Genomic DNA, 56806 nt, shown 5'->3' with positions numbered 1-56806 from the left:
GGTTCAGTTGACCAGCGCATTGTCTGTGCGTGCATCTAGACGTGGTGCACGCACGTTTCTCACCTCGTCGGCGATCGTCGAGGCGATCGGTATCGAGCAGTCGATCGTCCTGTCCGGGTACGCGGTGCTCGCCGAGAACCCCGCAGAGTTCGGGGTGACCGCCGATCTCCTGGGGGAGGTCGACGCCGCCATACGACGCCACCGGGCGATCGTGACGCGGCTTCGGCTGATGCACGACGAAGCCGTTGGCGCCGAGCGGGTTTCGTCTCCGCGCGATGAAGCGCTCGCTGTCTTGGGGCTCGCCGGACCCGACGCCGACGCGGATTCTGCCGTCGGCATCGTGGAAGGTCCCGCTGACCGGCGACCGCCTCTGGTCGCGGTGGCTCTTCTGGTCTCCGCGGCCCACGCGTTGACCGACCCGACGAACTGCGGGACCGCTTCTCCGGCACTCAATCTCATGCCGCCGCCGCTGCATCGGGACCGAGCACTGCTGGAGAAGGTGCTGACCAACGCCGTGTCGACGTCCGATGCTGCCGTGCGGGCGGAACTCGCCGATCACATCGCCGCCGCGAGTGCGGTCTTCGCCGAGGCCGGTCACGGATCCGACCGGCGGCTCTCCGTGCTGCGCTACAACCCGCACTCGTTGCGCACGTCGTGCCGTGCGGCGGGCCTCGGTGAGGTCGAGGTCTGTATCGCCGACTGACCGGTGACCTGACAACCGGCGGTTACCCTGGGCGTCGTGACCACTTCGGTTCCACAGCGCTATCGGTGGCTGCTGCACGTCGATCTCGACCAGTTCCAGGTGGCGGTCGAGAGGTTGCGGGCTCCCGAACTCGTCGGGGTGCCGGTGATCGTCGGCGGCAACGGCGATCCGACCGAAGCCCGCAAGGTGGTCACCTGCGCGTCGTATGAGGCGCGTGACGTGGGTGTGCGTGCGGGTATGCCGTTGCGGGCAGCACACCGCAAGATGCCCGACGCGGTGTATCTGCCGCTCGACATGAGTGCCTACGATGCCGCGTCCGCCGACGTCATGGACGTCCTGCGCGCCACCGGCCACCCCGTCGAGGTCTGGGGCTGGGACGAGGCCTACCTCGGGGTCGACGCCCGCGGCGCGGAGGTCGATCCGTTCGACGACGAGGCCATCGTCGACCTCGCCGAACGGATCCGGTCGGAGATCCTGGACCGGTGCGGACTCACGAGTTGCGTCGGGATCAGTGACAACAAGCAGCGGGCGAAGATGGCCACCGGGTTCGCCAAACGGCCGCCGGGCGCCGGGGCGAACGGCGCCGACGCCCCGCGGGTGTTCCTGCTCGACGATCGCAACTGGCTGGATTTGATGGGGGACAGGCCGACTCGCGATCTGTGGAGCGTCGGGCCGAAGACGGCGTCGAAGCTGACCGCCGCCGGCGTCACCACGGTGACCGAGCTGATCGCCACCCCTCGCGACGATCTGATCGCCATGTTCGGTCCGCACCAGGGCAATTGGCTGTACGTGCTGTGCCGCGGCGGCGGTGACTCGGCGATCACCGCCGAACCCTGGCTGGCCCGTTCGCATTCCAAGTCCCGGACGTTCGCGACCGACCTGAGCGACGCGACCGAGATGCGGGCTGCTGCCGGCGAACTCCTTCGTGAATTGCTCGATCAGGTCGTCGGCGAGGAGCGACTGCCGTTCCGGGTCGCGGTCACCGTCCGCACCACGACCTTCTACACCCGCACCAAGTCCCGGAAGCTCCCCGCCCCGAGCCTCGACTTCGCAGAACTCGAGTCGGTGGTCGCCGACCTGCTCGCCAGATTCGACATCGACCGCCCGGTTCGACTCGTGGGCGTGCGCCTCGACCTCGTCACCGACGACGACCCCGCTGCTCCCTGATCCGAGAGAGTGGCTTCGACACGGCTCCTCGCTGCGCTCGGTGCCGGCTCAACCAGCGGGACATCGACCCCGTGACCCCCCTGCTGGTCGAGCGACCCCCCTGCTGGTCGAGCAGCGTCGACCCCCTGCTGGTCGAGCAGCGTCGACCCCCCTGCTGGTCGAGCAGCGTCGACCGAGCGAAGCGAGGACGCCGCGCCCGTCGAGGCCACTTGGCGACCGGCCCCGCGATCCCAGCCAGTGACTTCGACCAAACCCGCGCTACCCCGACGCCACGATCAGGGGCACGAGTTGTTCGGCAGCGGTCCAGGCGCCGTGATGGCCGAGCATCATCGACTCCATCGTCTCGCGGGTGCTGCGGGTGAGGGTGGTGGCGCCGCGGGCCACCGCGACGACGTCACCGATGCGTTGTGCGACCGCATCATTCACCACCGGGCCGAACCATTCTTCGTCGATGGTCTGCTCTCGGGACACCACGTGCGCGGCGTCGCCCAGGTACGACGACCAGCCGGCCAGGACGTCGTCGGCCGAACCCGGCGTCGCGTAGACGTGGCGGACCCGTGCTTCGCCGGCCACGGCGTCGACGCCGTCGAGTAGCGCGGGCGCGGTGTCGATGTCGATCGCCCGGTCGGCGGTGATCATCCCGTGGTCGCCGGTGACGAGAAGGGTTGTCCCATCGTCCAGTTCGGCGGCGAGGTCGGCGACAAGGCGCTCCACGACGCGCAACTTCTCCAGCCACTCCGGTGATCCCGGCCCGTGGATGTGGCCGGCCATGTCGAGTTCGCTGTAGTAGGCGTATACGAAGCGTCGGTGGCGGCTTCGTCGGCGCAGGGTGGTCAGCACGGCCTCGCGGATGCCGTCGGGAGTCACGGCGGGCAGGAACTGGCCCGCGGCGCGGAACGCGGCCATCGTCAGGCCGGTTCCGCGGAACTCGCCGGGCATCACATAGGTCACTCGGACGCCGTCGGCGGCAATATCTTCCAGACTGCCGCGCTCGGTTCGGACGAGGGCCGGGGGATAGGTCATCAGCGCGGACGGACCCGACGCGTTGTCGAGAGTCCACCGGAGCGAGTTGAGCACGCGCCGGGACCCGCGGGTGCGGCATTCGTCGCCCGGGCGGAAGCTGTACCCGATGATCCCGTGCACGCCGCACGATGTCCCGCCGGTGAGGCTCAGGATGCTGGTGGCGGTGGTGGCCGGGAACCCTGCCCGCAGCGTCGTCGAGGTGAGCTCGCGCAGTGTGGGTGCGTGGTCGGCGTACTCGTCCAGCAGTGTCGCACCGAGGCCGTCGATCAGCAGCACCACGACCGAATCACCCGGCGGCACAGTCGGACCCGCGCCCGCAGCGGTGACCCCGAGCGCAAGCGACGCCGCCGGGAGGACGTCGGCGAGGGTGTGGGGAAAGGTGTGCCAGTCGGCCGGTGCCAGTTCGGCAGGAGCCACGTCGTCGTCCGTCACCGGGCCCCCGAGCCGGCCGGACCGAACACATAGTGTCCGGAACGCAAGAAGCGCACGTCGCGGCGAGCGTCTCCGTCGACGAACAGCGGCGAGAGGGCATCCCGCAGCGCGATCCGCCACCGGGCGGCGTCGAGTGGTGCGCTGACCCGCATCGACTCGACGTCCCGCGGAACTTCGACGACGACGCCGGCGTCGGGGGTGACGCGATCGTGGTGCGCGACGGGTCGCGACGGCTGGTCGGCATCGATGATCGACACCGCGCCGTCGGCGAGCACGTCGTCCACCGACACCGGGGAGGCGGACGGGGCCGCGGCGTGCAGATTCCAGGACATGAGCACCCGGTCGGAGTCGGCATCGCCGCCCAATTCGTCGCCGAGTTCGCCGTAGAAATCCTCGTAGTAATGCACCGGCGTCGCACCCAGTTTGGCGAGGTTGAAGTAGGCGTTGCGCGCGACGAGCGGATCGAAGGTCCAGGTGATCGTCGACAGTCCGCGCTCCAGTGCCCAGCGGCGCTGGTGCATCTTCAGCGCGTAACCGACCTGGTGGCCACGGCCGCGTCGGGTGACCCCGGTGATGTGGCTGTGCAGGGTCTCGCCGACGGGCGCACCGAAGAACGCGACGCTGCCACCGGCGAGGTGGTCGCCGATGAACGCGCCGGCGACGTAGTTGCCGGCGTGGGTGAGCGCCCGCAGCATGTCGGTCCCCACGGGCCGGTTCGTCGGGTCGGGCCGCCACACGTCGTCGAAGATCCGCAGAAGGTCTTCGAGCTCGTCGGGGGACGAGAGTTCACGAACCTCCACACCGAGGCTTGCATCCGACATGGGAACGATTCTGTCACCGCCCGGCGACACCGTGGTCGGAGATGGCCCAGTCCACCGATCTAGGATGAGCCCCATGCCCCACACCGTCCGATCGCCCGACGCGTTCTCGCGCGCCGCCGCGGCCGGTGTGGTTCCCGCGGTCGCGGTCGCCGCGCACGGTGCGGCGAGCGGGGCGATCCCGAGTTCGTCGGGCATCCTGCTGAGCGCCGCGATCGGTGCGATCGCGGCGATGCTGCTCGCGCCGCGCCGAGGACGACTGCTGACCGCCGCGGCGTCGACCACGCTGGTGCTCTCCGTCGCGCAGGCGGCCAGTCACTGGGCCCTCGCGCTCGACGCGGGACATGCCGCCCACGGCACCTCGACGCTGCCGATGCTGCTCACCCACCTGGTGGCGATCCCGCTCAGTGCGGTCCTGATCGTCGTTGGCGCGCATCTGCTGTCGTCGATCGGCACGGTGATCCGATCCCTGATGCCGCCGGTCGCCCTCGCGGCGCGTCCGACTGCACCGGTCTTCTGGACGCAACCGTGTGTTCTGTCCGCACCTGCGCTGTGCGGCACCGGTGTTCGCGGACCGCCCGGCACGTTCTGACGCGCCTGGCCCCCGATCGCCCAGATCTGGGGTCGATGCGTGCGTCCACGCGCCCGATCCAGACAAACATCGAAAGACACTCCTGATGAAATCCAGTTCTCCGCGGGCCACGATCGCCCGCCGCCTCATCGCGCCCGCAACCGCCGCTGCCGTCGTCGGTCTCGCCTCCTTCACGGGTGCGGGTGCCGCGTCGGCCCACGTCACCGCCAACGCCCCGACGGTCACCCAGGGCGGGTACGGCGTCGTCACCTTCGTCGTCCCCAACGAGTCCGACGCCGCGGCGACGACCGCGCTGCGGGTGACGCTCCCCGGCCTGACCTCGGCCCGTCCCGAGGTGATGCCCGGCTGGAAGTCCGTCGTCACCAAGAAAGACGACAAGGTCACCGAGATCACCTGGACCGCCGACCCGGGTTCGCCCGGCGTGCCGGTGGGCCAGTTCGGTCAGTTCCGCTTCTCCGGCGGTCCGTTCCCCGAGCAGGAGACCGTCGAACTGCCGGCGTTGCAGACCTATGCCGACGGTGAGACGGCCGACTGGAACCAGCCGACGCCCGCCGACGGCTCCGAGCCGGAGAAGCCCGCGCCGACCCTGACGCTGCCGCCCGACTCCGGCGACGGCCACCACGGCGGATCGCACTCCGCCTCGACGACGGGCACCGCCGACGAATCGGACACCTCCGAGTCGTCGGCATCGTCTGAGGACTCCGCCGCGCGTTGGCTCGGTGGGATCGGCCTGGTGGTCGGCACTCTCGGCGCGGTCATCGGCGTCGCGGCGCTGACAGCCCTGCGACGCAACGGCCGTGGCGGCGGCGATGCCTGACCGTCGCGCGCCGGTTCGACGCGTCGTCCTGGTCCTCGCGACGCTGCTGTGTCTCGGGCTCGTCGGATCGTGGGCGGCAGCCCCGGCGTCGGCGCACTCGCGGCTGGTCTCCTCCGACCCCGCCGAGGGGGCGACACTTCAGACCGGTCCGCAGGCGGTGACGCTGACCTTCAACGAGCCGATCCAGTCGTCGTATGCGGTGCTCAACGTCGTCGGGCCCGACGACCACTACTGGCAGAACGGCGACCCGACGGTTGATGGCCCCAACCTGCGTGTCGGGGTGCGCGAACTCGGTCCGGCCGGTGAGTACGTCGTCAACTACCGGGTGACCTCGGCCGATGGGCACGTCATCAGCGGACAGCGCACCTTCGAGCTCGCGGTTGCCGGCAACGGTGAACCCGGCCCGGCGATCGAAGCGGTCGATGCGTCGTCGGACGAGGGAATCCCGGTGTGGTGGTTCATCGCCGGTGCCGCGGTCGTGTTGATCGTCGGACTCGGCGTCGTGTTCTGGGTGAGCCGGCGACCGTCGACACGGAGCTGACATCAGATGACCGTCCGCAACGGGTTCATCCTGGTGGTGACCCTCGCCGGCGGTCTGATGGTGAGCTACGTGCTCGCCCGTCCCGACGGTCCGGACCTGGTCGCCGTGCCCACGACCCTCGCACTGGGTGTGTCAGTGGTATTGCTCGGACTGGGCGCCCTGCCGACGGTCGACGCCGAGCCCTCGACCAGAGTGATCGGCCTGCTGGCCGGGGTCTGGGTTCTGGCGACGCTGGTCGGCGCCTGGGTCCGGACAGCCGATCGGGCGGGCATCGAGGTGCTCGACGTCAAGGCAGGCGACTTCGGTGACGTCCTGTTCTCGGGCGCGCCCGAGATGGTGGCGCTGGTCGCCGGGCTGCTGGTTCTGGCGTGGGTGGTCCTGGATCTGCTGACCGGGGTCGAGATCCCCGTCCTCGTGGTCGGCGCGCTCGCGGCGATCGGGGTGCTCGCCACCTCGATCGCCGGGCACGCCGGCAACGACTCGTGGGGTCCGTTCCTCATCGGTGCACACGCGCTGGCCGCGGCCTGGTGGTGCGGTCTGCTCGCGGCGATGCTGATCTCGGTGCGCGGCCGGTCCGGTTGGGCGCGCAGCCTGCCGGTCTTCTCCGGCCGCGCACCGTGGGCGGTCGGAGTGCTCACGGTGACCGGCCTGATCTCCGGACTGGTCGAGATCGACGGCCCGGCCAACCTCGCGAGCAGCGGCTACGGCCGCATCCTGCTCGCGAAGGCCGTGGTGCTCGTGATTCTCGTGGCCCTCGCCGCGTGGCACCGGCGACGCTGGCTACCGGCCGTGCAGCGGCATCGCAGCAGTGAGACGGCTTCCGTCCGTGCCGCGGTCGTCGAACTGGCGATCATGGCCGTGGCGCTGGGTCTCGCCGCCGGGCTGTCGGCCACGGCGCCGATCCCCGCCTGACATTCTGCTGGTTGAGCCGGTGACTTTTTCTGCTGGTTGCGCAGGTGACTTCTTCTGCTGGTTGAGCCGGCTCCGAGCGTAGCGAGGCGCCGTGTCGAAGCCACTGGGCGACCGCTGGGAGTGGTCTCGACGGGCGTGGCGTCCTCGCTTCGCGCGGTCGGCGCTGCTCGACCAGCGGGGGGTTGTGTAGGTGACGTTTCCCGCTGGTTGAGCCGGCTCCGAGCGCAGCGAGGCGCCGTGTCGAAGCCACTGGGCGACCACTGGGAGTGGTCTCGACGGGCGCGGCGTCCTCGCTTCGCGCGGTCGACGCTGCTCGACCAGCAGGGGTTGCGCTGGTGACTTTTTCTGCTGGTCGAAGCCACTGGTCCGCGCACGGCGTCGGTCGCCCCTACTCGACCAGGGGAAAACTCACTCGCCCAGCGGCGGCCGCGACTGGTCCCACAGTGCGAGCAGTTCGTCGATGATGTCGGTCGCCATGTGCAAAGTGCTGAGGTGACTTTCGCCGGGCATCTCGAACAGCTTCGCGTCGGGCAGCAGCGACACCATGTGTTCCCCATGGGCGTACGGGATGATGTGGTCGTCGTCGCCGTGCCACCAGCGCACCGGCACGGTGACGTCGCCGACGCGGAAGCCCCAGTCCCGTGCGAACACCACGACGTCGGCGAACGGTGCGGCCATCCGGCGGCTGCCGCCGTGGAGCAGGTCGTCGAGGAACATGGCCCGGAACTCGGGGCGTGCCAACAGTTCTCGATCCGCCTGCGGGGACAGCCGACCGTAGATGGTGATCGCGGGTTCGGCGATCGGCCGGGCGAAACCGAGAGCGACGCTGAGTACCTGGCCGATCGGGGCACCGGCGACGCTGACGAGTGGCGCCAGCAGTGTGCCGAGTCGCATGGCGCCGCCCTCGATCCGGTCGGGCCCGACCGTCGGCGCGACGCCGCCGAGGATCCCGGCCGCCGTCACCCGGTCGGGCATGGCGTGCGCGACCCCGAGTGCGTAGGGTCCGCCGCCGGAGAGTCCGATGATCGCGAAGTCGTCGATGCCCAGGGCCTCGAGGACCTCGGCGAGGTCGGGCGCGAAGTCGGCGACGTTGTCGTATCGATGGGGGGTCGACGACCCCACGCCCGGCCGATCCAGGCCGATGAGCCGGACCTTGCGTTCCAATGCATACGCGCGCGCCTCGACGGGGATCTGGCGCCGCGCACCGGGTGTCCCGTGCAGCCAGACGATGGCCCGTCCGGTGGCCGATCCGTACTCGGCGAATCCGATCCGACGACCGCCGTCCGCAACGGCGATCGACCCCTCGATTTTCGGACGGGCGATGTCGATCATGTGATCAGCATCTCACGTACCGTTGAGTGCGTGATCCCCGAGTTCGTGCACGGCACCGCGCGCGCCATCCGACACGTGTTTACCCCTTACCCGGCCCGGGACATCCCCGAAGGCCGGATGGTCGAGCTCCCCGGGCGCGGACGCGCCTTCGTCACCGACTCGGGCCCGCGCGACGCTCCGGCGGTCTTCCTCTTGCACTCGGTGCTGACGACCGGGTTGCTCTGCTGGTACCCGACGATCCCGGCGATCAACGACCGCTACCGCGTCATCACCCTGGACGCGCGCTGGCACGGTCGCGGGATCGAATCCGAGACGTTCGACCTGCGTGACTGCGCCGACGACGTCGTCGCCCTCGCCGATGTCCTGGGCATCGACCGGTTCACGGTCGCCGGGTTCTCGATGGGCGGGGGCATCGCTCAGCTGGTGTGGCGGCGACACCCCGAGCGGGTGGCCGGCCTCGTGCTGTGTTCGACCGGCCCGTACTTCAGTACCCACGATCCCCGGCATCGCGCGTCGTCGGAACGCATGGGACGCATCCTGCGCCCGGTGTACCGGGTCCTGCCGCGGGTGTCCGACAAGAGCCTCGACAAGGCAGCCCACACCACGATCTGGGCGCTCCGGCAGTTCTTCTCGACGCCGCTTGCACACCTCGGCGACTTCGGAAACGGGCTGGGGGAGTTCGATTCCCGAGGTTGGCTGCACGAGGTCGACGTCCCGACCGCCGTGGTCGTCTCCACCCGCGACCGGGTGGTCGAGCCCGAACGTCAACAGTTGCTGGTCGACGGCATCCCCGGCGCGCAGCGCTTCGAGGTCGACGGCGGTCACGCCTGCTGCGTCCTCGGGGCGCGGTTCTTCATCCCGCCGTTCACCGAGGCGGTAGACGCGGTGACCGAGGCATCGAACACTGCAGTCACAGAGGCTCCGGTCGGCTGACGACCCAGGGGCGAAGTCGGCCGTCGATCGGACCGAGACGATCGCTCAGGAATCGGCGCGAAGAGCTGCGCTGAGCCGGCCGGCGGCAAAGACTCGGGGGTCAGTTCCGGCTCGGTGAGCCCAGTGAGGCTTGCCGTCGAGCATGGCCGGTTCGAAAAGTCGGCCACCGATGTCCGGCCACACGATGTGGTGATAACCGGTGAGGTCTCCTTGAACAAGGTCGGCCGTCCAGTAGATCGCCTGAAGCGAGTCATGGAGCGACTGTGCCCCGGCGCGTTGGTCGACCGTGGACATCACGCGGTGAACGATCCCACCACCATTGCCTTTCATCAACTTTTGGTTGTTAGTGACTGTCCTCGGGTCGGGCTCGTTAACGATCTTCAAGCGACCTTTGCTGATCGACAGGTAGGAATTGTGAGTCGTTGCGCCGCACTAGTTTTCGCAATCACACTAGGACGGCTGACCCAGTACCCATCTCCCGGTGCCCGCTGCAAATGTGTGACATAAGTCAAGTGATTCGGTGCACGGTAATGGAGCTGGGCGAGATCCGATCGCGCTCGCGACGACAGATCAAATGTACTGCTGCACAGTATGATTCAATACTCAGGACGTTTTTGCAGCTGGCCGATCGCGGGCCGCGGATCGTTCCCTTGATCAGACGAACACCGGGGCGACGTGCTCCAACAACTTTCTTTTTAGCGTTACTCTGCTTGTAGTTCGCGATTCGGACGCCAGGGGGGCCACGGGGGTGGCGGCGAGTCGCGGCCGGCGCCGACGCTCGATGCTCAGGCGCTGTCCTGGGGAGGGCTCATGACTGTTCTTGATTCTGTCGCGCCTGCGTCACCGCCGTATGCGGACGCCGACGCCGACACCGGCACGGCTCCGCCGACCGCGCACCACACCGGCCGGCGTCCATGGCGGGAGACCCTGACCGCACCTCGCGAGATGTCGATGGGCGTTCGCTACGCGTCGACGATGGGTGCGGGCATGCTGGCGTTCGCCCCGGCGATCGCCGCCGAGTTCGATGCGCTGCGCCAGGGGTCGCCGACTGCATATCTGCTGTTCGTGCCGCTGTGGTGTCTGATGATCGCGTTCGGGCTCGATGTGTCGTCGCGCGGCCGCGAGATCGGGGACGGCGAGTTCGACCGGATCCTGGTCGTCGTCGTGGGCGGCGCGCTCGGCCTCACCGCGGCGCTCGTCATCCCCCGGGTGCGTGCCGTGGCGGCGTTCTGGCACGCCGATCTGATCCCGTTGCTCATCTGGGTGTTCGCGGCGTCGATCGTGGTCTTCGGAATCCGGCGGGTTGTCCGCGATTACCTCGTCTGGCTGTTCCTGCTGACGTGCTTCCCGCCGAACTACCTGCTCATGGGGCAGCTTCTCGGCGGTTCGACCGTCGCGTTCGGCCTGTTGTCCGTGGCGGTTGCCCTCGTCGTGACGTTCATGTCCCTGCGTCGTCATCCGCGCGTCGCCATTGTGACCGCCGTGGTGTCGGGGGTTGTCGGAACCACGTGTGTGCTGGTTGTCCAGCACACACCGATCCTGGCCTACACGGTTCCCACAGCGGTGGTCACCGCGACCGCGATCGCCGTGCGATTCCGTTTCGGCAGAGCCGGTTCGGCGCACGCCGGGTTGCCCAAGCAGTCCGTCGCCACGCTCGCGTCGGCCTGGTTGGTGGCATTGGCGATCCTCGCGATGATGCCGCTCGCGCCGGATTCACCGACGCCCGTGGCGTCACCGCCGATCGGTGCGGAGTGGCTCGAACAGATGCGGACGCTCGGCATCGGCATCACCGAACCAGAGGTGTTCGACTGGGGTCCGCGGGTCATGGGTTCCGGTGGCGACGTGCGCCGGTACCGGGTCACGACGGGGCAGACCGGCCCCGCGGACAGGCCGCTGTCCACCGCGTATCTCGACGTCTACTCCACCACCGATCTGGGGCGCTTCTCCAGCTACCGTCGTGGACTGTGGTACGAGACGGTGCCTCCGGCGACGACTGACGCGACGCCTGCCTCGTCGGGTGGGCGACACACCCAGATCGGCAGTATCGCCAACACTCTCGAGTCGGTACGCACCTCGGATGAGGCCCTGTGGACCGGTCGGTTCTGGGGGTGGCGAGTTCCCACGCCGGCCGGCGAGCGCTACTACGCCATCTACCTCTTGGCGAACCGTGACCAGGCGAGTGGGTCGGAGGTCGCGGAACCGCGGCCACCGAGCTACACCACCACCGTCGTCGAACCCCTCAGCTGGCTCGTGCGCGGTGGCACCGATGGCCGAGATCAGGTCGTCGGCAATCCCGACCTGGACCTCGCGCTGACCGACCTCGCCTGGTCGATGATCGACGCAGTCGAACGACCGTCGCGGTGAGCGCGTCCGGGCGTACCGGTTCGCCTGCTGCCCATGTGACGGCGCTGTCGGCGCGCCATCCGCTGAGTCGTGGGCAGCGCCTCGGCCTGGTGGTCGTTGCGGTGGCGATCGCGGTCGCGTTCGCGCTGACGTGGCGGGTGTCGCTCGCGGTTGTTCTCAGTGTCTGCGCCGTGTACTTCCTGGCGTCGAGCATCGACAAGTTCGTGCTCATCACCCGCGGAATGTCCGGTCGGGGCGTCCTACGGGTGTCCGACGAGGACGCCCGGGTGATCCCCGACGACGATCTGCCGGTCTACACGGTCCTGCTGCCGGTGTACGGCGAGCCCGAGATCGTCACGAATCTGGTCGCCGGAGTCGGCAGGATCGACTATCCCGCAGACAAACTCGACATCCTTCTGGTCCTGGAGAGCGACGATCACGAGACGCGCGCCGCGGTCGAAGATGCCGATCTCGACGGGATCACCACGGTCCTGGTGCCGCCGAGCGAACCGCGGACCAAACCCAAGGCGTGCAACGTCGCCATGAGTCTGCCGTCGGAGCGCAGCGACATCGTGACGATCTACGACGCCGAGGACATTCCGGACCCGCTCCAATTGCGTAAGGCGGCTGCGGTGTTCGCCGCCTCCCCGCCGGACGTCGCCTCGGTGCAGGCGCGTCTCGGCTATTACAACGAGCGTGAGAACCTGCTGACCCGTTGGTTCGCGATCGAATACGACCAGTGGTTCTCCTACATGCTGCCGGCGCTGAGTGCGTCGAAGTGCGTCATCCCGCTCGGCGGGACGTCGAATCACATCCGCACCCACGTGCTGCGTGAGGTCGGCGGGTGGGACGCCTACAACGTCACCGAGGACGCCGATCTCGGAATCCGTCTAGCGCGCTACGGGTATCGAACCGTGGTCCTGGATTCGCTGACCGGTGAAGAGGCCAATGCCGACGTGGTGAACTGGGTCCGCCAGCGGTCGCGCTGGTACAAGGGCTATCTGCAGACGTTCCTGGTCCACACCCGCCGGCCACTCGACATGGTTCGGGAGATCGGACTCGTTCCCGCGCTGCGCATCTCGAATTTGACCGCGGGAATGCCGATCGCCAACACCCTCAACCTGTTGTTCTGGGCGCTGCTGCTGGTGTGGTTCGCGGGCAAGCCCGACTTCATGCACTCGTTGTTCCCAGGGCCCATCTACTACCTGTGCCTGCTCATGTTCACCGTCGGCAACCTGGCCACCATCATGCTGGGCGTCGTCTCCGCGCGCACCCAGGGCAAGCCGCATCTGCTCGGCGCAGCTCTCCTCGTCCCCGGCTACTGGTTCCTGCAGTCCATGGCGGCGATCAAGAGTATGGCCCAACTCATCTACAAACCCTCCTACTGGGAAAAGACCGTGCACGGGCTCTCTGCCATGCCCGGTGTGCCCGCACCGCCGAAAGGTCCTGAAGATGCCTAGCAAGACCCGTGTCCTCCGCCGCATCTGGTGCGCCGTCGTGACGGCCCTGATCGTCGGAGGGGTTGCGGTGGCACCTGCCGTCGCCGCCCCCGGGGACGGCCCCACGACGCTCGACTGGCGACAACTCGGGATGGGCAACTCGGTGACGTTCGACAGCGCCGACGTCCCGGTCGGTGTGAGCATCCCGGTGCCCGAGGGGATGTCACCGACCAGGCTGTCGGGAGTGGTGGCGTCGGCGACCAATGTGTCCGATGCCTTCATCCAGGTCGCCCGCTCCGATGGCACGATCGTCGGCACCGTCGTCGTCCCGCGATTCGGTCCGCGGCAGCTGAGCACACCGTTCTCGGTCCCGCTCTCTGCGGTGCCCGTCGGTGACAACGGCCGTGCGGATCTGCGTCTGACACTGCGCAACGGCGACGATGACTCCGTGTGTGGACCCATCCCGGACGTGTCTCTGACCGGCCTGAACGTCGCCTATGCCGGTGTTGCGTCGTCGCCCCGCACCATTCAGGAGTTCTTCGGCACCGTGGTCGGTGACGTCACGATCGTCACGCCCCAGGACCCGAGTGCAGCGGTCGCGCAGGCCACTCTGGGTACGGTTGCCGCGATCACGGATCACTATCGTCCGCAACGGGTGTCGATCGATGTCGTCGAGTCGGCCGGGACGCGCGTGCCGACCCCGGGCGGCCCGCTGGAGCGAACCGTCGTCATCGGCGAGGAGGATGGTCCGGGAGGTGTTCGTCTGGAACGTGCCGGACAACCGTCGGCTGCTCTGGTGATCGGCGGCAACGCCGACTCGCTGCCGGACCAGGTGGCGTTGTTCCGCGACGGGCTCACCGATCTGGCCCAGACCGGTTCTGCCGCCGTCGAATCGGTGTCTGGGCGTCCGGTACGGGGGTCGGATTCGGTGACCTTCGGCGAGTTCTCGGATCGATTGTCCACCGACGTGCTCGGAATCACCACGCTGGTACCGGGTTTCGACCCGACGATGCTCTCGCTCGGACGTCCGGGTCTGGTGAACGTGCACCTGCTCGCGCGCTACACCCCGGTCCGGGAGGACGAGCGGGCGAACGTGCTGGCGGTCAGTGGCGGGGAGATCCTGCACACGAGCGCCCTGAACGCGTCGGGAAGCCTCGACACCGAATTCACCATTCCGGCTGCCCAGGTCGCGGCCAACGAACCGCTGGAGTTCCGGATCTCCTACGAACCGGGACCAGGTGCGTGCTCGCCGCGAAGTGTGCCGCTGAGCTTCCAGATCGACCCGTCGTCGACGGCGTCGTCGAGCACGACACCGGTTCGGATGGGCGGGTTCTCGTCGGTCCCGCTGGGCTGGCAACCGACTGTTCAGGTCGCGCTGGACGACACGAACCCCGCCCAGCTCGACGCAGCTGCCGAGCTGATCGCGTCGGTGCAGCGGAGTTCGGTGACCCCGTTGGCGCCGGTGCTCGTCCCGCTCGAGCAGGCGATCGCCAGCAATACCGGCGCGCTCGTGGTGGCGTCGGCAGCGAACGCGCGTCCGCTGAATCCGCCGATCAACTCCGAGGATTCGTCCACCCTCGTCGATCTGCCGGCGCAGGTCCGGCTGGCGATCCCCGAGGGGCTGGGGACCATCCAGGCGTTCGCGCAGAACTCACGAACGGTCGTTCTCGTGAGCACATCGGGCTCGTGGGATCTCGTCGAGCCGCTGTTCACCTACCTTGATGAGCAGCAGGGCGATCTGGCGAATCTTCGAGGGGACGTGGTGGTGGCCGGGCGAGCGGGTCAGGCCGAGCTGATGACGATCCGGGCCGACGGCCCGCGGGCACAGGTCGATCAGGTCGGCACCAGCTGGCTGATGTGGCTGGGGATCAGCATCGCGGTGGTGGCAGTCGCGGTCCTCGTCGCGGTCGGGATCACCGTCTATCGCAAGCGTTCCGACGATCCGTCCGACGACGCCGGCTTCGACACCCCGTGACAGTCGAGGTCCGTGAGCGTGCCGCGGAGACGACGACCGGTCCGGGGGCTGTCGCCTCGGGCCGTCGTCGGCTCACCCGGGTTTAGTGGTGGGGGATCTCCCTGTTCACCGGGCTGGCGTTCGCGTACCTCGCGGTCGGCGTCTATCTGTACCTGATCGTCGGGTACATCAACCCGGATGCGAGCAGTCGCGTCGGCAACGCCGGTTTCACGATCTGGAGCCGCGACCCACACCTGGGTGCGATCGGCTTCGTGTGGAATCCGCTGCCCAGTCTGGTCGAGATCCCACTGGTCGAACTGTCGGCGCACTGGCCTCTGAACCTGTGGCCGGAGTTGCGTCGCGTCGGGTTCGCCGGTGCGGTCATGAGTGCGTTGTTCATGGCCGGTGCGGGATGGCAGGTTCGACGCATCGCACTCGATTACGGCGTGGGCCGAGTTCTCCGGTGGATGGCAGTTGCGACGTTCGCTCTCAACCCGATGATCGTCCTGTATGCGGGAATGGGGATGAGTGAGGCCCCGTTCCTGTTCTTCTTGCTGTGGACCTGTCGTCGAATCCTGCTGTGGGTGAATCGGTTCCGCGTCGTCGATCTCGTCGTCGCCGGGGTTGCGCTGGGGCTGGCCTACCTGACCCGATACGAGGCGTTGCCGGTGGCCGCGGGTGTGGCGCTCGGCGTGTTCGTGATGTCGACTCGGCGGCACCGCCCGGAAGGGATGAGAGGGCGCACTGCATGGCGCGCCGGCGCACCGTTCGGTCTGCACGACGCGACGATCGTGGCGTTGCCGACCGTGTTCGCGTTCGTCCTGTGGGCGGGGCTCGGATGGCTGCTCGACGGCAATGCGTTCTCCCAGTTCTCCTCCCAGTACGGCAACGCTGCCCAGGTGGAGGCGGCGGGGATCATCTCCGCCGAGGACGTCGGCGCCGGTCCGCTGGCCGAGGTCATCGCAGGCAATCTGCTTGGCATGCAACCGCTGCTGTTCGCGGTCCTGCCGATCGTCGGCTGGATCGCCGTTCGTCGGCACCGCGTCGACGCCGCCGTGGTGGGGGTGGTCTTCGGTTCGGTCCTGCTGTTCCAGATGTCTGCGGTGATCCTGGGGTCGACCTTCGGCTGGTTCCGCTTCTACATGGCGGCAACACCCCTGGTGGTCATCGCCATCCTCGTCGCCCGCGGCCCCCGCTCCTTGAACCCTTTGCTCCCTGAGGTGCGAGGAGCGCAAGCGACGAGCCTCGAAGGGTCCTCCCTCGCCACCCCCGGCTCCTTGAGCAGCGACCGGAGCTTGCGGAGGTCGCGTGTCGTAAGGACTTCGCTCACCGCATTCATGGCGCTCGTCCTCGTGACATCGCTGCCGGTAACCGCGACGTCGATGCTGACCCCGTCGCTCGGCAAAGAGGAGTACGGCCTGCGGTCGGCATTCTGGCCGGACCGATACCCGTCGTCGGAGTTCTGGTTCTACTGGTTCGGCGACGTGTCACGCAACGTCGCGGGATGGTTCGACGATCAAGCCCTGCCGCCGGGTTCGGTACTCGTCGACACCTTCGGCATCTCCCGGATCTGGCTGTTCTCCGACCGACCGGAGCAGTTCGTGGTCCGCAGCGATTACGACTTCTTCGCCAAGCTCAACGAACCGCGAGCGCAGGGCGTCCAATACATCCTGACCCCGCGGCCCACCGGCCTCGGCCGGCTCGACGCCATCAACGTGCGCTACCCGACGCTGTGGGACGACGGTGCCGAGATCGCCACCCTGGAGATGACGGTCACCAGTCCCAGCGGGACACCGCAGTTCCGTATCTATCGGATCACAGGGTCGGGTTGAGCCTGATCTTCGCTGGTTGAGCTTGTCGAAACCACCCCACCTAGCCATCGTCATGTTCTTTTGCCGCGCTCCCGCGTCCGATAGACCGTGACTGCTGCGATGACGACCGCCAGCACCGACAGGATGTCGGACTCCGTGATCCCGTGCTCGATGCTGAACGACACGAGCACACGCCCCTCGATCGGCTGATTCCACAGCGCCCAGGCAACACCGGTGGCTGCGAGAACCACAGCGGCGGCGTAGCTCGGCCGGGCCAGGCACCACGCACCGGCAACAAAGAGCAGATTCATCAGTACGAGGGCGTGGAACGGGTCTGGCATCAGGACAGTATGGGCAGAACTGTCGTTGCTCGTGGACTTCAGCACGGCGACGTTCGCCACATCTTGCCTGTGTAGAGCCTCCGCAGACCTGAGATCAGTCGCGACAGCCGATCGCTGCAGCCTTGATGAACCCGCCGTATTGATAGGCGAAGGTGCCGAACCATTCTCCGATCGACTTGTCGTACGATCGTGGGACGCTACGCGTCGCGACATGCCCTCGAAAGCACTGTCCGAAGATGTACTCAGCGCGCACCAGGTGATATCGCCAGGTGATGACCATCACCGACGTCCACCCACGGTCGTTGGCGATCTTCTCGACGAACATTGCCTCGCCCTTGGTGGTGGCTGGTTCGGGTTCAAAACAGACAACCCGCAGTTCCGGCGTACTCGAGTTGCACAGGTTTCTCATGTTCGCCCGCCGAACCGGATCACTTCCTCGGTGGTACGGATACGGGTTCGATACCACGAGCGTGTCAGCATAGCCTTCCAACGCCAGCCGGCGACCGTAGTCTTCGCGTCCGTCGTCGTCGCCGCCGAGGACGACGATCGCGTCGACGTGCTGCAATGGGTCCTGGTTGTCTCGGTAAAACGTTGCGTATCCGACGAACCAGAAGGCTGCGGTCAGGAAGCCGACGGTGACCATCACGACGATGGCCAAGCGCTTCCACAGCGACCGAAGGCTATGGGGGCGCGCTGTGGTCGGCGATTTCTGGGCCTGCACACGCGGATTGTTCAAGATCACCGTCACAGTCGGTAGACGACCACCGAGAACGGAAGGTCGAAGACATTATCAGACCCGGGTTAGGGGTAACGGACGAGCATTAGTAAAAGATGGGACGTCCGAGATTTCAAGCCCGAATGGAACCGACCGGCACACTACCTGATTTCCGCAGCGAACCTACATTAACGACATGCTAGACGGATTAAGCTGAACAAATTGTGCCTTCTTCCGTGTAGTGAACACCACGTGAAACGAAAATCGAAGGGGGCGGGTTGGGTTGCGGAGGTTGCCGGATGGTTACGCAGATAGTCGGACCAAGGTCCGAGCACGAACTTGAGATGGCATCAATACCGTTGCGTCGCAGACTATTTGATCTGTTCGATGAGCTTGAAATGCGATGCGTTGCGCCGCTGGCTGCTGCGCAAATTAGCGATCCTAAAAGGAATTGTTAATGATCCTATCTGTTGCTAAGGGGTGGGGGCTGCATTACTGTCGGGACATCCATTGAGGGATGAGACCGCAGAGATCGGGTGTCGCGACGCAATCCCTAATGTTGGGAGATCGCGGATTTGAGACTCCAGATCCTTCGGTAGTGTGTCGCCGTTTCCGCGTTAGCGGAACAGTTCTGAGGTCTGAAAGGACATCCTGCGATGACCAGGAAAGAGGTCGGGGGGCGGGGTAATACTCAGGTGGGAGGACCGGTGTGAGCACCGGTCGTCAATTAGAGGAGAGTGCTGTAGGACCGCTCGCCGGACGAAGTCGGCGACTGTACTCTCTTGCGCGACGCCAAGCGAACGCGCGGACTTGGACGTTGCGCTACGTTCGTCGACTGGCATGTTCAGATGTCGTTATCGTCATCGCCGCCGTGGCGTTCGCGCAGATCCTCAGGTTTGGTCCGGGGAGTCTGACGCCGGCGTCCGGCAGGTTCGGTCTCTCGTCGATTCTCATCCCGGCAGGGCTGATCGCCGCGTGGCTGATCGCACTGCGGGCTGCGGGCACTTACGACCGCCGGATCGTCGGCTCCGGCTCAGAAGAGTACAGCCGTGTGACAACCGCATGTCTGGCAGTATTTGGGATCCTGGCGATAGTCGATCTGCTCTTCAAGCTCGATATCGCCCGCGGGTTCCTGGCGATCGCGTTTCCGCTCGGGACCATCGGTCTACTTGTAACAAGATGGGGTTGGCGACAGCGATTGGGCTGGCAGCGCCAGAAAGGCCGGCATCTCGACCAGCTGTTGGTGGTCGGAACCGAACGTTCTGCTGCGCCGCTGATCGAGCGTCTCGCCGCCGACCCGTCATTGGGTTTCGAAGTGATCGGCGCGTGCCTGCCTCCCTGTGACGGCGGACATCGATCCAGCCTCGCCATCGGCGACCGGGAAATTCCGGTATTCGGAGACTTCGACGATCTCACCCGCGCCGTCTACCGCTCAGGCGCTACGACGATCGCAGTGACGTCTGCGGAGGCCATCGGGCACCGGGCGATGCAAGATCTGTCGTGGGAACTGCAGGATGCTTATGTCGAAATGCTGGTGGCTCCGGGAGTGACAGACGTTGCGGGTCCGCGAATGTTGGTCCGGCCGGTGGCCGGGCTGCCGCTACTCCACATCGACAAACCCCGCTACGAGGGAGCCAACCGTTTTCGGAAATCTCTGCTGGATAAACTCGTCGCAGCTGCCGGGCTGATCGCGGTCGCGCCGATTCTGTTGGCTGTCGCGATAGCGATCAAGCTCGACTCGAAAGGGCCTGTCTTCTACAAGGCGACGAGAGTCGGGGTCAGCAACACACCCTTCCAGATGTGGAAGTTCCGTTCGATGGTGCAGGACGCGGATGCGCTCAAGGACGAGCTCGCCGATCTCAACGAAGGGGCGGGTGTCCTCTTCAAGATGCGAAGTGATCCGCGGGTCACGCGGGTTGGGACTTTCATACGTCGATACAGCCTCGACGAACTACCTCAGCTCTTCAACGTGCTGGGTGGATCGATGAGTCTGGTGGGTCCACGACCTCCGCTTCCAGAAGAGGTTGCCCGGTACGACGGCCGCGTGGCGCGACGAATGTTGGTCAAACCCGGAATCACTGGCCTTTGGCAGGTGTCGGGGAGGTCCGATCTCTCTTGGGAGGAATCGGTCCGGCTGGATCTCTCATACGTCGAGAACTGGTCCATCATGCAGGACTTCATCATCCTCTGGCGAACGGTGAAAGCCGTGTTCGCGAAAGAGGGCGCCTACTGAACCTTCTGTCACCCTTCGCATCCAGCACTGAGTACTGAGGATGGAAATGAACGAATCGAATGCGATTACCTGGGTGGGGGAAAATCTGTTCATCGGTGGGGTACCGGTGGTCATCGGGGGCATCGACGACGTGTTGAGCCGGGTCGAGAGTCTGGTCCGAACGCAGGAAACCAAGCTGGTCGTAACGCCCAACGTCGATCATCTGATCCGGTTGGAGACCTCCGACGAGTCACGCCGGGGATATGCGGACGCCGACCTGGCACTCCTGGATGGGGTGCCGGTCGCCAAGCTGGCTTCTTTCCTCGGTGCACGTCCGGTGACCCGAAACACCGGCGCCGACCTGTTGTTCGATGTATGTCGGAAGGCTGGTGACAACGGCTGGCGAATCGTGATCACCGGCGGAGAGACAAGTGTCGCGAACACCGCGGCAGAAAATTTGAGAGCGCGGACCGGTGCGGACGTCATCGCCGTCCCGTTCCCGTTCGTCTCGTCGGTCGAAGACCCTGCCTGTCGTGAAGTCGTCGAGAAGCTCACCGACCTACGGCCCGATGTCGTGTTTCTCTGTCTCGGTTCTCCGAAGCAAGAGAGCTGGTACGTCCAGTGGAAAGAGGAGCTGCCGGCGGCTGTCTATGTCGGGTCCGGTGCGGCGGTCGATTTCGCGGCCGAGAAGGTAAGTCGCGCTCCGGAACTCATGCAGCGCTTTGCTCTGGAATGGGTCTGGCGACTGGCCCGCGAGCCCAAGCGGCTGTGGCGACGGTATCTGCTGGAAGGCCCCAAGTTCTTGCCGATTGTCGCTCAGGCGATGTGGAAGTCGGAAAGGACGGTCGTGCAACGGGAACTGGCGGACCGGGCGACTCAACCCACCGCGGATGTCGGTCCCATGTCAGACGAGCGTCCCGTCGTCGTCCAAATCGGACCGGAACCATCCGGCGCCGGCGGAATGGCCACGGTGATTCGAGAATACCTCGGTATGGACTCGGGGCCCTTCGAGCAAATTGCCATGCCGACGTGGGGCCACAGACGTGGACTGGCATCACTGGGTCCGGCGGCCCGGGTTTCCGTTCGTCTTCTGCTCAGCAGACGAGACTGGTCGATTGCCCATGTTCATCTCAGTGAGTTCGGGAGCTTCGTCCGTGAGGGGATGATCGTGCTCCTGGTCCGCGCGATGAAGAAGCCCTGCGTCGTCACCCTCCACGGGGCCGAGTTCGAACGCCATGTCGAAGAATATCCGCGACTGACGAAGTTGGTCCTCAGAGCGGCGACCACGGCCATCTGTCTCGGTCGGCGTCACCAGCGACTGGTTGCGCAGATAGACCCTGAAATCGACACCACCGTGGTGCTGAACCCCATCGCCGAATCGCTGATGGCGGAGGTCGACACCGAGGCAGGAACCGAGGACGAGCTTCCCCCGAGGTTCGTGTTCGCCGGCGAGGTCGGCGAGCGCAAAGGCGTGGATCGGCTACTCGAAGCGTGGCCGCTCGTCGAAGAGGCCCTGCCCGAGGCTCAGCTGCTGATCGCCGGCCCGCTGGCAGAAGACAACTCCGATGTCGCCGACCAACTGTTGAGTGGCACCCCGTCGAGCGTGCGCTACGTGGGCTCGCTGGACCGTGATGACGTCACCAGGGAGCTGGCCTCAGCAACCGCGACGGTACTGCCGAGCCGCGCCGAAGTGCTGCCGATGGTGATCCTGGAATCGCTCGCGTGCGGAACGCCCGCTGTTTACACCGACGTCGGTGAATGGGAGACCTTCCGCGGCCTGGATGCCGTGACAGTCGTCAGTCTGGACGACATCGATCGTGATCGGTCGTCGAAGATTCTCGCCGAGGCGATGATCGCCAGTGCGCTCAGTGGCCGGGAACGTGCGGCAGTTCGCCAGGCATGCCGCGACTGGGCGCGTTCGAATGTGTCCACCGCCGTGGTCGCCGACGTGCTTCGTGCCGTCTATGAAGCGCAACCGAAAGATCCGGTGTCGAGGACGTCGCGCGTCGGACGGATCGACACGTCTGCAGCCCAAGAGTTGCGTGAGGCCGGATGATGAAAAAGGTCGCGATTCTCACCCGGCACTGCTATCCCAACTACGGATCCCTGCTACAGGCGATCGCGCTGCAGCACGCGCTCACCTCAGCGGGGGCGGACGTACGAGTCGTGGACTACGTGCCGCCTTCCGACGGACGGTTCGGACTGGCTACCGCGAGTCTGCGGGAGTCTCGTATGCGCGACTCCGCTCTGCGCAGTGCGGCGTATCTGGCGATCCAAGGCCCCAACTTCGCGGTCATGGCAAGTAGGTTTCGCGGGTTCCAAAGAAAGAATCTGCGCCTGACCAATAAGGTGACCGCCGGTGCCGACATACAACAGCTCACCGCCGACTGCGACCGGATCGTTGTCGGCAGTGACCAGGTCTGGAACGTGATCCACGGCGCGATCGACGAGACGTACTTTCTTCGTCCTGTATTCGACGAGCGCAAGAAGTACAGTTACGCAGCGAGTTTCGGCTCCACGGTGTCAACGGACAACGTCGAGACGCGACGCCTGCTCGGAGACTTCCAGGCAGTGTCCGTCCGCGAGACGTCAGCAGTACCGACGCTCACCGAGTTCGATCTCGACGTTCGGCGGGACGTCGACCCGGTCCTTCTCCACGGGCGCGACTTCTGGGCGGAGTTCGCATCACCGGTGACCCCGCGCTCCGCTGGGCCATACGTGCTCGCCTATCAACTGCACAACACGTCGCATTTCGCCGAGCGCGCAGATGAACTCAGCCGTCGCACCGGCTTGCCTATTCGGCGCGTCAACGTGGACTTCAAGCGGTTGAGTCGCGGATCCAGTCGGAACCACTATCTGGTGCCCCCGCAGGACTTCGTCGCGTTGTTCCGGGACGCCGAAGCGGTGATCACCGATTCCTTCCATGGGCTGTCGTTCAGCCTGATGTTCGGTCGTCCGGTCTTCCCGATCCTGCCGGACAAAGGCGCAGCTCGACTGACCGACCTGCTCGGCTCGGTCGGGCTCACCCGGCTTGCGGTCAGTCAGGCGGATGAGCTCCCGGCCTCGGGTGAGTACGACGCCGAGGCAACGCGGATCGCGCTCGACGCCCTTGCGGCCGACTCCTGGGCCTATGTGCGGAAGCTCGCGTCATGACCAGGGTTCTGCCGCAGGCCGGCCCTCCGTCTGACGCCGTGCCCCCTCCGGGTCCCTCGGTAGCCACATCGGTCGCCCCATTCCCCCGGACAGCTGACGGCGGGTGGTTCATCCAGTGGTCGTTGCTGGGCCTGTTCGCGATATACGCGTTCCTACACGTCATCTACACCGCCGGTTTTGCCCCTGCGAACATGTACTACGCATCGTTCGCTGTGTTGCTGGTGGTCTGTGCCACACGCATGGCGTGGGTGGTCGTCATCCGACGACGAAGCCTCAGCGAGGTCCATTTCATCCGATCGTTCGGCGTGCTTGTTGGTGCATCCGCAGTTCTCGTGATCGTCTCGTGGATCAAGGAATACAACGCTCTCGAGTTGCTGACCTGGACCGCCCCAGGTCAGGTCTTCTACATCCTCGCCCCGGGGCTCATCGCGCTCTGCGTCGTGAACACCGCCTCCGTGAAACTGCTCGACCTGTACGTGCTCATCCTGTTGGCGCGGTACGCACTCTACTTTGTACTGGCGTTCTCCAGCGACCTGAGTCTCAGCAGTGTGACGATGATCAGTTGGTCGTCGTCGAGTTCCCCGTTCGAATCGTCCTTCGCACACGACTTGTTGATCATCGAGGCCTACTTCGTCTTCCGGAATCGGAGGGTACTGGCGCTGGTCAGCGCCGGTATGACCATGCTGTCGCTCAAGCGCGCCTCGTTCCTCCTCGCACCTGCCCTGCTCGTCGGCTCGCGATGGTTGCGCTCGGAGCGGCCGGCGTCGCGTCGCTATCTCTACGCGCTGGCAATCCTCGGGGTGGCGAGCCCGTTCGTCGTGATGTACGCGTACTCGCCCGGCTTCGTCGGATATCTGTACGAGCGGTTCGGAATCGATGTGAACGCGATCACCACTGGTCGACTCCAGATCTATCAGGTCGTCACGGGAATCCTCCCCGAAACAACAGGGTTCGGATCGTTGAATCAGATGCTGACAATGTTTGTGGACAGCCAGTTCGGAACTTCTTGGAATTCGTTGTTGCACAACGACACCCTGCGGGTCTATCTCGAGGTCGGCATCATCGGATTCGCCGCGTACATGTGCGCGCTGGTCTATCTCGGTCGGAGTTCGCGAATCGCGAGCGTCCTCATCACCTATACCGTCTTCGTACTGATCACCTCCCGGCTGATCACCCATACCTCCTACTGGGTGGTTCTCTTCCTGGTGCTCGCGCTCGTCGAGCGATGGATCCATGAACGCAAGGTCGCAGACAAGCAGGAAGGGAGCGACGTCGGTCGTGAACTCCAACCGCGGTAAGCCCCGTGTCGGCATCGTCACTCTGACCCAGTCGGAGAATTACGGGACCGTCCTCCAGGCTTACGCTACTCACAAACTGCTCACCGAATGCGCGCCCGACATCGACTTCGAGTTGGTGCCAACGGATGTGGGCGCTGTGCGACGTCGACGACTGATGTCCATCGCCAACCCGACCAACCCGAGTTTCGGCATGACTCGGACGATGAACTTCGCGTCCATGCGCCGTTTCATTCGGCCCGTCCTACCGCGGGGCAGGTCTCGGTGGATCAACATCGAGGATCGAGCGTCGGCCACCGAGTTCCTGTCCAATCGCTACGACGGCTACATCACCGGTTCGGACGAGGTGTGGAACCTGGCGCACATCGGCATCGACAGCATCTACTACCTTCCGAGCGAACTTCCCGGGGCCAAAGCAAGTTTCGCCACCTCCGCCAATCGGTTGGACCCCAGCTCGCTGCAGGACTCTGATCGGAGCAGGCTGAAAGATTCGCTCGACGGTTACTCGTACATCACCGTCCGCGACGGCACCACGCGTCGGCTCGTGAACGAGCTGACGTCGCGGTCGGTGGCGGAAATCATCGACCCCACCCTTCAGTGCCAGTCGCTGACACCGGCCGGCGAACCGGTGACGCCCTCGAAGCGGCTGAACTCCCGGCCGCGAATCCTCTTGATGATCAGGAATCGCAGTCTCGGACGCCAGATCACGCAGCGCTTCGCCCATCGCGCCGAGATGTACTCATGCTTCATCCGGCAAGACGACTCACGGTTCATCCGAATGACTCCGCAGCAGTTTTCGAACGCCTTCGCTGAGTTCGATTGCGTGGTGACCGACTTCTTCCACGGAACGTGCATGAGCATCCGTTCGGGTGCCCGGTTCGTGTCCTTCGATACCGAGGCAACCTATGGGCGCTACGAGAGCAAGATCAAGAACGTCCTCGCAAAGCTCGAGTGCCAAGAACGGTATGTCGATCTCACGACTGTCAGCCCTGACCGTGTCGAGGCGATGATGAGCACCGTCGAGCAGTTGGCCTTCGGTGGTCCAGGAGACACCGACGAGAAGATCGCCGCCAATCTGGAACGCGAACGTGCGCACGCGACCCTCATCACCAAAGAGATGGTGGAAGCACTTCGGGGCGGTTTATGAGCACAGACGTTCGTCCCGCGGTGGCGAGGAACTCGACGATCTACATCGCTGCCTCGCTGCTGCAGAAGCTGTCCGCCGCGATCCTGCTGCCTGTCTATACCCGCCTGCTCACTCCGGATGAGTACGGCTACTTCAGCATGCTTGTCACGGCGATGCTGTTGATGTCGACCGTCGCGACACTCGGACTCGACTTCGGCGTGATGAAGTACTGCCACCTCAGCGCAGCCGAGCGCAACGACGCCGCCGCCCTCCGTCGGCGACGGGTGGCGCTGTCAGCGGTGGTGAGCGTGCTCTTTGCAAGCGGTGGACTCTTGGCCCTCGTCCTCCTTCTCGCCGCGCCCCTCTACGGGGCGGCGGTCTTCCCAGGCCTCGACTTCTACCCCGCGGTCGCACTGGCTGTTGTCGCCGTGGTGTTCCAGCCCATCACCCTGGTCTATCTGTCGTTCCTGCAGACATCCGAGGCACCGAACCGATTTGTCGTCTGCTCGGTCGGCTACTTCCTCTTGAATGCGGCGTTCACGATCGCCTTCGTCGGCCCCGCCCAGATGAGCGTCACCGGAACCACTTTGGCGCTTCTTTGCGCGAACGGCGTGACCGCACTGCTGTGCATTGTCGACGCCATGCGGACCGGCGCATTGTGGGCGAAATTCCGCGTCGCGGACGTGCGTGAGATCCTGGCCTACTCGCTGCCGATGGTTCCGCATTCGGTCTCACTGCAGGCCACGGCGTTCGCCACTCGACTGATCATCTTGCGGGTTCTCGACGCTGCTGCCGTCGGTTTGTTCAACATAGCGATGTACGTGGTCAACGTGATCGACGCCGTGCAGACTGCTATGCACCGTGCGTTCATGCCGTACTACTTCAGCGAGGCCAAACGTGCCGCGCCCGGTTGGCGGTCCCGAATGCGCGATCTGATCGCAGGTTTCGTTGCGGTGAACATGGTCATCGCCGGCGCGGCGGCGATCTTCAGTCCAGAGCTGCTGGCGATACTCACGCCCGCGCCTTTTCACGATGCAGCCACGATCATTCCCGTTCTTGCGCTGTCGATGATGGTCAAGTCTGTCTACTACCCGTCGTTGACCGAGCTCCTGTTCCTCGAACGGGGCACCAGACCCGCGATGGTCGTCTCGACCAGTTCGAGCGTCTTGTCGCTCGCCGCTGCAATCCCGCTGTGCTACTGGTGGGGATTAATGGGCGTCGCCGTGGCGCAGCTGATCCAGCGGCTCGCGATGAGCGGGCTGGCATGCCGGTTGGCCATGCGAGCGGAGGGAGTCGGAATCCCATGGGTTCGGGTGCTTCGTCTACAGGCCATCGGGTTCGTGAGTATCGGGTTCGCTCTGCTGTTGCAGGTCCCGACGGTCACCGAATCGTTGGGTGCAATGTGGACGCTGACGCTCAAGACAGCGTTCTTCATCATCTTTTCGCTCTGTGTGGTGACGAGCGAACCGTCGATGTTCAAACTCATTCGAGAGAAGGTGACCAATGAATCTGAAAGCGCGCCTTAAGAAACTGCAGGGTCTTCGCCGGACCGTGAAGAGGGCCAAGGTCTATAAGGAGTACTTCGCCGATGCGACGTTCATGAGTCGCCATCTGCTCGATGGCGGTCCCGATCCTGAGCACGAGCAATACCGGATCATGATCCTCTCGCATTCGTTGGAGAAGGGGCTGTCGTATCGCAACGCGCGAGTCTTCGGTCGTAGCAAGGCCGAAGACCTGATGGCTCGCCTGGAGAAATCATCCGACAACACTCGGCTCTCGTCGGCGTATTCCATCGGGGTGGAGGTACTGCGGTCTTGGACCGACTTCATCAAGGCCCGCGAAGTCGACGACGTACAGGCTGCCGCGATCCGCGGCCGGCTTGACGCTCTCTTCGAGACGACGATAACCAGGGACTGCGGGTTCCGTGCGGGCGTTGCGACAGCAACCCATCTCGACGCCGGGTCGTGGGAGGAATTGCCGTTCGAAGATTTCGTGCGCGGACGGCATTCGACCCGACGATTCGCGGACCTGCCGGTGTCCGACGATGACCTTCAGTTGTGCATCGAACTGGCGATGCGTTCGCCATCGGCATGTAACCGACAGATGGTCGGGCTACGCGTCTTCGATGATCCGGATTCGAAGGAACTGCTCTACAAAACGCTCCACGGAACGGGTGGCGTCGATTTCGATACTTGTCGGCTTGCCGTGGTCACCTTCGATGCGCGAAGCCTGGACTTCTACGGGGAACGCAATCAGGGCTATCTCAATGCCGGGCTTTTCGCGATGACTCTCGTATATGCGCTGCAGTGGAAGGGAATCGGATCATGTCTCCTTCAGTTCGGCAACACATTTGCCGAGGAGCGGACCTTGTCCGAAGGGCTTGCGTTGCAGCCCGGCGAGCGCATCGCGGTTGGTATCGCCTTTGGTGTTCCCGAGCCTGACGGTGTGGTCCCCGCCAGTGTCCGACGCGATGTCTCGGAGGTGTTCAGCGTTCGATGAGCGTCAGAATGTGGGCCGGGACGGCCCTTTGTCCGCAAGCAGCCAGGCCCAAGCAGGTGGCCGATTCAACGTTTTCACAAGGAGCGAAACAATGACTGCGGTATTCCAAGGGTCGACCCCGATTCAACCACCAGGAGTTGCAGCCGGAACGGCACAGAAACGCCTGCGCAGGATTCGAGCAGTTGTGCTGCGGCGGTGGTGGATCGTCGTCACTTGCATCCTGATCGGCGCACTCGCAGGCTTTGGTGTCAGTCTGATGACCACACCGACATACGAGTCAAAGGCTGTGCTGTATGCGACCTCGGCCACCGACACCAACGCCCAAAGTGCGTATCAGGGTTCGCTGGCTTCGCAGCAACGCATGGTCTCCTACGCGGAGCTGGCGCAATCGGACGTGATCCTAGGCCGCGCCATCGCGGATTCGGGATTGCCGTTGTCGATCTCTGAGGCGCGCGCGCAGACGTCGGTGACCAGCAAGCCGGGCACGGTGCTGCTCAATATCGTTGCCGTTGATGAGAACAGCGACGAAGCGGCGAATTTGGCCAACGCGGTGGCCAATTCGATGGTCGGATATGTGGCGTCGCTCGAACGGCCGATAGACGGGGGTCGGCCCGTGGCCGCGCTGACAGTCATCACGCCGGCCTCCGCGAGCGCTGATGTCGTTTCCCCAAATACGCTGTTCAACATCGTGCTGGGCGCGTTCGGCGGCTTGATCGTCGCTGCAGCCCTGATGCTCGGTTTCTACCGACTGGACACCCGGATCCGCACCGAAGAGGACCTCTCGACGAGCGGGTTGGGTCCAGTTCTTGCGACCATCCCAAGTTCTGACGAATTGAACTCCGATCGCACTGCTGATTTCGCAGGCGGTGCATCGCCCACGGCAGAGTCGTACCGTCGCCTGCGGACAAATTTGAAGTTCGTGTCGGTCAAGTCGACATGTCCCCGGATTCTCGTGACGAGTCCGACACCGGGCGACGGAAAGACCACGACAGCAGTGAATCTCAGCCTCGCCCTGGCCGAGCTCGGCAAGAAGGTTGTGCTTGTCGGGGCCGATCTGCGGAAACCCGGTCTGGGAAGTCGCGTTCGCGTCGATGGCGCGGTGGGCCTGACCGACTTCCTCAGAGGCGACGCGGAAATCCAGGACGTGGTGCAGGCGAGCGGTCATCGAAACCTCGACATCGTCGCATCCGGTCCGATTCCGCCGAACGCGGGTGAGTTGCTGGCCTCTGAACGTGCTGGCGAGGGCTTTGACGTGCTGGCGTCGTTGTACGACCTCGTGATAGTCGACACGCCGCCGGTACTCCCGGTGGCAGACGCAGTCGCGGTGGGACAGTGGATGGACGGTGTCCTGCTGGTTGCTCGCTCGGGCAGCACGACCCGTCCTCAGCTCGACCAGGTGACCGCACAGCTCCAGTTGGCCCAGTTGAAGGTTCTCGGTTGCGTACTCAATGGCGCGGCGGGGCGTGACGCGGAGTACAGCTACGCCTACTACGGCACGGATGTTCCCGAGAAGGCCGGCGCGAGTTCGGACCACAAGGTGAGTCTGGATACCGTGGCGCCCTCACGTTCGGCGGCGTCGAGAATGGCGGAGTCGTCGCGCTTGTGACGCTTGAGACGGGCCGGGCGCCGCGAGCGGGCGCCCGGTTCTCGGTGCCGTTGAGTTTGTCCGGTCGACCGTTCGGTTGAGTCGTCGGGATCGATTATCAGACAGGGCGCGGTCGCTTGACGCTTGCCGACGCTGCCACTTACTTCTTCGTCGAACATCAGCACGTGCAGATACGGGAACTTCACAGCCCGAGCGCTCGGGTAAGAGGCCGGCAGCCGTGTTTCTCTGGCACCCGTCGTCATCGCCGTGCGTGAAACGAGAATTCGTCCGATCGGCGGACGCCCTAGGATTCGAAGAATTTGGGCGCGATCGAAGATGATGTCCGGATGGGAGGAACCAGACGCAGCTCAGCCGGGGGGCGAAGCAGCAGGGTAGCGAGCAAACTCTCGGAACGTCCGTTTGTGCCGCGCAAGGTGCGTTGGCGGGTGCTCCGAGCGGCCGGTGTGAGCATCAAGCGGAGCTCGATCGGCGACCGTGTGGTGATCGACGGCCGAGATGTCTTCGTCAGCGAGGGCGTCGACCTCGGCGCCGACGTATTCATCGACGCGACCGCCCCGGTCTATCTCGGGGCCGGGGTGCGGGTGGGCCCCGGCGCGAGGATCCTTACGTCTGTCGATCGTGCCGGCGACGCCGTGGTTACAACTGGAGACGATCCGGCCAAGCCGGTGCTGATCGGCGCCGGTGCCCAGATCGGCGCACGCGCGGTCATTCTTCCGGGTGTGACTATAGGCGAGAGGACAGTCATCCGTGATGACTCGGAAGTCCGTGAGAACTGCAGGCCTGACGCGACCTACGGGGGCATTCCGGCGCGGCGCTTGGACGACCTCTGACCTCGGCAGCATCGGGCGCCCGGCGTCGTCGAAGCCCAAAGAATCTCGCAGTTTCTGCGAGATTGCTGATGTTCGCTCCGGAATTCTTGTATTGGTTAATCACATGTGACTGAAATCGCGTTGAGAAATTACTCTCGATTCGCGACGTCGTGAGGCCCGTGTAACACTTCCCGCATGATTTATCCTCCCGGCGAATCGGGAGCGAAATCCAAGTCTCGTCCTGAGAAGGACCTTTCAGTCCAGTCGCTTCGTGGGCTCGCTATCATCCTCATGGTCGCCGGCCACGTCATCGGAAGTGACTTCAGTCGCGGAATGACGGTCGCCGACGATTCGTGGTGGAGGTACTCGTATCTGTTGCTCGAGGATCTCCGGATGCCGCTGTTCACGGTCATATCCGGCTTCGTCTATGCAATGCGCCCCGTGCAGCCGGGGGCGTTGCAGGAGTTCTGCAAAGCAAAGGGCCGGCGGCTCTTGGTTCCGCTGGTCACGGTGGGGATTCTCCTCTTTGCGATGCAAATCGTAGTCCCGGGTACGAACTCGAAACCCGCGCTGTCTGAGGCGTGGTGGATAGTGGTATACGGGCACGACCACCTGTGGTTCCTGCTGGCGGTGTTCATCATTTTCGCGGTGGTCGCGTTGATGGATACCTATGGATTGACATCCACTCGTCGTGGATGGGCGATCGCATTAGCGATCTCAGCCTTGATATTCATTATCGTTCGGTTTCCGAGTGCTTGGAATCTCTTCAGCATCAACGGTGCGATTCGTTTGATGCCGTTCTTCCTCATTGGTTACGGAATGCAGCGCTACAAATTTATGGACCTACGGGGGTGGTGGGCAGTAGCGGCGGGTCTCGCTCTCGTGGCGCTGTTCGTCCCCCGCGCAGCAGTCATTTTCAACGTAGTCGACCCGGTCCCGCCGCTGCAGCGAACAATCAGCTTCGCGGTGGGCGTGGCGGGTGTTGTACTCCTCTACTCGGCGCGCCACCTGATCCGGTTCCGTTTCTTGGCGTGGCTCGGCGGCTTTTCCTTCGGTATCTACCTACTCCATGTGTTCGGGTCATCAGCCTCACGCATGGCCTTGGGCAAGGTTGGCGTCGAGAGCGAGATCGCCGTGTTTGTGATCTGCCTGGTGCTCGCGCTCGGCCTGCCGATTGTGTTCATCAAGGTGTTCGGTCGATGGAATCCTGTGCGGGTGGGCATACTCGGCGAGAAGCGGGTCTCGAAGGCGAGCACCTCCGCTGAGCGCACGCGGTCAGGCCTCGACGCGGGGGTTGCGAAACAAGTGCGACGCTGACCGGAGGCTGAGTTACGTCCCGTACCTGGTAACCGGCCCGAATCCGGCAATAAGCCCAGCGTAATGTGGTTCGATCGAATTCGAATCTACGACAGGGGCAGGAGGCACACATGCGTCGACTCCTGGTGGCGATGTGTATCGGCGCCGTGCTTGCACTTCTGGTCGTCACCGTGCCGCAGTCTGCGAACTCCGCACCCCGCGTGCGCGTGGGAGTCGCCTCGATCTCGACCCAGTACGCCGGCGCTGACTTCGCCGGGGAAGCGGAACAGATCAGAGCGACCGGCGCGACGGCCATTCGGATTCCAGCGAAATGGAACTTGCTGCAACCCTCCAACTCGAGTTCGTTCACCTGGACACGCCTGGATTCCGCGGTGAGTGCCGCTCGTTCCAAAGGCCTGTCCATCCTGATGAACCTCGAGGGCCCGGCGCCGGTCTGGGCGCAGAAGCCGGGTGCGAACCCGCTCCTCAACGGAAACGCTCCGGCCGACCCGGCCACTTTCCGTGAGTTCGCACGCCAGGTCGCACTTAGGTACTCGTCGCGAGTGGCAGCCTGGGAGGTATGGAACGAACCGAATCTTGCGCACTATCTGATCCCGCCCACGGCCAATGAGTACGTCCCACTGCTTAAGGCGGCGTTCGGTGGAATCCGGGCGGGAGGTGGCAATCAACCTGTCATCACAGGCGGGCTGTCAAGTCTTCGAACCGAGACTCGAGACGTCACCTTCATCTCGGACATGTACGCACTCGGCGCGAAGCCGTACTTCAATGGGATCGGCGTCCATCCGTATACGCTGCCGTACCCGATCACCGCGGACCCGCGCGCCGGAGACGGAGGCGGCGCGGCGGTGCTGCCCGAGGGGCGCGCGATCATGGTGGCGAATGGGGACTCCACCAAGTCCATCTGGGTGACCGAGTTCGGGCAACCGACCGGGAACACGCCTGCCTCGACAACCGAAGCCGTCCAATCCAGCATCATCACTGACGCGGTCAACCGCGCGAACGGACTGTCGTGGATCGCGGCGCTATTCCTCTTCACATCCCGTGACCTGTCCGCGAACAAGGCGGATGACAACTCGAACTTCGGTCTGTACCGCTTCGACGGCTCGCCCAAGCCGGTCGTCGGTGCGCTGCAGGGTGTCCTGAACTGAGGGTCTACCAGCGCGTCTGGTAGCGATCGATCATCCCGGTCAGCCACTCGACGCCCACCGGGTTGGCGCTGTGAACGCGAACCTCGCGGGGCCACTGCTCGTGCTCGCACATCCACAGCACCACCGCCCGCGTGGTGTCGTCACCGCCCAGATCGTGATCGAGTGACATCATATCGACCTCCTCGACTCGGGCGTCGAGGAGGTCGATTGCTTCAGCACTTGTCTTGGCCCACTCCCAGCCTTCTGGCGGGATGCGGAGATCGTCGACCCACAACTTCATGACCGACGATCATGCCGGGCGGGCGCGGGTGGGGCATCTCTTTTAACGCCAGCTCCCGGAAGCGGAAAGCGCGTCGCCATACGGTCAGATGGCTCGGCCCGGCCCGACGAATCCGCCACCGTGCCGCGTTGCGGAGTGCCGGCTCAGGGTGTGGCGAGCTGTGTAAGTGGCGTTGCGGGGGGTGGTTTCGACACGGCTCCTCGCTTCGCTCGTCGCCTGCTCAACCAGCGGGGAACGGCTGCCTCCGTTGCTCGGTGCCTGCTCAACCAGCGGGGGTTGGCTGCCTGCTTCGCTCGTCGCCTGCTCAACCAGCGGGGAAGGGCTCGGTGCCTGTGTAACCAGCGGCGGGCGTTCTCCGGCGTTGGTTGGGTGCTCGACCAGCGGGGCCCGGTGATTCGCTGCCGTCGACTGTTCGACAGGCACTTGCTGGCTCCTCATCGCGCTGGACGGGCGGTTGATGGTGACCTCGATGTCGCCGGTGGTCGGACCGTCCGGGATGCGGTCGGACTGCTCCACATCGGACACGCCGCCGCGGCGACGATGGAGCAGCAGTGCGATCAGGGAGCCGGCGAGCGCACCGCCGACCGCGCCGATGCCGAGGAGCACCGGGTCGATGAGTTGCTGACGCACGGCGCCTTGGGTATTCGGGTCGACGACCACCAGTCGAAGTGCCCCGGGGCCGCCGCTGGCCGGCTCCTGCAGAGCGGTGACCGTGCCGACGAGTTCCTGCGCGAGGGCGGTGGACAGCCGTTCAGCGTCGGCCGACGTCGAGTTCTGGACGGACACATCGAGAATGACGGTCTGCGGCGGGACGCTGACCGAGATCTCGGAGATGAACTGTGGCAGAGAGATGTCGACCCCCGATCTGGCGATCGCCCGCTGCGCGACGGTCGGGTCGGTGGCCAGCACAGCGAACGTCTGGATGCTCGCCCGGGCCGCTTGGTTTCCCTGGTAGGCCTCCAGCATGTCGGAGGTGCCGGTGGCGATGTAGGTCCGAACGGTCGCCACGTAGGTCTGCGGTTGAAGCAGCGAGTAGCCGATGGCGGCGATGAGGCCGATCAGCGTGAATGCCACGACGAGCATCCATTTCGCGGCAACGATGTTGAGGACTTTCATCGGGACTCCATCTGTGACTCGGTGGACACCTCGTGACCGGGCACGGGCGACAGGGATTGGGACGAACGGTGAACGGGCGGACGGTGGTGGTACAGGAAGTACGGGAGCAGTGCCGCAAACGGCGCGATGCCGAGGAAGTACGGCACATACACGGCCTCCAGCGAACTGAGTGCCAGGATCGTGCTGAAGTAGGCGAGCAGGTAGGCCCGCGTCGTTCCGTCGGTGGTCTGGACCACCTTGACAACGGCGGCGACGACGATGAGCAGAACCCCCCAGACCCCGACCGACAGCAGGATCTCCAGCCAGCCGTTGTGCGGGGAGTAGTTGGCCTTGAACAACAACGACGCGCCGGATTCCACCCAGAACGCCGGATTGTGGCCGAAGAACCACTGGTCGGGGATCTCCCGCAGCGCCTGGTTCCAGAGGTAGCCCCGCAAGCTGTAATCGGCGTTGGTGTAACCGATGTAGAGCGGGAACAGCGAATAGACGGTGCTCGCAACCAGCGCGAGACCCAGCAACAGGTTCCGAACCCGAGTGGTGATCGAGGGGATCGCCAACACGACTCCGAGCAGACCTGCGACGGCGATACCGCCGAAGGCGGTTCGGCTGCCGGCGAGGAGGCCGATCAGCGCAACCCCGGCGACCGCGGCGAGTACACGCCACATGGACACGCGGTACACCGCGAACGGCAGCAGGGCCGTGATGGTGATTCCCGCGAGATTGCCGTTGCCGGCGAACGGTGAGGTGAGCACCGCACCGAGGTCGGTGCACTTGTCGATACGGCACGCCCCGACCACGCGAGATGAGTTGAACAGCACCGACACCAGCAGGCTCCCGGTGGTCACGACGAGCGCGATCCGGGCGGACCTGGCCACATCGTCGAGCCCGAACGACCGGTAGCGGAACACGAAGCCCACCAGCAGTGCCATCGACATCACGAGATTGACGATCCTGCCCGAACCGTCGACAATCATCGCCGCGCAGGCGTACAGCATCAACAACGCGAGGATCGCCGCCGCGCCGTCGATGCGCAGATCGCTGGTGGAGACCGCACGAAGCGCTGCAGCCACGCTGATTCCCGCCGCAGGCCCGTACAGCAGAACCGCGAAGATCGGCCCGGCGGCGTCGGCCGTCGACCACAAGGCCGGGGCCACGGCGTAGATGACGATGACCGGCCATGCCGTCAACGCGATCAACCAACTGCACAGGAACCGATCGACATGCCGGGCCCACTGCCTGTCGTAGGCAACTGCGACGAAGAGTCCCAGTGCGACCAACAACGTCACGAGAATCAAGGTCATGACGCCCACAACTCCCGGAATGACGCGGGACTCGTGCCCGGGGCGTCCTCGTAGAGTTCCCAGGTCGCCCAGCTCCCACCGAACTCGGCGATGCGGCCGTCGGTGAACACGATCGACGTGGCGTCGGGAAGGTAGACCTTCGCCCGGTCTTCGTCGAGTTCGATCTCGAACCGAGCGGCGTCGCGGTCGAAGGCGGTCCGATAGGTGCCCTCGCCCAGGATCGTCTGTCCGGCATCACCCGCCTGCCAGATCGCATACGACCATCCCGTCCGCGTCGCGACGAAATGCACCGCCGCATCGGGTGCCGCGTCGGACTCGTTCTCCGGCACCGGTTTCGCGCTGACGAGGAGCGCGATGGCCCCGGAATCGTCTCCGGTGAAGCTCGCGGTCGCGCCGATTCGTGTGACTCGGGCGGGCGCGAGATCGGTCGAGATGTACGACGCCGCATCGGATGCGGAGGACGTGCCGTGCAGCAGACGCCCGTCCGCGACCCGGAGTGGGTGCAGACTGCGGCCCCGCTCGACGGCGACGAAACCGGGCGGTACCGCAGCCGCCGTGGCGTAATCGACGTGCACGGTGGCGCCCCGCGCCGAGGCGACCCGATCGTCAGACCGTTCGGCCTGTGCCGCGGTGGTGCACGCCGAACCCAGGACGACGACAGCGACGGCCAGGACTACCAGGGCCATCGACGACAACCGGGGCGTGGAGGTCGGAACCATCAGAACCCCTCGACCTCCCGCACCGGGGTCATGTACGACGACCGGTACCACCACTTGCATTCGGGGAGATCGCGTCGCCACCGTGCCGGCGCCCCGGCGTACAGCCCGGCGTCGCCGACGGCGGATTCGGTAGACGCGGTCACCACCGATCCGGCGGCGACGAGCGAATAGGGAGGGATCACAGCGTTTTTCAAGATGAGGCACGCGGTCGCGGTCAGACTCCGCTCGCCGATGGTGATGGTGCCGATGGTGGTCCGGTCCTCGACGATGTCGATCTCGTGGGATTGCAGGAGACTCCGCGTCCCGCCCACTGCGCTGTAGGGCTCCATCTCGATCCGGCCCGAGCAGTCGAAGTAGTGGCGGTTCGTGACGGCGGCCTGCTCGGCCATCGACAGCACGCCGGCGTGGTCACTGAATCTCTGGTACGACGGCGCGGCCGTGAACTGGTTCAACCGGCCGATGAAGTTGTCCTTTTCGAGTTCGACTCGCGCCATCTGCCGAAAGATGTTGAACGGCGCGATCACTCCGTGGTCTCCGATGCGGAATGGTCCGCACCCGAGCACGAGGTTCGGTCCGAGGCTGACGCCGTGACCGATGGTGTTGCCGAGGATGCGCAGCATCGCGTTCTTTGCCGTGGACGCGGGGAGCAGCCAGACGATCAGGCTGAGCCACTTGTTGGGTCGCTTCATGGTGTCCTCCAGACAACTGCGGTCGGTGTGGGTTGGGGGAGTGGTTGTCGGGCCGGGCGGCGCGCGAACATCGCGGCGAGAACCAGTGCGGTCAGTCCCGCCAGGGTCGCCAGCAGTGCGGTGCGCACCGGCGCATCGGGGAATGTCCGATCGGCGTCCACCGGTCCGAGGACGAGTGATTCGATCGGTGCCGGTGACTCGAGTTCGGCGAGGGCGGCGGTGAATTCGCGCCCGACGCCCAACGCTGCTGCTTCGACGATGCGCGCGTCGTCACCCCGGACGGTGAAGTCCATGATCGTCGTCTCGGGCGGAGCGGTGATCGACACCGCGCGCCGGAGTTCGGCGGGACTCATCGCGATGTGGTGGGTGTCGATCACGCGACGGAGGAAGTTCTCGCTGGTGACCAGCGACGAGTAGGACTCGATACTTCGCGTCAGCAGCATGGTGGGTGCGGGGTCGAAGTCCTGCGGTAACTGCATCGCATCGCGTTCATAGGTGAGGACGACGCGCGATGTCGCCTGGACCGTCGTGTGTTGCGTCGAGAAGGTGGTCACCGCCATCGCGAGGATCAGCCCGAGACATGCGGTGACCCCCAACGCGGTCGCCGCACGGATGACCCGTGGGCGGTTGTGAATGACGCGCGGCCGGTTCATTCGCAGCTCCCCTTGCGCGCCAGACTTTCCAGGACCGGTGTCATGTGGTCGGCGATGATGGCATGCCCCTCGTCGGTCGGGTGACGCAGATCGGCACCCACGATCGAATGGTCGCGGGGGGCGGCGTACCAGCCGCTTCTGATCGGATCGACGAAGGAGGCCCCGTGCCGCTTGGCGGCGCCGGCGAGCAACCTGTTGGCGCGCAGATACTCTGGCGCAACCGGGGCGTCGTGAATCCAGGAGAGCCCGACGATGACGACCGGCAGTTCGGGCCGGGCCTTGCGCACTGAGCGGATGGTGTCGTCGACCGCGTCACGGTACTGCTTCGACGGATGGGAGAGGTCGTTGCCACTGCCCACGAGCACGATCGCCGAGACATCGGGAGTGAGCAGTCGCTGCGCCTCCGAGGCGAACGTGGTGTGCCGGATTCCGGTGGTGAGGTAACCGGCGCCACCCCGGCCGGACACCCGTAGCAGCACCGGGCACGTGTTGAGGCGGGTCGCTGAGAGACGGCCCTGTGCGATGCGGGTCCAGTTCGAGCTGCCTTTGCCGCCGTACGTTGTTCCCTCGGTGAAGCTGTCACCGACGACGAGGATTCTGACGGCCGTGCCGTCTGCCGAGGTGCCGGTCGCCGACCGCGAGGTCGACGCGGCGGAGCTGACCTCGGCTCCGGCGTTGTGCGTCTCGGAACCGGGTTCGCGCGCGCCGGCGAAAGCCACCCCGCCGGTCAGGGCGAGAACCACGACGGCGGCCGTCAGAAGAGCTTTCTCCCAGTGAGTTCGGATGAGTCGGGTCATTCTCCCACCTTCGTGGACGTCGGAGAGCAGTGCGGCGAGTACGAGTAGTTGACCGGCGACGGGTGCGAGCCAGAGGGCGTCGAGGTGGTCGAGTGCGCCGGCGAGGAGCAGGAGGGCCAGCGTCACCGCGCCGCCCAGGATGATCGCTGTGGTCACCGTGCCGGGACGGCCCGCGGCGATGTGCTTGGAGCTGATCGCCTGCGAGAGCGACGAGATGCCGGCCGCGATGATCATGCCGATCAAGAGGGTCTGGGCCGGTTCGTATTTGGTGCCGACGATCTGCACGATGACCCAGGCGACGGGCCACGCCGCGATGACGACGACGACGCAGTAGGCGATGACGATGTTTCGGTAGCGTCGGTAGATCCGGTCGAAAGCCGACGCGTCGTCGACGGTGCGGGCGAGTTCGGGGACCGCAACCGTCGACAGCGCGGCGGAGAGCAGTGTCAGCGGCCCGGTGACGCGCGTGGCCATCGCGAAGTAGCCGACGGTCAGGGGCGGCGCGACCACGGCGAGGGCAGAGACCTGCAGCTGCGCCAACGTTCCCGACATCGCGAGCGCCCAGTAGCGGGCGGTCTCTGCGTCTGGCGCGTGGAGTGCACCGGCGGCGGTCCGAAGCCCCCGGACTCCGATGGAGACCGCGGGGACCATCAGCGCGGTCACGGCCGTACACGCGAAGATCAGCGCGAGTGCGGAGGCGTCGAGACTGCGGCCGGACACTGCCAACCCACCCCACACCAGGAGGGGTGCGGCGCGCTGCACGACGACGAGGCAGCTGGCGGCGGTGTGCGCGTGGGTGCCGGCCAGGAAGTTCTGCGCGAAGTTCTGCGCGGTGTCGGAGTAGGCGAACAGCGCGCCCGCCACGACGATGAGCGGAAACCCGCACGAGACGAGTCCGGCGACGGCGACGACGAAGACGGCGGACACGGCGATGGTGTGCGCGACGTACAGGCCTGCGGCGGTGTGGTTGTCTCCCGACGCGCTGACGCGCATCACCCGGATGGGTGCCCCGAAGCCCGCGGCGAGGCCGGCCACCACGCCGAGCGTGTACGCGAGGACGAACTGGCCGAAGGCGTCGACCGGGAGGGCTCTGGCCAGGAGCAACAGGAAGACACCGAGCATCGCGGAACTGGCCACCCGGGCCAGAATTCGCACGGAGGCATCGGTGCGCAGCCGGTTGCCTGCGCCTGCGCTCTCGTCAACTGCGGAAGACACCGCGCACCCTTCGATAGCCGGGAGTCAGCCGGATGCGGAACACCAGAAACGAGACGAGCTGTTCGAGGGTGCCGACCAGACCCAGCACGCGGTCCGTAGGGGACGTTGCATAGCGCAACCGGAGACGGAACGACTCGACGAGGAACGTCTGCCACAGGTTGGCCGACTTCGAGGCATCGTGAAAACGCAACGCGCCGATCGGAACCGGGATCGCCTGCTGTACCGGTGCGGTCTCGGCGATGCGGAACTGCAACGAGTAGTCCATCGTGCAATGCAGATCCTTGTCGAACCCGCCGAGCGAGGTCAGGTAATCCCGACGGATGAGAACCGAGCCGGAGAACGATGCGCAGGTGGATCGTCGCAACAGGGTTCGTGTCTCGATGGGCTTGCCGCGGTAGGTCCCGACCACCTCGCCACCGGCGCGCAGCAGTTGGTGATCTCCGGTCAGCACCGCTGCGCCGGGTGAATCGCGAAGCGCGGCACGAACAGCGTTCAGTGCGCCCTCGACGAGGATGTCGTCGGCATTGAGCCAGAGAACCCAGTGGCCGGCGGACCGGGCCAGTGCCCGGTTGAGCGCATCCGACTGGCCGTCGTCTGCCTCGATCACGGCTTTCACCCGCGAATCCGATTCGGCGAGAGCGGCGATGAGGATCTGGGTTCCGTCGGTCGATTCGGCGTCCTGGATGAGGATTTCGTCGTGCGGGCTCATCTGGCCGAGTGCCGAACGGATCGCCGGTTCGAAGTGAGCACCCGGGTTGAAGGACGGGACGAGGATGGAGACGCTGACCGTCCCCACGCTGTTCGTCGGGTCGGCGAGATCAGCGGGCCGCATCGTAGCGCTCCTCCAGTTGTCGGGCGATCGACGAGATGCCCCAGTGCTTTTCGACAGCGATTCGTCCCCGCAGTCCTTGCGCGCGGGCCCGCGCCGGGTCGGTGAGGAGTCCGGTCAGAGCCGCCGACAGGGCGCCGATCGAGTCGTCGACGACGAGACCGGCGTCGGCGCCGGCAACCAGACCGGCGAATCCGCAGGTGTCGGTGACCACCACCGGCAGACCGGCGGCCATCGCCTCGAGAACCGACATCGGCAGCGGTTCATGAATCGACGGGAGCACGTAGATGGTCGCCTGTGCGAGACGCTCCGCCACCAAGCGTGCAGGAATCGGTGCCTCCCGACGGATGCGGTCGGCGACTTCGGGGTCGTGGGACGCGCGGAAGGTGCGAAGCACGTCGTCGACAACCGGCCCATCGCCCTCGTCGGGTCCGATGATCGTGAAACGGGCTGGGATCAGCGGCGCGAGTTCGGTTGCGACGCGGGCGAAGGCCACTGCACGCTTCCGGGGATGCAACCGGGCGAGAAAGAGGACCTCGGGCAGCCCGTCGGGGCGATCGGTCGGCATGGCGTCGGGCAGTGGCACACCATTGCCCAGGTAGGAGTAGCGCGGTGAACCGCCGATCGCCGATCGGAGCTTTCGCAGCTCGACCTCGTTCAGGTAGAACGCTGTTCGGGCATCGCGCACAGCCGGGATCGTGAGCGCCCGATCGATCACCTGATAGGGCAGCGACGGCCGGGGGTTGATCATCCCGTGTGTCTGCACGTGTGTCGGGACGTTGCCCCATGACAGCAGGCGAGCGGCGGGGAGGGTCACGAAGTCCCGACCGAGGTGGACATGGGCGACGTCGAAATCGTCGGCGTGCGCCCGAATCCAGCGCAGCATCGACGGCGCGATGATGCGTGAGAAGCTTCGCCCGCGGCCGACGGTTCGCGTCGGAAACGTGAGGACACGGACACCGGGCAGGTCAGGGGCCGCCGCTGGCCCGTCGTACGAGCCGGCGATGAGCGTGACCGCGTGACCCAGCTCGGCGAGCGCGCGACTCTGGTTGATCGCAACGGTTGCGGGTCCGCCGAACTCGCCTGCGGGCGACAGGAGTGTGAGTACCTGCAGGATCCTCATGGTCGGCCGCCCGGTGTCGAAGAACGCGACTTCGCCGAGATCGCCGGGATGACCACCGCTCCGGCGGGTACCTGCGTACCAGGCTGGAGCACAACGCCTTTCAGTACCGTCACGCCGTTGCCGAGATGGCAGCGATCGCTGATGACGACCGACTCGCTCGTGCGGGTGAAGGTGGGTGAGCGGTGGTCATGACCGCCCGAGCAGATGACCGTCCGTCGTCCGAGCGAGCAGTGGGCGCCGATGGTCACCGGTTCCGGGTTGATGATCCACACATCGCGGTCGATGCGCACGTCGTTGTCGAGGTCCAGCTTCCATGGGAAGTGCACCCGGAAGCTCCGGTGGATGTCGCATCCGGCACCCACCCGCGCGCCGAAGGCACGCAGCAGACGGGTACGCAGCACGGTGCCGCCGACCCCGCTTCGCAACACGGCGCCGACGCCCAGCCAGGTGACCATCCACAGTCGATTGCGTCCGCGATCGGACTTGTCGACGATGTAGTCGCGCAGGCGTCGGGGTTCGAGTTCGGACAGGACCTCCGAGCGCGCGGTGGTCGTGGTCGGTGTCGTCACGGTCATGCCCGCACCGAGGCGTGGTGCGACAGCTTGCGCAGCCACATCTCGAATTTCTCGACGGCGGCGTCGGCGCCGAGCACCTCTCGCGAATACCGTTCGCCCGCTTCGCCCATGATGCGTGCCGCGGTGCTGTCGGCGGCGATCTGGGTGATCGCTTTGAGCAAAGCAGCCGGATCGCCCGGGGAGACGACGACCCCGGCGAGCGAGCGCCGTACCTCGGCAGCGGTGATCCCGCCATCGGAAACCGCTGCCACCACCGGTATTCCGTAGCTGAAGTAGGTGGTCAGCTTGCTCGGCAGCGACATCTCGAGGACGCCGGGCTTCTCGTTGACCACCAGGACATCGGCGGCGGAGAGCATGAGGTGGAACTGATCGTCGGGCAGGGAGTCGACGAAGGTGACGTCCGTGCAGCCGCGCGCGCGGTCCTCGAGATGCCGGCGCTGATTGCCGTCGCCGACCAGGTACAGGTGTACGTTCCGAGCTGCGTCCGACGACCCGGCGACGAGTCGTGCGGCGTCGACCAGGTTCTCCAGGCCCTGCTTCTGGCCCATGTTGCCGGCGTGCACCGCGACGATCGCGTCGGCGGACATGCCGAGTCGGTCTCGTGCGATGTCCCGGGGCGCACGAGGTTCGTGGCGCACCTGCGTCCAATTCCGGACGTGGGTCACCACCGCCGGGTCGACGCCGAGTCGGTCGACGATGATCTCGCCGAAGCGCGGATGCACGACCGCCACCTCATCGGCGGAGCAGAGGGCGAACTTCTCGAGTCTGCTCACGAGGGCGCGGCTGAGGGACCCGCCCGCGGCCGCTTCGCTGACTGCCTGGCTGTACAGGTCGTGGACCCAGACCCCCATCGGTGACAGCGTGCGACGCCCGACCCTGCGGCGAATCATCACCAGCGCCGACGCGATGAGCGGCGGACTGGCCATGACGGTGACGGCCTCCGGTCGCAGGTGGGCGACGATGGCGCGCAGGCCGAACTCGAGCTCCATCCGCGAGCGTGACACCAGAGCAGTGCCGTCTGGGATGCTGTGCGGTACTCGCACCACGATGACGCCCTGATCGACGACCGTGGACGTGTAGTCCGACATGTTCCCGTCGAGTCGCCACTGCGGGTAGTGCGGGTAACCGGTGATGACGCGCACGCTCCACCCACGAGCGGCGAGGCGTCGGGCGATGTCGGTGACGTAGGGCGCGATCCCGGTGACCTCGGGGGCGTAGTTGATCGCGATGAAGTCGACACACTTGCGACCCTCGGACCGATCCATCGGTTCGGCGACGCCGTTCATCGGGCCCGATCCACCTCGGGTTCGATACGATGGCGGTCGTGTTAGCTCAGTTGTCATCGCTGGCTTGGCCTTTCGTGATGCGTGCGACCGGGTTGGTGTTCGTGCCCAATTCCGTTCGCCTGGCGGTGCTCCGGGTGTTCGGTGCGGAGATCGGCCGCGGGGTGCTGATGCGACCACGTGTGCGGGTCACCAGTCCGGCGCGACTCGTGATCGGCGCGGACTCGTGGATCGGCGAGGCGGTGACTCTCGACAGCGCCGGTTCGATCCGGATCGGCGCGAACGTCGTGGTGTCGCAAGCCGCCGCGCTGCGGTGTCCGGCCGATGCACGCGGTGAGCTGGTCGTGGAGGACGGCGCGTGGATTGCGTTGCGCGCGCGTGTGATCGGTCCGGTGACCATCGGACGACGCGCGGTGGTGGGTGCCGCCGCGGTGGCCTCCCGCGACGTCGCGCCCGGGACGGTGGTCGTGGCATCGGTCATCACCGATGACTCAGATCCGGACATCGCCGGCCCCGACCTCTGAGCAGGGGTCCATATCGGGGTGGTGAGCTGCTCGGTACCACTCGACGACGTCGGCGACACCCTGCTCGAGACTGATCGTCGGCCGCCATCCCAGGCTGTGAATGGTGCTGATGTCGAGCAGCTTTCGTGGTGTTCCGTCGGGTTTGGTGGTGTCCCAGTCGACAACACCGCCGTAACCCACGGCGTCGGCCACGATCGCGGCGATCTCGGCGATCGAATGGTCCATGCCGGTACCGATGTTGACCTGGCGCGGATCGTCGTGATTCTCGAGCAGGCACAGGCAGGCCTCGGCCATGTCGTCGGCGTGGAGGAGCTCGCGACGCGGTGTCCCGCTTCCCCAGTTGGTGACGCTCGGCGCGGCCCCCCGGCGCGCCGACTCGTAGCGTCGGATCATCGCCGGGAGCAAATGGCTCGTCTCGCCGGAGAAGTTGTCGTTCGGCCCGTACAGGTTGGTGGGCATCGCGGAGATCCAGGGCAGCCCGTACTGGCGTCGCGTCGCCTGCACCTGCATGATCCCCGCGATCTTGGCGACCGCGTACGCGTCGTTGGTCGGTTCCAGGGCGCCGGTGAGCAATGCGTCCTCGCGGATCGGCTGCGGGGCGAACTTGGGGTAGATGCACGACGACCCCAGGAACAGCACGCGCTCGACGCCATATGCGGCCGCCGCGTCGAGGACGTTGACCTGGATGCGCAGGTTCTCGGAGAGGAAGTCGACAGGCCAGGCGTTGTTGGCGGCGATTCCGCCTACCCGGGCGGCCGCCAGGATCACCACGTCGGGTGTGCTGTGCGCGAAGAACTCGAAGACGCTGTGCCGGTCGCGGAGGTCGAGTTCACGGCTGGTGCGCCCGATGATGTCGGAGATTCCCCGCCGCCGCAGCGCCCGCACCAGAGCCGAACCGGCGAGGCCGCGGTGACCCGCGACGTAGAAGGTGGCCGACGGATCGAGCGGCCCGGGCTCCCAGCCGCGTCGTCGCACAGACCGCGTCATGACGCGCGACTCCAAGCGAGCAGTTGCGGCTTGTCGATCCACTCCGTGCCCTCGCATTTCAAGGCGGCGATGTCGGCATCGACCATGATCCGAGCGAGCTCCGGTGCGCGGACCGCGGCTCGCCACCCGAGGTCAAGTTCGGCCTTCGACGCGTCGCCGATCAGCGAGTCGACCTCGGTGGGACGCAGGTAGCGCTCGTCGAAGACGACGTGGTCGCGCCAGTCGAGGCCGGCGTGGTCGAAGGCGTGCTGGAGGAAATCGCGGACGGTGAAGGGCACACCGGTCGCGAGCACGTAGTCGGCGGGCTCGTCGGCCTGCAGCATGCGCCACATCCCCTCGACGTACTCCGGCGCGTAACCCCAGTCGCGCACGGCGTCGAGATTGCCCATGTAGAGGTCCTTCTGGACGCCGGCCTTGATGCGGGCGACTGCGCGGGTGATCTTGCGTGTCACGAAAGTCTCGCCGCGGCGGGGGGATTCGTGGTTGAACAAGATGCCGTTGACGGCGAACAGGCCGTAGGCCTCGCGGTAGTTACGGGTGACCCAGTACGAGTAGACTTTCGCCGCCCCATACGGGGAGCGAGGGTAGAACAGGGTGTCCTCGTTCTGCGGCGGGGGAGAGGCGCCGAACATCTCCGAACTGGATGCCTGGTAGTACCGGCATCGAATGCCCGCCTGGCGCACCGCTTCCAACAGTCGGACCGAGCCGATTCCGGTGGTGTCACCGGTGTGCTCGGGCTCGTCGAAGCTGACGCGGACGTGCGACTGCGCGGCCAGGTTGTAGACCTCGTCCGGGTCGATCGACGCGAGCAGCGTGACCAGTCGGGCGCCGTCGCTGAGATCGCCGTAGTGCAGGAACAGGCGGGCGAACGGGTCGTGCGGGTCCTGATAGAGGTGGTCGATCCGGGCGGTGTTGAACGACGACGATCGTCGGATGAGTCCGTGCACCTCATAGCCTTTGGACAAGAGCAATTCGGCGAGGTAGGAGCCGTCCTGACCGGTGATCCCGGTGATCAGGGCCTTCTTCATGGTGCTTCCTTCGAGTGGTGTCGATCCGTGGTGGTGGCGGTGCGGATGATGGGTGGACGTGGCGGTCAATAGGCGCCCCGACGAGAGAGGACGGCGCTGGCGGTCCGCCAGAGGATGACGAGATCGGTTGTCAGTGACCAGTTCTCGACGTAGGAGAGATCGAGCCGCACGGAGTCCTCCCAGGAGAGGTCGCTGCGACCGGAGATCTGCCACAGGCCCGTCATCCCGGGGCGGACGAGCATGCGTCGCCGGACGACCGGGTCATAGGACTCGACCTCTTCACGCAAGGGCGGGCGCGGACCCACGAGGCTCATCGTCCCGCCCAGCACGTTGAACAACTGCGGCAGTTCGTCGAGGCTGTAACGGCGGATGATTCGACCGACACGGGTGACCCGCGGATCGGCGTGGAGTTTGAAGAGGACTCCGTTCCCGTCGTCGCGGACGGCGAGGCCGGCGCGCATGGTGTCCGCGTCGACGACCATCGAGCGGAACTTCCACATCGCGAACGGAGTGTTGTCGGTGCCGATGCGTTCGGCGCGGTAGAACACCGGGCCTCTGCTGTCGAGCTTGACGGCCAGCGCGCAGAGCGCGAGCAAGGGTGAAAGAAGCACCAGTGCAACCATTGTCAGCACCTTGTCGAAGGTCTGTTTCAGAAAGCGGTTGGCGCCTTTGTATCGCGGTCGATCGATGTGGAGCAGTGGGAGTCCGGCCTCGGGACGCATGGTGATACGCGGGCCGGCGACGTCGATCAGTCCGGGGGCCACGAGCATCTCGACATCGCAGTTCTCGAGCTCCCACGACAGTTCACGCATAGCCCGATGGCCGAGTGCGTCGGCGGAGGTCACGGCAACGGTGTTGGCCCCGCAGGTGCGGACCAGCTCGGAAGCCCGGTCGTAGCCGGCGAAGATCGGGACTTCGGCGAACACGCCCTGGGTCGCGTGTCCGGCGGCGAACTTCGGGGTCGGAGAGGCGCCGGGCGGATCGGTGAGGCACACTCCCACGACTCGGTAGCCGAGGGCGGGATTCGTGTTCAACCGGTCGATGAGTGCTCGAGCGGATGATCGGGATCCGACGACCAGTACCGATCGCAGGAATCGTCCGCTCTCGCGGCCCGCCAGGAGGTGTCGGCGCCAGGCCCATCGGCCGACGATGAGCATGAGCGTCCCTGCCGGGAGCGCGATAGCGATGAATCCGCGGGCGATGCCCAGAGCGAATGCGAGGTCGATGATGGCCCAGGCACCGAAGCAGACGAAGCAGGCGCTCAGGACACGGTGGTACTCAACAGGTCCGGTGCCCAGTATGCGGGGATCGCCGGCCTGTCCGACGCGCAACGCCGTCTGCCATCCGACGATGAGGGTCACGGTGACCAGGAGTGCGGGGATACCGTCGCGGCCGATCGGCCGGAAGGGGTCGGCACCGAACCGTAGGAACTGTCCGGCCAGAACGGCGATCGAGATGAGCGACAGATCGGTCCACGCGACGTGCCGCGCGTACTGGACCAGCCAACTCTGCGACGTGGTCGGCGTCGCGTCCGGAACACGGTCGGTACCGATGAAGGCCCTCGTGAACCGGTCAACTGGAACGCTCATGTACTCCCCCTGAGTGACGCCGAGGCGAACGGCCGGTTGTATTCGAGCGGCTCGCTGCCTTGGCGATTCGGAACACTACAACGCATTTCTCGGCTTTTACACAGATTGTTTTGCGCGGGTTCGTCTGGACTACGTCGCTTTGTCGGAAAAGGCGGAGAACCTGGACGACTGACTCAATCCCGGTTTCAGAGCGGGATTCTCGATCACTGTCGAATGGGCTGGTATCGGCGTCGGGCCCGTTTGTCAGGCGATGCTTGTCGAGTGTTCCGAGAGCTGAGATTCGCGCCCATGAGACAACAGTGGTTGTCTCGTCGGTGGCGCTCTAGGTGTTCTGAACTGCAGGTTTACCGGGCCGTCCGTCAGCCGGTGCGCTCGGCGGTGCTTCGGTCGGCGTGTGGCGACGCTCGCGCCTGTGTTGCGAGTTGACAATCGCCGGTTGAGAAATGCCGGTTGACTAATGACCGCTTATTTTTGTGAGTCGTTTTCGTTGATCAGAACGTGAGCTATCGGGGCGTTCCCGAATCGAACCGGAATTGGACAATTCGACGGGTTGTCGTCGGTCGGAATGTCTCGCAGGAGAGTTCCGGGGAACCGCTCGGAACTGCCGGTGAGTTGGCACAATTTTGTACCGAGTCGGCGTGTCCCGGAGGACAGCACGGCCAAAGGTGCGCACAGCGAACGGGTTTCGGGTTCCGCCGGTATGAGACGGCGATCAGCTCTGCAACGTGAGGCTTCTACGGGGTCTAGAGCGCCCGGGCGATCAGATTTGCGATGGCTTTGCTTCCCAACGGCGTCGGGTGGCGGGGTTGGGTCTGGGATTGCGAGGCGTTCCCTTCGAACCAGCGCGCTGCGCCCGCGCATGCGTCATGTCCGACCGCGGCGGCGGCCACGTCGACGAAGGTCATCGATCGTGTGACGGCGGCTGTCCGCAGGATCGCGTCGAATCGCTTGAAAAACGCGTAGAGGTACGCGGCGTCGGCGTTGCTGATGTTCGCCTGGCCGGGGCAACCGGTTCGGCCGTAGTAGCCGCCGTGTCCGACGAGAACTACGCGAGCGAGGGGTGCGCGGGCGGCGATGGCGCTCAGAGTTGCGCCGATCTTCGGTGCGACTGCGGTGAGGGCCGAGGTCATCCGGTCGGCCATGGCTCGATCCTGTCGACACCGAGCGTCCTGGCCGAACCTGGGCGTGAAGCAGGAGGAGACAATCGACCACCAGCGGAGATCGTTGCCGCCGATCGAGAGAGTCACCAGTCGCGTGGACCACGACAGGGCGTTGATCTGGACGGGCCGGGCGCCAAACGATGTCGTCTGTCGGCTGGTCGTGACGTCTGCTGTCGTGGCGTTCACGCAGGCAACCGAGGTGAAGCTCATCCGGAGCTGGGAGGCGAGGTGCGTCGGGTAGGCGTCGGCGGTGCGGCCGCACCCGTCCGGATGCTGTGCCGAGGTCAGTGTCGGCGCCGCGGCGCGTGAGTCCCCGAGGGCGACGTAAGCGGGTGCCGCCGGCGCGGCGAGAACCGACGGTACCGACACACAGCTGATCGCGATGGCGAGGATGGCGACGAGTGCGAGGCGGATTCGGGTCACGGCGGGAGTATCCCAGCTGTCCCGGCGGGCGTTACATGAGGCCTGCCTCAGACGGAAACAATCAACAGGGCCGTTGCCGCCCGTTCACGCGAACCCTTTAGCATGACGGGGTTCGATTTCGATGCGAGCAGTGGCTGACCAGCGGGGTGTTCCGGTCCGGGATCGCTTGTATGACAAGGAGTATCGGCGATGCCGGCATGGTGGAACGTGCGGCCCTGGACGCTGCGCGCAGCGTCCGCTGCAGTGATGGCGACGGGGATGACTATCGGCGCGGTCGGCGGTCCGACGGAGGTGTGGGCCGAGCCGCCGAATCTCGGTCCGGCGCCCTCCGCGGTTCCCGAAGCCATCGACGCCGCTGTGCCCGCACCGCCGGTGAAGGAGCTGCAGCGCATACCTGCGCGCTCGGTGACCCCCGGAGCCTCCCACGAGCTGCAGGAACTGCGCGAGGCGGTCATGCCGTCGGCGAGTGGCGACCGGTTCTTCGACCAGTGGCCGGCCGATCTCGCACGCCGTGCTGCCGGAGACGTGATCGCCACTCGCGATGTCATGCGCACGGCGCAGTTGCTGATGACGGTTCCGCTGCGGTCGGCGCGCCAGATCAAGTTCCGCAGCGTCGACGCGGGGGACCAGCCGATCTTCGGTACCGCGACCCTCCTCGTCCCGGCCAAGGCGTGGAGGGGACCTCGGTCGCGTCCGGTGCTGGTTCACAATTCGCCGATCGTGGCGCTGGGCACGAAGTGCACGCCCGGTTACACGCTGGCTCACGGCTATCACTCCGACACCAACACCACCGACCTCATCCCGCCGTTCGCGCAGTTGGCCTTGGACCGCGGCTACGCGGTGATCGTGCCCGACCACACCGGCCCCCGGATGGCCTACGCCGAACCGTATGTCGCAGCGCACGTGATCATGGACTCGTTGCGGGCAGCAGGCCGGCTCGACCCCGACAACTTCGGCACCGGACCGATCGCCATGCACGGATACTCCGGTGGCGCGATTGCCACGAATGCCGCAGCGAAGCTTGCCGATTCCTACGCCCCGGAGCAGGCCGGGCGGATCGTCGGCGCGGCGTACGGCGGCGTTCCGGCCGACTACCGTTCCCTGGCCGGGGCCATGAACGCCAACCTCGGTACCGGGGTGTTCCACGCCGCCATGCTCGGTGTCGCACGGGAACGTCCCGAAGTCCTCGCGATGGCGAACAACACGGCACGCTGGTTGGCCACGTCTCCGATGCGGGACCTGTGTACCAGCGGGATGGGTGCTCTGGGGGTATCGCACATACCCACCCAGGTGTTGTCGACAGATCCCGATCCCTACCATTCACCCGTCGCCGAGCGACTGTTCGAGATCACCTCGATGACGGACCACAAGGCGACGATGCCGTTGCGGATCTATCACGGGACCTACGAGTGGTGGATACCGGCGAGCCAGGCGCGCGCATTGTTCGCCGAGCAGTGCGCGCTCGGGGCATCGGCGTCGTATCGCGAGTACCCGGCCGAGCACATGACCGGGATCTTCGCCGGGCTGCCCGATACGTTGACGTGGCTCGATGATCGTCTGCGTGGGAAACCCGCGCGGAGTGAGTGCCGCTGACAGGACGACTTGTTTCGACGTCGCCGCCGGCCGGCCAACGGTGGGGTGGCTTCGACTCGGCGCCTCGCTTCGCTCGGGGCCGGCTCAACCAGCGGTGGGGCGCGGGGACGGCTCAACCAGCGGTGGGGCCCGGGGCCGGCTCTGCCGGCGTGGCGCTCGGGACCGGCTCAACCAGCGGTGGGGTCAGAGCGCTGCAACGACCAGATCCGCGATGGCGCGGCTTCCCAGCGGGGTGGGATGGCGGACCTGGGTCGCTGACCGCGAGATGTTCCCTTCGAACCATCGGGCGGCACCCGCGCATGCGTCGTGTCCGACGGCGGGGCCGGCGACGTCGACGAAGTTGACCGACTGCGCGTGGGCGGACTTCTCGAGTACTGCGTTGAAGCGCTCGAAGAACCGGAGGACGAACGCGGCGTCTGCGGTGCTGATGTTGGCTTGGTCGGGGCAACCGGTCTGCCCGTAGTAGCCGCCGTGACCGACGAGTACGACCCGCGCGTGGGGAGCGCGTCGTCGGATCTGCGTCAGCGTGGCGTCGATCTTGGGCGCGAGCCGCGACAGGCCGGAATCGATTCGCCTTGCCACCGAGGCGTTGCCGCGGCAGCGTGCGTCGTGGCCGAACCTTGTTGTGAAGCAGGATGACACCAGCGACCACCACTGCAGGTCGATACCGCCGATCGACAGGGTGACCAGCCGCGTCGACCGGGACAGCGCGCGTGCTTGGACAGGACGCGGGCCGTACAGCGTGAGTTGCGGTGTCGTTGTGACATTGGCGGTCGTGGCGTTGACGCAGGCGACGGACCGCATGGTGAGTCCGAGTCGCGCGGCCACGTGTACGGGGTAGCCGTCATGTGTGCGCCCGCATCCGTCCGGGCGCAGGCTGGAACCGTTCGTGGGCGCGGCGGCGCGTGAGTCGCCCAGGGCGACGTACTCGGGACCACTCGGCGACGCCGTCGCCGGCACAGCCAGTACGGTGCCGAGCACGCAGATGAGGGTTGCGACAGTCGTGATGCGGACTCGTGTCGTCGCAGGGCGGAGGCGGTCGATCATGTTGTGTTTCCGGTTCTCGTGAGGGGGAGTGCTGGGGATCGGTTCGGCGTCAGCCGCTGCAGAAGGCCTTCAGGTTCTGTTGGGAGTTGAAGGCGGAGATACTCACCGATCCGTTGCCGGCGAGTTCGGTCAGGTATGCGCCCTCGTACTGAACGGCTTCGTTCGACGGATACCTCGTGGCCAGGTCGCCGAGTGCCGCAACGGCTTCCAAGCCACCAGACGGGCCGCGTGAATTGATCAGATTCCTGGTGCGGTACAGGTCGGAGACCGTCTGCCATGCGTCACAGACGTCCTGTTTCGTCGGGGTGGCGTTCTCGTCCGACGCGCTTCTGGGCTCCTCGACCGTGACCTGTGCGCCATCGGGTCGGGTGCACCGGATGACAGGCTCGCCTGCCTCGGTTTCGGCGGCACCGAGGATGTTGCATCCCCAGGTATCGATCTGCGCGCCGCGATCACCGCGCTGGGTGCGAGGGTCGTCGACGTAGCGTTCGACGAGCCGGAGCGCGGTCTGGCAGTCAACACCTCGGGCGACGATGCGGAGCTTCGGGAAATCGGCTGTGGGCCCGCAGTTGTCGGCCTCGTCCTGCGCAGCCGGTTTCGGCAGGCACGTGCACAGGGTGAGAGTGCGGACGGTACCGCCGGCGACATCGCCATCGTAGACGATGCGAAGCGCGATACCCCGGGATTCATCGGCTGCGAAATATGCTGTGGACGTGGCTTTGTCGTCACGGACCGATTCGCCGAACAGTTCGACGACGCGACTCATCGGAGTGCCGACCGTCACCCCGTCGACTGTCGTGACAGCCGGTCCGAGCGGGCGTATCTCGACCAGGACGTCGTCGATGAAGACCCACTCGCAGTCTCGCCAGCGCACGGAGACGCGGTTTCCATCCACCGATCCCGTGGACAGTTCCGGGAAGCCTGGCGTCCTGGCTCTGATCTCGTCGGCCCGAGACCCCAGGTTCACCCCGGCCATGCCGGTGTTGGTCAGCTTCGCCGACGCCGAGTCGGCGTCGCGGGCGGCGGCGATCCGTGCGGCGAGCTGTGTGGAATTCTCCGCCGTGATGTACACCCCACCGCCCTGGCGTGCGATGCACTCCAGCTGAGTGTTCGTCGCACGGAAGCCGATCGTGCTGATTGTGACGTCGGGGTAGCGAGCGCGCAGCTGGTGGGCCGTGTAGCAGGGATCGGGCGGGCAGTTTGCCTCTCCGTCAGAAACCAGAACGACGGACCCTCCGCTGTCGGCCAGCAGCTCGACACCTTGGGTGAGAGCCTTCGACAACGGGGTCCACCCTTGAGCCTCGACACCGGCGATGGCGCCGGCTGCTGCGCCCTTGTCGATGCGTGCCAGATCCATGATTGTCGTGACGTCTTGGCAGCCGGCCGCCTGGCTCGTCGTCTTCGCATTGAGCATGTTTCCGTAAGCGACGAGACCGAACGGTGTGCCGTCGGGGAGGCCCGTCGCAAAGTCCGTCACGGCGGCGCGTGCAGCGTCGATGCGCGGGCCCGGAGCGTCGGCAGTCAGCATCGACTCCGATCCGTCCAGCACGACGACCACTGGGGAGGTGTCGGCGGACGTGGTCGCACTCTCCGACGAGGAGCTCGGGCGGCCGTCGCCCGACGTGCTACAAGCGGCCACCAGGAGACAGAGGATGGCCAAAGAGCCCAGCCGGGCGAATAGCGTCACCAGCGGATCGTAGGTAGTCGGCAAGCACTCCCGGAGGCTTCGCCGGCAGAGTTCACCCGATCGGGTGACACTCACTTCTCCTGTGCCGCAGCGCGCTTCGCGCGAGACGTCGGTGCTGGTGCCCCCACCAGGGCTCGAACCTGGGACCTGCGGATTAAAAGTCCGTAGCTCTACCAACTGAGCTATAGGGGCAGGACCCCGGCGAGCCGGGGCGTCGACTACTTTACAACGCCCGCCGACGGCATCGACGAGCCCCTCGGCGTGCGTGTCGCGGACCTGGATCTATAGACACTTTTGTCGCCTGACCTGGCGATTTGTGGTTTTCGCGAGACGTGTCATAAGCTATCCAAGCTCCCAACGGAGAACACGACCGGCCCCCTTCGTCTAGCGGCCTAGGACGCCGCCCTTTCAAGGCGGTAGCGCGGGTTCGAATCCCGTAGGGGGTACGCCTGCCCGGCACTCGGCGACGAGGACCGGGCAGATAATTGAACAAGGCCCTGTGGCGCAGTTGGTTAGCGCGCCGCCCTGTCACGGCGGAGGTCGCGGGTTCGAGTCCCGTCAGGGTCGCCAAAGGTTTCGGTTCATTAGTGACCGGTGCCTTCCGGCCAGGTAGCTCAGTTGGTACGAGCGTCCGCCTGAAAAGCGGAAGGTCGTCGGTTCGATCCCGACTCTGGCCACCTGTAGATCCCCAAGCAGTCTAACTGCTGGGGATTTTTCATTGCGTGCCGCTGGGTGTGACGCGCCCGATGCGGACCAGTCAGCAGTGCGTCGGCGCACAACGGGTCAGCTGTCCAAACCCCAACAGCGGCAACAGAATCACCTGAACGGACGACGTAATGCTCTTTGCGGTCCGACGCTCGAGCAGCCATGATTGTGCGATGAACGCGTTACCGGGGGGTACGCCGCGTGAACCCTCATACAGTCATTTTCCGAGAACGAACGAGAGCGGACAGCCGCGCCATGCAACGGCGCCCGCCGACAGCCGCGAGAGAGACGTCGGCACACCGACATACAGGTACGAGTACAAAGACCCGTACGCTCACATGTCCACCGCGAAACAGGTGGCGCTCGGATGCGCGATCTCCCTCGTCTTGATCGCCTTCGCGGTCGCGGCCTTCCTCGTCGGTCAGTCCTGAACCGTCGTCAGAACGGCGGCGGGTTGTCGATGAAGTCTTGACGTTCGGCGGCTTCTTCGGCTTCGCGCTGCTTTCTGTTGCGGGCACGTTCGGCCCGCCGACGGGCCAGTTTGGCGTCCAGTCGGCTGGTGGTGCGCCGCGGGTTGTCCTCGGGCGCGATCGTGCGGGGCGTGGGTGGGGCTTGCGCGGCTTGTTCGAACCGGATACGCCGCAGGTTCGGGAACAAATCTTCGAGGGTTTCCGCGTCGCCGTGGATGGTGACGCCTTCGGGTGTGGTGTATTCGGTGACCAGGCGTCCGTCGTTGTCGCGGTATTGGTCGTCGATCCAGTCGCCGTGGGTTTTGAGGAGGTGACCGGGGCGGCATTTCGCGTTGAGGTTGTCGCTCGACGTCGTGCCGCCGTGCGATGGGTTGGTGTGGTCGTATTCGGTGACGTGGTCGAGGTCGCAGTCGAAAGCCGAGTGTGTGCAGCCGGGTTCGGTGCAGTAGCCGTCGCGGACCCGCACGAAGTCGGCGCAGGACGTGGTGGGCCGGTAGGGGTCGGCGGGTTGCGATCCCGGGTAGATCACCACGACCTCGGGTGCTGACGATCCGGTGGGTGCCTCGCGGTGGGCTGTAGGTCGGTCGGTGTGGTCGGCCGGGTCGTCGGTGCTGGTGCCGGCAATCGGTTCGGTGCCTGAAAACGGTTCGGCGGCTGCGGGTATCGGCCGGGTTCGTGATGGTGTGACGGGTGTGAGGGTGGCGTCGGTGCGGGCGGCGAGGTCGCGGACATGCTCGTCGGAGATGACGCCGTATCCGTCGAGGAATCCGGGTCCGGTGGCGCCGGCGAGGGTGGCGGCGTCGGTGACGACGTGGATGACGACCTCGGTGCTGATGGCGGCGAGGACCGCGTCGGGGTCGGGGATGGTGGCGGTGCAGTCGTCGCGGTCGCATTGGCATTCGAATGTGGTGCGGGTGAGCAGGGCGAACATCGCATCGGAAGTCCGGACACCCAGGAGGCGGTCGTCGTGTTCGCACACCGAATCGGCGAGGATGCGGACTGCTTTGGCGCTGATGCGGATGTTTTCGGCGGACATGACGGCGGTGATCTCCCCGACGCCGTCGTGGAAGTTGTCGGTCCACACGCCGCGGGAGTCGAGGGCGTCGCGGCGTCGTTCGCGGACGAGGTCGGGGTCGTGGCGGAAGAGGGTTCGGTCGACCATGTCGCGCAGGCGGGCCCGATCCCACGAGCCTCGCCGGTTGCGGATGGTCTTGGCGATCTCGGCGTCGATGGTCAGGATGATCGGGTCGTCCGTGGGGATGAGTTCGGTGCGGGAGATGATCAGCCGGATCTGGTCGTCGGTGAGGAGTCCGTCGCGCAGGGTGGTGGCCACCTCGGGGAGGCGGTCGCGCAGGGTGAGGGCTTCGTCGATGAGGGTTTCGGCGCGGCGGCGTGAGATGGCCGAGTGGCGGGCGATGCGTGAGGCGCAGTCGGCGTAGCCGTCGGAGACGAAGGCGTCGGTGTGTTCGCGGGCGGCGACGAGCCGGTCGTGCATGACCGCGACCGTCTGGTAGCGACTCCAGGCGAGGTAGGACTGGCCCCGGTTCGTCGCGCCCAGGCCGTTCATCAGGGTCACCATGTCGTCCTCGTCCGGGTAGGCAGGATCAACTCCGGCGAGAAACTCGCTCGGTAGATCGGTCCACAACCGCACGATGACCCCGGACTCTCGTGGACCGGTCCCCATCCCGGTCCTCTGCCACCCACGGTAAACCACCCCACCGACAAGATCGGACGATGCTGGGAGTGGTTGAGGGACTGGTGGTTTGGTTGCGAGGTGGTTTCGACTCGGCGCCTCGACCTCGGGGCCGGCTCATCCAGCGGGGAGGGGTGCCGGCTCAACCAGCGGGGAGGGGTGTCTGCTCAACCAGCGGGAGGGGACGCCGGCTCAACCAGCGGAGTTTCTCAACCGTTGGGATCGTGGCTCGGCCATACTCGTTCAATGAGAACTCGCGCGACCACGGTGGTCGTCCGCAGC

49 protein-coding genes and 4 tRNA genes (1 of these 53 cut by a window edge) are annotated in these 56806 nt (G+C 65.7%); 28 read left to right on the top strand and 25 right to left on the bottom strand.

Features of this window, described 5'->3' with window-relative positions; genetic code table 11:
• Window positions 1-25 precede the first annotated feature (25 nt).
• Both AB4Z55_RS22045 and AB4Z55_RS22040 read left to right on the top strand, forming a co-directional pair.
• Complete coding sequence (locus tag AB4Z55_RS22045) at window positions 26-703, top strand: hypothetical protein (RefSeq protein WP_369521047.1); 678 nt, start codon at window positions 26-28, stop codon at window positions 701-703.
• A gap of 36 nt (window positions 704-739) precedes the next feature.
• Entirely contained in the window at window positions 740-1870 is a 1131-nt protein-coding gene (locus AB4Z55_RS22040) for a DNA polymerase IV (protein ID WP_369520542.1), read from the top strand.
• A 258-nt stretch (window positions 1871-2128) separates the two neighbouring features.
• On the opposite strand, the gene AB4Z55_RS22035 is transcribed toward AB4Z55_RS22040, so the two are convergent.
• Together AB4Z55_RS22035 and AB4Z55_RS22030 are read right to left on the bottom strand one after the other, a co-directional pair.
• Window positions 2129-3310, bottom strand: coding sequence for an alkaline phosphatase family protein (locus AB4Z55_RS22035; protein WP_369520541.1), 1182 nt, complete (start codon window positions 3308-3310; stop codon window positions 2129-2131).
• Window positions 3311-3321: 11 nt separating this feature from the next.
• Entirely contained in the window at window positions 3322-4146 is an 825-nt protein-coding gene (locus AB4Z55_RS22030; protein ID WP_369520540.1) for a GNAT family N-acetyltransferase, read from the bottom strand.
• Window positions 4147-4219: 73 nt separating this feature from the next.
• Between AB4Z55_RS22030 and AB4Z55_RS22025 the strand changes: the two genes are divergently transcribed.
• From AB4Z55_RS22025 to AB4Z55_RS22010, 4 genes are all read left to right on the top strand, one after another.
• Complete coding sequence (locus AB4Z55_RS22025; RefSeq protein WP_248644807.1) at window positions 4220-4735, top strand: YtxH domain-containing protein; 516 nt, start codon at window positions 4220-4222, stop codon at window positions 4733-4735.
• 85 nt (window positions 4736-4820) lie between these two features.
• Complete coding sequence (locus tag AB4Z55_RS22020) at window positions 4821-5552, top strand: YcnI family protein (protein ID WP_369520539.1); 732 nt, start codon at window positions 4821-4823, stop codon at window positions 5550-5552.
• A complete protein-coding gene (locus AB4Z55_RS22015) occupies window positions 5545-6093 on the top strand; it encodes a copper resistance CopC family protein (RefSeq protein ID WP_239399827.1) in 549 nt (182 codons plus the stop codon). The genes AB4Z55_RS22020 and AB4Z55_RS22015 overlap by 8 nt, the downstream gene beginning before the upstream one ends.
• Before the next feature lie 6 nt (window positions 6094-6099).
• On the top strand, window positions 6100-7005 hold the full coding sequence (locus AB4Z55_RS22010) for a copper resistance D family protein (protein ID WP_369520538.1): 906 nt from the start codon (window positions 6100-6102) through the stop codon (window positions 7003-7005).
• 408 nt (window positions 7006-7413) lie between these two features.
• Here the strand turns inward: AB4Z55_RS22010 and AB4Z55_RS22005 are convergent, their stop codons facing one another.
• Complete coding sequence (locus AB4Z55_RS22005; RefSeq protein WP_004023404.1) at window positions 7414-8337, bottom strand: alpha/beta fold hydrolase; 924 nt, start codon at window positions 8335-8337, stop codon at window positions 7414-7416.
• 30 nt (window positions 8338-8367) lie between these two features.
• Here AB4Z55_RS22005 and AB4Z55_RS22000 point away from each other — a divergent pair, with 30 nt between their 5' ends.
• Window positions 8368-9270: an alpha/beta fold hydrolase gene (locus tag AB4Z55_RS22000; RefSeq protein WP_369520537.1), complete on the top strand. Its 903-nt coding sequence runs from the start codon at window positions 8368-8370 to the stop codon at window positions 9268-9270.
• Window positions 9271-9315: 45 nt separating this feature from the next.
• Here the strand turns inward: AB4Z55_RS22000 and AB4Z55_RS21995 are convergent, their stop codons facing one another.
• Window positions 9316-9654 (bottom strand): hypothetical protein, encoded by a 339-nt coding sequence (locus AB4Z55_RS21995; RefSeq protein ID WP_369520536.1) that lies wholly within the window; start codon window positions 9652-9654, stop codon window positions 9316-9318.
• A 426-nt stretch (window positions 9655-10080) separates the two neighbouring features.
• On the opposite strand from AB4Z55_RS21995, the gene AB4Z55_RS21990 reads away from it, so the two are divergent.
• From AB4Z55_RS21990 to AB4Z55_RS21975, 4 genes are all read left to right on the top strand, one after another.
• Entirely contained in the window at window positions 10081-11634 is a 1554-nt protein-coding gene (locus tag AB4Z55_RS21990; protein ID WP_369520535.1) for a hypothetical protein, read from the top strand.
• Window positions 11631-13073, top strand: a complete 1443-nt coding sequence (locus AB4Z55_RS21985; protein ID WP_369520534.1) for a glycosyltransferase family 2 protein — start codon at window positions 11631-11633, stop codon at window positions 13071-13073. Before AB4Z55_RS21990 ends, AB4Z55_RS21985 begins: the two co-directional genes overlap by 4 nt.
• The gene (locus AB4Z55_RS21980) at window positions 13066-15027 is read left to right on the top strand and encodes a hypothetical protein (protein ID WP_369520533.1); all 1962 of its coding nucleotides are present in this window, start codon (window positions 13066-13068) and stop codon (window positions 15025-15027) included. Before AB4Z55_RS21985 ends, AB4Z55_RS21980 begins: the two co-directional genes overlap by 8 nt.
• Window positions 15028-15278: 251 nt before the next feature.
• Window positions 15279-16838: an ArnT family glycosyltransferase gene (locus AB4Z55_RS21975; protein ID WP_369520532.1), complete on the top strand. Its 1560-nt coding sequence runs from the start codon at window positions 15279-15281 to the stop codon at window positions 16836-16838.
• Between the two features lie 50 nt (window positions 16839-16888).
• Here the strand turns inward: AB4Z55_RS21975 and AB4Z55_RS21970 are convergent, their stop codons facing one another.
• Both AB4Z55_RS21970 and AB4Z55_RS21965 read right to left on the bottom strand, forming a co-directional pair.
• Window positions 16889-17158 (bottom strand): hypothetical protein, encoded by a 270-nt coding sequence (locus AB4Z55_RS21970; RefSeq protein ID WP_369521046.1) that lies wholly within the window; start codon window positions 17156-17158, stop codon window positions 16889-16891.
• A 94-nt stretch (window positions 17159-17252) separates the two neighbouring features.
• The gene (locus AB4Z55_RS21965; RefSeq protein ID WP_248644817.1) at window positions 17253-17906 is read right to left on the bottom strand and encodes a YdcF family protein; all 654 of its coding nucleotides are present in this window, start codon (window positions 17904-17906) and stop codon (window positions 17253-17255) included.
• Between the two features lie 784 nt (window positions 17907-18690).
• Here AB4Z55_RS21965 and AB4Z55_RS21960 point away from each other — a divergent pair.
• The 11 genes from AB4Z55_RS21960 to AB4Z55_RS21910 all read left to right on the top strand — a co-directional run bounded on the left by AB4Z55_RS21960 (window position 18691) and on the right by AB4Z55_RS21910 (window position 33038).
• Window positions 18691-20106, top strand: a complete 1416-nt coding sequence (locus AB4Z55_RS21960; protein ID WP_308216953.1) for a sugar transferase — start codon at window positions 18691-18693, stop codon at window positions 20104-20106.
• 46 nt (window positions 20107-20152) lie between these two features.
• Window positions 20153-22141 carry a WecB/TagA/CpsF family glycosyltransferase gene (locus AB4Z55_RS21955; RefSeq protein ID WP_369520531.1) on the top strand — a complete coding sequence of 663 codons (1989 nt, stop codon included), beginning with the start codon at window positions 20153-20155 and terminating at the stop codon, window positions 22139-22141.
• Complete coding sequence (locus AB4Z55_RS21950) at window positions 22138-23238, top strand: polysaccharide pyruvyl transferase family protein (protein WP_369520530.1); 1101 nt, start codon at window positions 22138-22140, stop codon at window positions 23236-23238. The genes AB4Z55_RS21955 and AB4Z55_RS21950 overlap by 4 nt, the downstream gene beginning before the upstream one ends.
• On the top strand, window positions 23235-24536 hold the full coding sequence (locus AB4Z55_RS21945) for a hypothetical protein (RefSeq protein ID WP_369520529.1): 1302 nt from the start codon (window positions 23235-23237) through the stop codon (window positions 24534-24536). The genes AB4Z55_RS21950 and AB4Z55_RS21945 overlap by 4 nt, the downstream gene beginning before the upstream one ends.
• Entirely contained in the window at window positions 24472-25680 is a 1209-nt protein-coding gene (locus tag AB4Z55_RS21940) for a polysaccharide pyruvyl transferase family protein (RefSeq protein ID WP_369520528.1), read from the top strand. The genes AB4Z55_RS21945 and AB4Z55_RS21940 overlap by 65 nt, the downstream gene beginning before the upstream one ends.
• Window positions 25677-27185 carry a lipopolysaccharide biosynthesis protein gene (locus AB4Z55_RS21935; protein WP_369520527.1) on the top strand — a complete coding sequence of 503 codons (1509 nt, stop codon included), beginning with the start codon at window positions 25677-25679 and terminating at the stop codon, window positions 27183-27185. The genes AB4Z55_RS21940 and AB4Z55_RS21935 overlap by 4 nt, the downstream gene beginning before the upstream one ends.
• On the top strand, window positions 27163-28158 hold the full coding sequence (locus AB4Z55_RS21930) for a nitroreductase family protein (RefSeq protein ID WP_369520526.1): 996 nt from the start codon (window positions 27163-27165) through the stop codon (window positions 28156-28158). Before AB4Z55_RS21935 ends, AB4Z55_RS21930 begins: the two co-directional genes overlap by 23 nt.
• Window positions 28159-28249: 91 nt before the next feature.
• Window positions 28250-29764: a polysaccharide biosynthesis tyrosine autokinase gene (locus AB4Z55_RS21925; protein ID WP_369520525.1), complete on the top strand. Its 1515-nt coding sequence runs from the start codon at window positions 28250-28252 to the stop codon at window positions 29762-29764.
• A 476-nt stretch (window positions 29765-30240) separates the two neighbouring features.
• Entirely contained in the window at window positions 30241-30594 is a 354-nt protein-coding gene (locus tag AB4Z55_RS21920; RefSeq protein WP_369520524.1) for an acyltransferase, read from the top strand.
• 174 nt (window positions 30595-30768) lie between these two features.
• Window positions 30769-31890 carry an acyltransferase family protein gene (locus AB4Z55_RS21915; protein ID WP_369520523.1) on the top strand — a complete coding sequence of 374 codons (1122 nt, stop codon included), beginning with the start codon at window positions 30769-30771 and terminating at the stop codon, window positions 31888-31890.
• Window positions 31891-32000: 110 nt separating this feature from the next.
• A complete protein-coding gene (locus tag AB4Z55_RS21910; protein WP_369520522.1) occupies window positions 32001-33038 on the top strand; it encodes a cellulase family glycosylhydrolase in 1038 nt (345 codons plus the stop codon).
• Between the two features lie 4 nt (window positions 33039-33042).
• Here the strand turns inward: AB4Z55_RS21910 and AB4Z55_RS21905 are convergent, their stop codons facing one another.
• The 11 genes from AB4Z55_RS21905 to AB4Z55_RS21855 form a co-directional block, all read right to left on the bottom strand.
• Window positions 33043-33318, bottom strand: coding sequence for a cyclic-phosphate processing receiver domain-containing protein (locus AB4Z55_RS21905; protein WP_369520521.1), 276 nt, complete (start codon window positions 33316-33318; stop codon window positions 33043-33045).
• Between the two features lie 84 nt (window positions 33319-33402).
• Entirely contained in the window at window positions 33403-34434 is a 1032-nt protein-coding gene (locus AB4Z55_RS21900) for a capsular biosynthesis protein (RefSeq protein WP_369520520.1), read from the bottom strand.
• Window positions 34431-35735, bottom strand: coding sequence for an O-antigen ligase family protein (locus AB4Z55_RS21895; RefSeq protein WP_369520519.1), 1305 nt, complete (start codon window positions 35733-35735; stop codon window positions 34431-34433). Before AB4Z55_RS21895 ends, AB4Z55_RS21900 begins: the two co-directional genes overlap by 4 nt.
• Window positions 35732-36454 (bottom strand): hypothetical protein, encoded by a 723-nt coding sequence (locus AB4Z55_RS21890; protein ID WP_369520518.1) that lies wholly within the window; start codon window positions 36452-36454, stop codon window positions 35732-35734. Before AB4Z55_RS21890 ends, AB4Z55_RS21895 begins: the two co-directional genes overlap by 4 nt.
• Window positions 36454-37143 (bottom strand): hypothetical protein, encoded by a 690-nt coding sequence (locus AB4Z55_RS21885; RefSeq protein ID WP_369520517.1) that lies wholly within the window; start codon window positions 37141-37143, stop codon window positions 36454-36456. The genes AB4Z55_RS21890 and AB4Z55_RS21885 overlap by 1 nt, the downstream gene beginning before the upstream one ends.
• Window positions 37140-37796 (bottom strand): hypothetical protein, encoded by a 657-nt coding sequence (locus AB4Z55_RS21880; protein WP_004022695.1) that lies wholly within the window; start codon window positions 37794-37796, stop codon window positions 37140-37142. Before AB4Z55_RS21880 ends, AB4Z55_RS21885 begins: the two co-directional genes overlap by 4 nt.
• Entirely contained in the window at window positions 37793-39808 is a 2016-nt protein-coding gene (locus AB4Z55_RS21875) for a GDSL-type esterase/lipase family protein (protein ID WP_369520516.1), read from the bottom strand. The genes AB4Z55_RS21880 and AB4Z55_RS21875 overlap by 4 nt, the downstream gene beginning before the upstream one ends.
• On the bottom strand, window positions 39792-40640 hold the full coding sequence (locus tag AB4Z55_RS21870) for a glycosyltransferase (RefSeq protein ID WP_369520515.1): 849 nt from the start codon (window positions 40638-40640) through the stop codon (window positions 39792-39794). The genes AB4Z55_RS21875 and AB4Z55_RS21870 overlap by 17 nt, the downstream gene beginning before the upstream one ends.
• Complete coding sequence (locus AB4Z55_RS21865) at window positions 40627-41760, bottom strand: glycosyltransferase (protein ID WP_369520514.1); 1134 nt, start codon at window positions 41758-41760, stop codon at window positions 40627-40629. Before AB4Z55_RS21865 ends, AB4Z55_RS21870 begins: the two co-directional genes overlap by 14 nt.
• A complete protein-coding gene (locus AB4Z55_RS21860) occupies window positions 41757-42335 on the bottom strand; it encodes an acetyltransferase (RefSeq protein WP_101820211.1) in 579 nt (192 codons plus the stop codon). Before AB4Z55_RS21860 ends, AB4Z55_RS21865 begins: the two co-directional genes overlap by 4 nt.
• Window positions 42332-43621: a glycosyltransferase family 4 protein gene (locus AB4Z55_RS21855; RefSeq protein ID WP_369520513.1), complete on the bottom strand. Its 1290-nt coding sequence runs from the start codon at window positions 43619-43621 to the stop codon at window positions 42332-42334. Before AB4Z55_RS21855 ends, AB4Z55_RS21860 begins: the two co-directional genes overlap by 4 nt.
• Before the next feature lie 77 nt (window positions 43622-43698).
• Between AB4Z55_RS21855 and AB4Z55_RS21850 the strand changes: the two genes are divergently transcribed.
• A complete protein-coding gene (locus AB4Z55_RS21850; protein ID WP_369520512.1) occupies window positions 43699-44142 on the top strand; it encodes an acetyltransferase in 444 nt (147 codons plus the stop codon).
• On the opposite strand, the gene AB4Z55_RS21845 is transcribed toward AB4Z55_RS21850, so the two are convergent.
• The 4 genes from AB4Z55_RS21845 to AB4Z55_RS21830 all read right to left on the bottom strand — a co-directional run bounded on the left by AB4Z55_RS21845 (window position 44110) and on the right by AB4Z55_RS21830 (window position 49329).
• The gene (locus AB4Z55_RS21845; RefSeq protein ID WP_369520511.1) at window positions 44110-45129 is read right to left on the bottom strand and encodes a GDP-L-fucose synthase family protein; all 1020 of its coding nucleotides are present in this window, start codon (window positions 45127-45129) and stop codon (window positions 44110-44112) included. The two genes, AB4Z55_RS21850 and AB4Z55_RS21845, sit on opposite strands and share 33 nt — an antisense overlap.
• Window positions 45126-46157, bottom strand: coding sequence for a GDP-mannose 4,6-dehydratase (gene gmd, locus AB4Z55_RS21840; protein ID WP_004021358.1), 1032 nt, complete (start codon window positions 46155-46157; stop codon window positions 45126-45128). The genes AB4Z55_RS21845 and gmd overlap by 4 nt, the downstream gene beginning before the upstream one ends.
• A gap of 65 nt (window positions 46158-46222) precedes the next feature.
• Window positions 46223-47746, bottom strand: a complete 1524-nt coding sequence (locus AB4Z55_RS21835; protein WP_101820215.1) for a sugar transferase — start codon at window positions 47744-47746, stop codon at window positions 46223-46225.
• A gap of 743 nt (window positions 47747-48489) precedes the next feature.
• Window positions 48490-49329 (bottom strand): SGNH/GDSL hydrolase family protein, encoded by an 840-nt coding sequence (locus AB4Z55_RS21830; protein ID WP_101820216.1) that lies wholly within the window; start codon window positions 49327-49329, stop codon window positions 48490-48492.
• 246 nt (window positions 49330-49575) lie between these two features.
• On the opposite strand from AB4Z55_RS21830, the gene AB4Z55_RS21825 reads away from it, so the two are divergent.
• On the top strand, window positions 49576-50922 hold the full coding sequence (locus AB4Z55_RS21825; RefSeq protein WP_369521045.1) for a lipase family protein: 1347 nt from the start codon (window positions 49576-49578) through the stop codon (window positions 50920-50922).
• Window positions 50923-51105: 183 nt separating this feature from the next.
• Here AB4Z55_RS21825 and AB4Z55_RS21820 read toward each other — a convergent pair whose 3' ends face one another.
• The 3 genes from AB4Z55_RS21820 to AB4Z55_RS21810 all read right to left on the bottom strand — a co-directional run bounded on the left by AB4Z55_RS21820 (window position 51106) and on the right by AB4Z55_RS21810 (window position 53848).
• Window positions 51106-51903: an SGNH/GDSL hydrolase family protein gene (locus AB4Z55_RS21820; RefSeq protein ID WP_369520510.1), complete on the bottom strand. Its 798-nt coding sequence runs from the start codon at window positions 51901-51903 to the stop codon at window positions 51106-51108.
• A gap of 115 nt (window positions 51904-52018) precedes the next feature.
• Window positions 52019-53656: a VWA domain-containing protein gene (locus AB4Z55_RS21815; RefSeq protein WP_369520509.1), complete on the bottom strand. Its 1638-nt coding sequence runs from the start codon at window positions 53654-53656 to the stop codon at window positions 52019-52021.
• Window positions 53657-53772: 116 nt separating this feature from the next.
• Window positions 53773-53848 (bottom strand) — tRNA-Lys (locus AB4Z55_RS21810).
• 181 nt (window positions 53849-54029) lie between these two features.
• Between AB4Z55_RS21810 and AB4Z55_RS21805 the strand changes: the two genes are divergently transcribed.
• The 3 genes from AB4Z55_RS21805 to AB4Z55_RS21795 all read left to right on the top strand — a co-directional run bounded on the left by AB4Z55_RS21805 (window position 54030) and on the right by AB4Z55_RS21795 (window position 54333).
• Window positions 54030-54102 (top strand) — tRNA-Glu (locus AB4Z55_RS21805).
• Window positions 54103-54149: 47 nt separating this feature from the next.
• Window positions 54150-54226 (top strand) — tRNA-Asp (locus tag AB4Z55_RS21800).
• 33 nt (window positions 54227-54259) lie between these two features.
• Window positions 54260-54333 (top strand) — tRNA-Phe (locus tag AB4Z55_RS21795).
• A 466-nt stretch (window positions 54334-54799) separates the two neighbouring features.
• On the opposite strand, the gene AB4Z55_RS21790 is transcribed toward AB4Z55_RS21795, so the two are convergent.
• Window positions 54800-56515, bottom strand: coding sequence for a DUF222 domain-containing protein (locus tag AB4Z55_RS21790; protein WP_369520508.1), 1716 nt, complete (start codon window positions 56513-56515; stop codon window positions 54800-54802).
• Between the two features lie 276 nt (window positions 56516-56791).
• On the opposite strand from AB4Z55_RS21790, the gene AB4Z55_RS21785 reads away from it, so the two are divergent.
• Window positions 56792-56806, top strand: the 5' end (the start) of a protein-coding gene (locus AB4Z55_RS21785) for a hypothetical protein (RefSeq protein ID WP_369521044.1). It continues 1029 nt past the right edge of the window; only the first 15 of its 1044 coding nucleotides appear in the window; its start codon is at window positions 56792-56794; its stop codon lies beyond the right edge, outside the window.

Source organism: Gordonia sp. ABKF26 (assembly GCF_041103195.1).
GTDB lineage: Bacteria > Actinomycetota > Actinomycetes > Mycobacteriales > Mycobacteriaceae > Gordonia > Gordonia terrae.
This window is presented reverse-complemented; position numbering and strand designations above follow the sequence as displayed.

What these genes read in the sequence shown, in the direction of transcription:
- AB4Z55_RS21880 (WP_004022695.1), bottom strand. Translation starts at nt 37,796, where the DNA reads ATGAACCGGCCGCGCGTCATTCACAACCGCCCACGGGTCATCCGTGCG.
- AB4Z55_RS22030 (WP_369520540.1), bottom strand. Translation starts at nt 4,146, where the DNA reads ATGTCGGATGCAAGCCTCGGTGTGGAGGTTCGTGAACTCTCGTCCCCC.
- AB4Z55_RS21850 (WP_369520512.1), top strand. Translation starts at nt 43,699, where the DNA reads ATGCGTGCGACCGGGTTGGTGTTCGTGCCCAATTCCGTTCGCCTGGCG.
- AB4Z55_RS21905 (WP_369520521.1), bottom strand. Translation starts at nt 33,318, where the DNA reads ATGAAGTTGTGGGTCGACGATCTCCGCATCCCGCCAGAAGGCTGGGAG.
- AB4Z55_RS21915 (WP_369520523.1), top strand. Translation starts at nt 30,769, where the DNA reads ATGATTTATCCTCCCGGCGAATCGGGAGCGAAATCCAAGTCTCGTCCT.
- AB4Z55_RS21885 (WP_369520517.1), bottom strand. Translation starts at nt 37,143, where the DNA reads ATGAAGCGACCCAACAAGTGGCTCAGCCTGATCGTCTGGCTGCTCCCC.
- AB4Z55_RS22015 (WP_239399827.1), top strand. Translation starts at nt 5,545, where the DNA reads ATGCCTGACCGTCGCGCGCCGGTTCGACGCGTCGTCCTGGTCCTCGCG.
- AB4Z55_RS21835 (WP_101820215.1), bottom strand. Translation starts at nt 47,746, where the DNA reads ATGAGCGTTCCAGTTGACCGGTTCACGAGGGCCTTCATCGGTACCGAC.
- AB4Z55_RS21940 (WP_369520528.1), top strand. Translation starts at nt 24,472, where the DNA reads ATGAACGCAAGGTCGCAGACAAGCAGGAAGGGAGCGACGTCGGTCGTG.
- AB4Z55_RS21970 (WP_369521046.1), bottom strand. Translation starts at nt 17,158, where the DNA reads ATGCCAGACCCGTTCCACGCCCTCGTACTGATGAATCTGCTCTTTGTT.
- AB4Z55_RS21945 (WP_369520529.1), top strand. Translation starts at nt 23,235, where the DNA reads ATGACCAGGGTTCTGCCGCAGGCCGGCCCTCCGTCTGACGCCGTGCCC.
- AB4Z55_RS21855 (WP_369520513.1), bottom strand. Translation starts at nt 43,621, where the DNA reads ATGAACGGCGTCGCCGAACCGATGGATCGGTCCGAGGGTCGCAAGTGT.
- AB4Z55_RS21860 (WP_101820211.1), bottom strand. Translation starts at nt 42,335, where the DNA reads ATGACCGTGACGACACCGACCACGACCACCGCGCGCTCGGAGGTCCTG.
- AB4Z55_RS21900 (WP_369520520.1), bottom strand. Translation starts at nt 34,434, where the DNA reads ATGAAAGTCCTCAACATCGTTGCCGCGAAATGGATGCTCGTCGTGGCA.
- AB4Z55_RS21890 (WP_369520518.1), bottom strand. Translation starts at nt 36,454, where the DNA reads ATGGTTCCGACCTCCACGCCCCGGTTGTCGTCGATGGCCCTGGTAGTC.
- AB4Z55_RS21790 (WP_369520508.1), bottom strand. Translation starts at nt 56,515, where the DNA reads ATGGGGACCGGTCCACGAGAGTCCGGGGTCATCGTGCGGTTGTGGACC.
- AB4Z55_RS21950 (WP_369520530.1), top strand. Translation starts at nt 22,138, where the DNA reads ATGATGAAAAAGGTCGCGATTCTCACCCGGCACTGCTATCCCAACTAC.
- AB4Z55_RS22020 (WP_369520539.1), top strand. Translation starts at nt 4,821, where the DNA reads ATGAAATCCAGTTCTCCGCGGGCCACGATCGCCCGCCGCCTCATCGCG.
- AB4Z55_RS21825 (WP_369521045.1), top strand. Translation starts at nt 49,576, where the DNA reads ATGGCGACGGGGATGACTATCGGCGCGGTCGGCGGTCCGACGGAGGTG.
- AB4Z55_RS21930 (WP_369520526.1), top strand. Translation starts at nt 27,163, where the DNA reads ATGAATCTGAAAGCGCGCCTTAAGAAACTGCAGGGTCTTCGCCGGACC.
- AB4Z55_RS22025 (WP_248644807.1), top strand. Translation starts at nt 4,220, where the DNA reads ATGCCCCACACCGTCCGATCGCCCGACGCGTTCTCGCGCGCCGCCGCG.
- AB4Z55_RS21910 (WP_369520522.1), top strand. Translation starts at nt 32,001, where the DNA reads ATGCGTCGACTCCTGGTGGCGATGTGTATCGGCGCCGTGCTTGCACTT.
- AB4Z55_RS21845 (WP_369520511.1), bottom strand. Translation starts at nt 45,129, where the DNA reads ATGACGCGGTCTGTGCGACGACGCGGCTGGGAGCCCGGGCCGCTCGAT.
- AB4Z55_RS21865 (WP_369520514.1), bottom strand. Translation starts at nt 41,760, where the DNA reads ATGAGGATCCTGCAGGTACTCACACTCCTGTCGCCCGCAGGCGAGTTC.
- AB4Z55_RS22005 (WP_004023404.1), bottom strand. Translation starts at nt 8,337, where the DNA reads ATGATCGACATCGCCCGTCCGAAAATCGAGGGGTCGATCGCCGTTGCG.
- AB4Z55_RS21935 (WP_369520527.1), top strand. Translation starts at nt 25,677, where the DNA reads ATGAGCACAGACGTTCGTCCCGCGGTGGCGAGGAACTCGACGATCTAC.
- AB4Z55_RS21955 (WP_369520531.1), top strand. Translation starts at nt 20,153, where the DNA reads ATGAACGAATCGAATGCGATTACCTGGGTGGGGGAAAATCTGTTCATC.
- AB4Z55_RS21990 (WP_369520535.1), top strand. Translation starts at nt 10,081, where the DNA reads ATGACTGTTCTTGATTCTGTCGCGCCTGCGTCACCGCCGTATGCGGAC.
- gmd (WP_004021358.1), bottom strand. Translation starts at nt 46,157, where the DNA reads ATGAAGAAGGCCCTGATCACCGGGATCACCGGTCAGGACGGCTCCTAC.
- AB4Z55_RS21870 (WP_369520515.1), bottom strand. Translation starts at nt 40,640, where the DNA reads ATGCGGCCCGCTGATCTCGCCGACCCGACGAACAGCGTGGGGACGGTC.
- AB4Z55_RS21895 (WP_369520519.1), bottom strand. Translation starts at nt 35,735, where the DNA reads ATGACCTTGATTCTCGTGACGTTGTTGGTCGCACTGGGACTCTTCGTC.
- AB4Z55_RS21980 (WP_369520533.1), top strand. Translation starts at nt 13,066, where the DNA reads ATGCCTAGCAAGACCCGTGTCCTCCGCCGCATCTGGTGCGCCGTCGTG.
- AB4Z55_RS21925 (WP_369520525.1), top strand. Translation starts at nt 28,250, where the DNA reads ATGACTGCGGTATTCCAAGGGTCGACCCCGATTCAACCACCAGGAGTT.
- AB4Z55_RS22010 (WP_369520538.1), top strand. Translation starts at nt 6,100, where the DNA reads ATGACCGTCCGCAACGGGTTCATCCTGGTGGTGACCCTCGCCGGCGGT.